Source organism: Halobacillus litoralis (genome assembly GCF_020524085.2).
GTDB lineage: Bacteria > Bacillota > Bacilli > Bacillales > Halobacillaceae > Halobacillus > Halobacillus litoralis_E.
On the sequence record NZ_CP129016.1, the window covers coordinates 1,700,546 to 1,758,216 of the forward strand.

At 44.1% G+C, this 57,671-nt stretch carries 51 protein-coding genes and 8 pseudogenes (2 of these 59 running past the window's edge); 45 read left to right on the plus strand and 14 right to left on the minus strand.

Annotation, left to right across the window (positions count from 1 at the left end; genetic code table 11):
• The 4 genes and pseudogenes from LC065_RS08525 to LC065_RS08540 all read left to right on the plus strand — a co-directional run.
• Positions 1-1,122: pseudogene (locus LC065_RS08525) on the plus strand (thiolase family protein) (it extends 64 nt beyond the left edge of the window).
• Positions 1,123-1,188: 66 nt separating this feature from the next.
• A complete protein-coding gene (locus tag LC065_RS08530; RefSeq protein WP_306163892.1) occupies positions 1,189-1,536 on the plus strand; it encodes a PaaI family thioesterase in 348 nt (115 codons plus the stop codon).
• A complete protein-coding gene (locus tag LC065_RS08535) occupies positions 1,536-2,315 on the plus strand; it encodes an enoyl-CoA hydratase/isomerase family protein (RefSeq protein ID WP_226592206.1) in 780 nt (259 codons plus the stop codon). The genes LC065_RS08530 and LC065_RS08535 overlap by 1 nt, the downstream gene beginning before the upstream one ends.
• A 13-nt stretch (positions 2,316-2,328) precedes the next feature.
• The gene (locus LC065_RS08540) at positions 2,329-2,730 is read left to right on the plus strand and encodes a PaaI family thioesterase (protein WP_226592204.1); all 402 of its coding nucleotides are present in this window, start codon (positions 2,329-2,331) and stop codon (positions 2,728-2,730) included.
• 158 nt (positions 2,731-2,888) lie between these two features.
• On the opposite strand, the pseudogene LC065_RS08545 reads toward LC065_RS08540, so the two are convergent.
• The 6 genes and pseudogenes from LC065_RS08545 to LC065_RS08565 all read right to left on the minus strand — a co-directional run bounded on the left by LC065_RS08545 (position 2,889) and on the right by LC065_RS08565 (position 9,853).
• A pseudogene (locus LC065_RS08545) lies at positions 2,889-4,088 on the minus strand (M14 family zinc carboxypeptidase).
• Between the two features lie 13 nt (positions 4,089-4,101).
• Positions 4,102-5,142: a M4 family metallopeptidase gene (locus LC065_RS20475; RefSeq protein WP_371933423.1), complete on the minus strand. Its 1,041-nt coding sequence runs from the start codon at positions 5,140-5,142 to the stop codon at positions 4,102-4,104.
• 36 nt (positions 5,143-5,178) lie between these two features.
• Complete coding sequence (locus LC065_RS20480) at positions 5,179-5,802, minus strand: hypothetical protein (protein WP_371933424.1); 624 nt, start codon at positions 5,800-5,802, stop codon at positions 5,179-5,181.
• A 385-nt stretch (positions 5,803-6,187) separates the two neighbouring features.
• On the minus strand, positions 6,188-7,306 hold the full coding sequence (alr, locus tag LC065_RS08555) for an alanine racemase (protein WP_226592198.1): 1,119 nt from the start codon (positions 7,304-7,306) through the stop codon (positions 6,188-6,190).
• A gap of 59 nt (positions 7,307-7,365) precedes the next feature.
• Positions 7,366-8,496 carry an alanine dehydrogenase gene (gene ald / locus LC065_RS08560; protein WP_226592196.1) on the minus strand — a complete coding sequence of 377 codons (1,131 nt, stop codon included), beginning with the start codon at positions 8,494-8,496 and terminating at the stop codon, positions 7,366-7,368.
• 106 nt (positions 8,497-8,602) lie between these two features.
• Entirely contained in the window at positions 8,603-9,853 is a 1,251-nt protein-coding gene (locus tag LC065_RS08565; protein WP_226592193.1) for a PucR family transcriptional regulator, read from the minus strand.
• 453 nt (positions 9,854-10,306) lie between these two features.
• On the opposite strand from LC065_RS08565, the pseudogene glaH reads away from it, so the two are divergent.
• Both glaH and lhgO read left to right on the plus strand, forming a co-directional pair.
• Positions 10,307-11,243 (plus strand): annotated as a pseudogene (glaH, locus tag LC065_RS08570) (glutarate dioxygenase GlaH).
• 14 nt (positions 11,244-11,257) lie between these two features.
• The gene (gene lhgO, locus LC065_RS08575; RefSeq protein ID WP_306163893.1) at positions 11,258-12,463 is read left to right on the plus strand and encodes an L-2-hydroxyglutarate oxidase; all 1,206 of its coding nucleotides are present in this window, start codon (positions 11,258-11,260) and stop codon (positions 12,461-12,463) included.
• A gap of 31 nt (positions 12,464-12,494) precedes the next feature.
• On the opposite strand, the gene LC065_RS08580 is transcribed toward lhgO, so the two are convergent.
• Entirely contained in the window at positions 12,495-12,800 is a 306-nt protein-coding gene (locus LC065_RS08580; protein WP_220584246.1) for a DUF3870 domain-containing protein, read from the minus strand.
• 25 nt (positions 12,801-12,825) lie between these two features.
• Positions 12,826-13,806, minus strand: a complete 981-nt coding sequence (locus LC065_RS08585; protein ID WP_226592187.1) for a DctP family TRAP transporter solute-binding subunit — start codon at positions 13,804-13,806, stop codon at positions 12,826-12,828.
• A 156-nt stretch (positions 13,807-13,962) separates the two neighbouring features.
• Here LC065_RS08585 and LC065_RS08590 point away from each other — a divergent pair, with 156 nt between their 5' ends.
• From LC065_RS08590 to LC065_RS08665, 16 genes and pseudogenes are all read left to right on the plus strand, one after another.
• Complete coding sequence (locus LC065_RS08590; protein WP_226592185.1) at positions 13,963-15,600, plus strand: ATP-binding protein; 1,638 nt, start codon at positions 13,963-13,965, stop codon at positions 15,598-15,600.
• A complete protein-coding gene (locus LC065_RS08595; RefSeq protein ID WP_226592183.1) occupies positions 15,560-16,252 on the plus strand; it encodes a response regulator in 693 nt (230 codons plus the stop codon). Before LC065_RS08590 ends, LC065_RS08595 begins: the two co-directional genes overlap by 41 nt.
• 152 nt (positions 16,253-16,404) lie before the next feature.
• Positions 16,405-17,394: a TAXI family TRAP transporter solute-binding subunit gene (locus LC065_RS08600; protein WP_226592181.1), complete on the plus strand. Its 990-nt coding sequence runs from the start codon at positions 16,405-16,407 to the stop codon at positions 17,392-17,394.
• Positions 17,395-17,432: 38 nt separating this feature from the next.
• Positions 17,433-17,927: a DUF1850 domain-containing protein gene (locus tag LC065_RS08605; protein ID WP_226592179.1), complete on the plus strand. Its 495-nt coding sequence runs from the start codon at positions 17,433-17,435 to the stop codon at positions 17,925-17,927.
• The gene (locus LC065_RS08610; RefSeq protein ID WP_226592177.1) at positions 17,924-20,080 is read left to right on the plus strand and encodes a TRAP transporter permease; all 2,157 of its coding nucleotides are present in this window, start codon (positions 17,924-17,926) and stop codon (positions 20,078-20,080) included. Before LC065_RS08605 ends, LC065_RS08610 begins: the two co-directional genes overlap by 4 nt.
• A gap of 17 nt (positions 20,081-20,097) precedes the next feature.
• Positions 20,098-20,973: a fumarylacetoacetate hydrolase family protein gene (locus tag LC065_RS08615; protein ID WP_306163894.1), complete on the plus strand. Its 876-nt coding sequence runs from the start codon at positions 20,098-20,100 to the stop codon at positions 20,971-20,973.
• Between the two features lie 6 nt (positions 20,974-20,979).
• Complete coding sequence (locus LC065_RS08620; protein ID WP_226592173.1) at positions 20,980-21,771, plus strand: SDR family oxidoreductase; 792 nt, start codon at positions 20,980-20,982, stop codon at positions 21,769-21,771.
• Between the two features lie 133 nt (positions 21,772-21,904).
• Positions 21,905-23,554, plus strand: a complete 1,650-nt coding sequence (locus tag LC065_RS08625) for a glycoside hydrolase family 13 protein (protein ID WP_226592171.1) — start codon at positions 21,905-21,907, stop codon at positions 23,552-23,554.
• A gap of 210 nt (positions 23,555-23,764) precedes the next feature.
• Positions 23,765-24,712 carry an N-acetylglucosamine kinase gene (locus tag LC065_RS08630; protein WP_306163895.1) on the plus strand — a complete coding sequence of 316 codons (948 nt, stop codon included), beginning with the start codon at positions 23,765-23,767 and terminating at the stop codon, positions 24,710-24,712.
• Between the two features lie 15 nt (positions 24,713-24,727).
• Positions 24,728-25,630 (plus strand): N-acetylmuramic acid 6-phosphate etherase, encoded by a 903-nt coding sequence (gene murQ, locus LC065_RS08635; RefSeq protein ID WP_226592167.1) that lies wholly within the window; start codon positions 24,728-24,730, stop codon positions 25,628-25,630.
• Positions 25,631-25,690: 60 nt separating this feature from the next.
• Positions 25,691-27,074: pseudogene (locus LC065_RS08640) on the plus strand (ABC transporter substrate-binding protein).
• Positions 27,075-27,219: 145 nt separating this feature from the next.
• Positions 27,220-28,113, plus strand: coding sequence for a carbohydrate ABC transporter permease (locus LC065_RS08645; RefSeq protein ID WP_226592163.1), 894 nt, complete (start codon positions 27,220-27,222; stop codon positions 28,111-28,113).
• 19 nt (positions 28,114-28,132) lie between these two features.
• On the plus strand, positions 28,133-28,969 hold the full coding sequence (locus LC065_RS08650; RefSeq protein WP_226592161.1) for a carbohydrate ABC transporter permease: 837 nt from the start codon (positions 28,133-28,135) through the stop codon (positions 28,967-28,969).
• Positions 28,970-28,983: 14 nt separating this feature from the next.
• Positions 28,984-29,864 (plus strand): annotated as a pseudogene (locus LC065_RS08655) (MurR/RpiR family transcriptional regulator).
• A gap of 14 nt (positions 29,865-29,878) precedes the next feature.
• Positions 29,879-31,282, plus strand: coding sequence for an FAD-binding oxidoreductase (locus LC065_RS08660; RefSeq protein WP_226592159.1), 1,404 nt, complete (start codon positions 29,879-29,881; stop codon positions 31,280-31,282).
• Positions 31,275-32,558, plus strand: coding sequence for a (Fe-S)-binding protein (locus tag LC065_RS08665; protein ID WP_306163896.1), 1,284 nt, complete (start codon positions 31,275-31,277; stop codon positions 32,556-32,558). Before LC065_RS08660 ends, LC065_RS08665 begins: the two co-directional genes overlap by 8 nt.
• Before the next feature lie 151 nt (positions 32,559-32,709).
• Here the strand turns inward: LC065_RS08665 and LC065_RS08670 are convergent, their stop codons facing one another.
• A complete protein-coding gene (locus tag LC065_RS08670) occupies positions 32,710-33,657 on the minus strand; it encodes a nuclease-related domain-containing protein (protein ID WP_226592155.1) in 948 nt (315 codons plus the stop codon).
• Positions 33,658-33,939: 282 nt separating this feature from the next.
• Positions 33,940-34,797 (minus strand): STAS domain-containing protein, encoded by an 858-nt coding sequence (locus tag LC065_RS08675; protein ID WP_226592153.1) that lies wholly within the window; start codon positions 34,795-34,797, stop codon positions 33,940-33,942.
• A gap of 270 nt (positions 34,798-35,067) precedes the next feature.
• On the opposite strand from LC065_RS08675, the gene LC065_RS08680 reads away from it, so the two are divergent.
• The 3 genes from LC065_RS08680 to LC065_RS08690 all read left to right on the plus strand — a co-directional run bounded on the left by LC065_RS08680 (position 35,068) and on the right by LC065_RS08690 (position 37,373).
• On the plus strand, positions 35,068-35,877 hold the full coding sequence (locus LC065_RS08680; protein ID WP_226592151.1) for a glutamine ABC transporter substrate-binding protein: 810 nt from the start codon (positions 35,068-35,070) through the stop codon (positions 35,875-35,877).
• 117 nt (positions 35,878-35,994) lie between these two features.
• A complete protein-coding gene (locus LC065_RS08685; RefSeq protein WP_115822824.1) occupies positions 35,995-36,651 on the plus strand; it encodes an amino acid ABC transporter permease in 657 nt (218 codons plus the stop codon).
• The gene (locus tag LC065_RS08690; RefSeq protein ID WP_226592149.1) at positions 36,651-37,373 is read left to right on the plus strand and encodes an amino acid ABC transporter ATP-binding protein; all 723 of its coding nucleotides are present in this window, start codon (positions 36,651-36,653) and stop codon (positions 37,371-37,373) included. Before LC065_RS08685 ends, LC065_RS08690 begins: the two co-directional genes overlap by 1 nt.
• Before the next feature lie 39 nt (positions 37,374-37,412).
• On the opposite strand, the gene LC065_RS08695 is transcribed toward LC065_RS08690, so the two are convergent.
• Both LC065_RS08695 and LC065_RS08700 read right to left on the minus strand, forming a co-directional pair.
• Positions 37,413-38,378: a sodium:calcium antiporter gene (locus tag LC065_RS08695; protein ID WP_226592146.1), complete on the minus strand. Its 966-nt coding sequence runs from the start codon at positions 38,376-38,378 to the stop codon at positions 37,413-37,415.
• Between the two features lie 817 nt (positions 38,379-39,195).
• Positions 39,196-40,389 (minus strand): S8 family peptidase, encoded by a 1,194-nt coding sequence (locus LC065_RS08700; protein WP_306163898.1) that lies wholly within the window; start codon positions 40,387-40,389, stop codon positions 39,196-39,198.
• A 450-nt stretch (positions 40,390-40,839) separates the two neighbouring features.
• On the opposite strand from LC065_RS08700, the gene gvpQ reads away from it, so the two are divergent.
• The 17 genes and pseudogenes from gvpQ to LC065_RS08785 all read left to right on the plus strand — a co-directional run bounded on the left by gvpQ (position 40,840) and on the right by LC065_RS08785 (position 51,451).
• Positions 40,840-41,373 (plus strand): gas vesicle protein GvpQ, encoded by a 534-nt coding sequence (gene gvpQ, locus LC065_RS08705; RefSeq protein WP_226592144.1) that lies wholly within the window; start codon positions 40,840-40,842, stop codon positions 41,371-41,373.
• Positions 41,374-41,393: 20 nt separating this feature from the next.
• Positions 41,394-41,687, plus strand: coding sequence for a gas vesicle structural protein GvpA (gene gvpA / locus LC065_RS08710; RefSeq protein ID WP_226592142.1), 294 nt, complete (start codon positions 41,394-41,396; stop codon positions 41,685-41,687).
• A 107-nt stretch (positions 41,688-41,794) separates the two neighbouring features.
• Positions 41,795-42,055 carry a gas vesicle protein GvpO gene (gvpO, locus tag LC065_RS08715; protein WP_226592140.1) on the plus strand — a complete coding sequence of 87 codons (261 nt, stop codon included), beginning with the start codon at positions 41,795-41,797 and terminating at the stop codon, positions 42,053-42,055.
• Between the two features lie 11 nt (positions 42,056-42,066).
• Entirely contained in the window at positions 42,067-42,972 is a 906-nt protein-coding gene (gvpN, locus tag LC065_RS08720) for a gas vesicle protein GvpN (protein ID WP_226592138.1), read from the plus strand.
• A gap of 9 nt (positions 42,973-42,981) precedes the next feature.
• Positions 42,982-43,740 carry a GvpL/GvpF family gas vesicle protein gene (locus LC065_RS08725; RefSeq protein ID WP_306163899.1) on the plus strand — a complete coding sequence of 253 codons (759 nt, stop codon included), beginning with the start codon at positions 42,982-42,984 and terminating at the stop codon, positions 43,738-43,740.
• A 54-nt stretch (positions 43,741-43,794) separates the two neighbouring features.
• Positions 43,795-43,992: a gas vesicle protein GvpG gene (locus tag LC065_RS08730; RefSeq protein WP_371933425.1), complete on the plus strand. Its 198-nt coding sequence runs from the start codon at positions 43,795-43,797 to the stop codon at positions 43,990-43,992.
• Positions 43,993-44,004: 12 nt separating this feature from the next.
• Complete coding sequence (locus tag LC065_RS08735) at positions 44,005-44,823, plus strand: GvpL/GvpF family gas vesicle protein (RefSeq protein ID WP_226592131.1); 819 nt, start codon at positions 44,005-44,007, stop codon at positions 44,821-44,823.
• Entirely contained in the window at positions 44,810-45,073 is a 264-nt protein-coding gene (locus LC065_RS08740; protein WP_306163900.1) for a gas vesicle protein, read from the plus strand. Before LC065_RS08735 ends, LC065_RS08740 begins: the two co-directional genes overlap by 14 nt.
• A pseudogene (locus LC065_RS08745) lies at positions 45,060-45,360 on the plus strand (gas vesicle protein K). Before LC065_RS08740 ends, LC065_RS08745 begins: the two are co-directional and overlap by 14 nt.
• Before the next feature lie 16 nt (positions 45,361-45,376).
• The gene (locus LC065_RS08750; RefSeq protein WP_089651269.1) at positions 45,377-45,691 is read left to right on the plus strand and encodes a gas vesicle protein; all 315 of its coding nucleotides are present in this window, start codon (positions 45,377-45,379) and stop codon (positions 45,689-45,691) included.
• A 14-nt stretch (positions 45,692-45,705) separates the two neighbouring features.
• On the plus strand, positions 45,706-46,281 hold the full coding sequence (locus LC065_RS08755) for a YtxH domain-containing protein (RefSeq protein WP_226592125.1): 576 nt from the start codon (positions 45,706-45,708) through the stop codon (positions 46,279-46,281).
• Between the two features lie 27 nt (positions 46,282-46,308).
• Entirely contained in the window at positions 46,309-46,668 is a 360-nt protein-coding gene (gene gvpU / locus LC065_RS08760) for a gas vesicle accessory protein GvpU (protein WP_226592123.1), read from the plus strand.
• Positions 46,669-46,811: 143 nt separating this feature from the next.
• The gene (locus LC065_RS08765) at positions 46,812-47,945 is read left to right on the plus strand and encodes an acyltransferase (RefSeq protein ID WP_226592122.1); all 1,134 of its coding nucleotides are present in this window, start codon (positions 46,812-46,814) and stop codon (positions 47,943-47,945) included.
• 142 nt (positions 47,946-48,087) lie between these two features.
• Positions 48,088-49,824 (plus strand): annotated as a pseudogene (locus LC065_RS08770) (carbon starvation CstA family protein).
• A 59-nt stretch (positions 49,825-49,883) separates the two neighbouring features.
• Complete coding sequence (locus LC065_RS08775) at positions 49,884-50,249, plus strand: hypothetical protein (protein WP_226592118.1); 366 nt, start codon at positions 49,884-49,886, stop codon at positions 50,247-50,249.
• On the plus strand, positions 50,228-50,491 hold the full coding sequence (locus LC065_RS08780) for a cory-CC-star protein (RefSeq protein WP_089651275.1): 264 nt from the start codon (positions 50,228-50,230) through the stop codon (positions 50,489-50,491). Before LC065_RS08775 ends, LC065_RS08780 begins: the two co-directional genes overlap by 22 nt.
• A gap of 12 nt (positions 50,492-50,503) precedes the next feature.
• Complete coding sequence (locus LC065_RS08785) at positions 50,504-51,451, plus strand: ArsA family ATPase (protein WP_226592116.1); 948 nt, start codon at positions 50,504-50,506, stop codon at positions 51,449-51,451.
• Between the two features lie 72 nt (positions 51,452-51,523).
• Here LC065_RS08785 and LC065_RS08790 read toward each other — a convergent pair.
• Both LC065_RS08790 and LC065_RS08795 read right to left on the minus strand, forming a co-directional pair.
• Positions 51,524-52,896: pseudogene (locus LC065_RS08790) on the minus strand (MATE family efflux transporter).
• Between the two features lie 17 nt (positions 52,897-52,913).
• Positions 52,914-54,650: a glycoside hydrolase family 13 protein gene (locus tag LC065_RS08795; RefSeq protein WP_226592112.1), complete on the minus strand. Its 1,737-nt coding sequence runs from the start codon at positions 54,648-54,650 to the stop codon at positions 52,914-52,916.
• Positions 54,651-54,912: 262 nt separating this feature from the next.
• Between LC065_RS08795 and LC065_RS08800 the strand changes: the two genes are divergently transcribed.
• The 3 genes from LC065_RS08800 to LC065_RS08810 all read left to right on the plus strand — a co-directional run.
• Positions 54,913-56,214, plus strand: coding sequence for an extracellular solute-binding protein (locus tag LC065_RS08800; protein WP_226592110.1), 1,302 nt, complete (start codon positions 54,913-54,915; stop codon positions 56,212-56,214).
• A gap of 176 nt (positions 56,215-56,390) precedes the next feature.
• On the plus strand, positions 56,391-57,656 hold the full coding sequence (locus LC065_RS08805; protein WP_306163946.1) for a carbohydrate ABC transporter permease: 1,266 nt from the start codon (positions 56,391-56,393) through the stop codon (positions 57,654-57,656).
• Position 57,657: 1 nt separating this feature from the next.
• Positions 57,658-57,671: the start of a sugar ABC transporter permease gene (locus LC065_RS08810; protein WP_226592108.1), read on the plus strand. It continues 826 nt past the right edge of the window; the window shows 14 of its 840 coding nt (coding positions 1-14); the start codon lies at positions 57,658-57,660; the stop codon falls past the right edge of the window.

Here is a 57,671-nt window from a genome sequence, read left to right on the forward strand (position 1 = left end):
TGAAGAATGAATCATCCGGGCACCTGGCTTCCATTGCCATTAAAGAGGCTGTGCATCGTGCTGGAATAGCTTCTGAACAAGTGGATGAAGTCATTATGGGAGAAGTCCGGCAGACCACAGAGTCCTCGAATGTAGCCAGAGTCGCTGCTCTGAGAGCAGGGATTCCTGAATCATCACCAGCCTATACGATCAATCGCCTATGTGCATCCGGGATGCAGTGCATCGCTTCCGGGGCTCAGCAAATTATTTTTGAACAAGCGGACATTGTCGTTGCTGGTGGGACGGAGAGCATGAGTCGTTCGCCGATCTATCTTAGAAACTCAAGGTTTGGCGGTGACCGAACCCAGTTGGTAGATTCCAATACAGAAGCAGGTCAGCAACCCAAAGAAATATATGGGAACAACCTTGGAATGGGCATCACAGCCGAAAATGTGGCTGTCCGTTATGAGGTGACAAGAGAAGACCAGGATGCTTTTGCTATCGAGAGTCAGAGGAGGGCTGCCCGCGCAATCGAAGAAGGCAGATTTAAAGATGAAATCGTCCCTGTTGAGGTAAAAGATAAGAAGTCTTCATGGACATTTGAGGTCGATGAGCACCCTCGTCCGAATACCACATTAGAGAAGCTCTCCCATTTACGGTCTGCTTTCAGGGATAACGGGACCGTAACGGCTGGGAATGCGTGTGGTAGAAATGACGGGGCAACGGCTCTTGTTCTCATGCGGGCATCAAGAGCAAGGGAGCTAGGACTGACTCCGCTCGCAAAAATCGTCGACTGGGCAACGGCGGGTGTATCTCCAGAATTAATGGGCATCGGCCCCGTACCAGCTGTAAAAAAAACTTTTGGAAAGAACCAATAAATCCGTAGAGGAGATTGGGTTGGTGGAGCTGAATGAAGCCTTCGCTTCTCAATCCTTAGCTGTCATCCGTGAATTAGGATTGGACGAGGATAAGGTCAATGTCAACGGTGGAGCCATTGCGCTTGGACACCCTGTCGGTGCAAGCGGGGCAAGGATCGTAACCACCCTTTTACATGAAATGAAAAAAAGAAAAGAACAGCTTGGGGTTGCAACCTTGTGCGCTGGTGGCGGCCAGGGAATGGCGATCATGGTTGAACAAATGTAGGCGGGGGAGGCTTTTTCATGAGGGATTATTCAGCTTTTTTTCGCTCACATCGGGTTCAGCAAACATTTGGATGAGGAACAACGCGTCATCCTTGAGCTGCCACTTACCGCTGAGGTCTTGAATGAGGATGGAACCGTTCCAGCGGGCTTGTTCTCAACCATGCTGGACATTGTCATTGGATCGACGATTGGAGAAGAATTACAACAACCGACGAGTACGGTCAACTTGAACATGAACTATTTTGACTTGTCGGATAGAGGCCCCTATACCTCTTACGCATGGGTTACCCATCAGAGTGGAAAAACCGTGGTCGGTGAAGGGGTTGTGGAAGATTCTGATCAGCGTGTGGTAGCAAAGGGATCGGGGACCTTTAAAGTACTGGCTGAAGAAACAAAGAAGAAAGGAAGATCATGATGGCATTAGAAAATATTGAATATGTAAGAGAAGGGCAACTCGGTTTCATTACCATCAATCGCCCGGATGTACGTAATGCGCTTAATAAGCAGACTTTGGATGAGATCGAGGAAGCGCTTGACCGCGCCTCGGCCGACAGGGAAGTAGGCGTCGTTATTTTTACGGGAAAAGGGGACAAGTCCTTCGCAGCTGGAGCAGATATCAACCAGTTGACAGAAAAGACGGCTGTGGATGCTTTGCAGGGGAATGGAATGCAGGACATCTATAATAAAATCGAAAGCTTTGAAAAGCCTACAATCGCCATGATTAATGGTTATGCCCTCGGTGGCGGCTGTGAATTAGCGATGAGTTGTGACATTCGAGTTGCTTCTACCAATGCCAAGTTAGGTCTCCCGGAACTGAACCTTTCCATTATACCGGGAGCAGGGGGGACCCAGAGGCTCGCGCGCCTAGTCGGCAAAGGAAAAGCATTGGAGATGATCTTGACCGGTAAAATCATTGATGCAGAAGAAGCGCTTCAATACGGTCTCATTACGGAGGTGGCCTCACCCGAAAATTTACTAGATAAGGTGAGAGAGGTAAGTGAAAAGATCCTTTCTAAAGGGCCATTGGCCGTGCAGCTCGCTAAGCTCTCTGTTCATATGGGTACAGAAACGGACCTGAAAACAGGTCTTATGCTGGAAAAACTTTCGCAAGCCGTCTTGTTTAATTCGAAAGATAAAAACGAAGGGACGAAAGCCTTTCTTGAAAAGAGAACGCCTGTTTTCAAAGGTGAATAAAGGAGGCGGAAGCGTGCAATCATTAGAGGAAGTTAAGAAGAGTTTTGAAGAGAGTCCATTTTTTAGTCATGTCGGGTTTGTTATTTCCCGTTTCAATGAAGGAGACGTCCTACTGACCCTCCCCATTCGTGAGCACTTGTATAATGTGAACGGTACATTGCATGGAGGAGTGCATGCCACCATGATTGATTTAGTTTTAGGAATGGCGATACGTTCTAAAACAAGGACCCGGTGTACGACCATGAATTTGAACATGAATTATCTGGCTCCTGCACAAGGGGGAGAAATTTATGCTACAGGGAAAATCATTCAGGAAGGATACAAAATTGTTACGGCTGAGGGTGAATTGCGGGATCAGAGCGGAAAGATGCTGGCCAAAGGAATCGGGACCTTCAAATTGATAAGAGATGAATAGAAGGAGGGCGGACCTGGTTAAGGCCCGCCCTCCCTTTTGGCTTTATACCGGCTGGCTCCAGCTGTGTAGAGCGAAACCGATCACTCACCCGTGAAGCTTTTTATGAAACTCGTACTTATAAAAAATGTGGGAAGCCGGTTAGGGCTTCCCACATTTTTTTACAAGCTTGGACTATAAGCGGTTTTGGGGATCTCTTCGTAATCTTCAGGGGTTACATCTTCAACTTTGTCTTCCGCTACACCTTCAATAATTCCTCTCAGACCTGTTTCCACAGCTTTCACAAGCATTCCTTTTTTCTTCTGCCCCAGGCTCTGCGTTTGACCCGTCACTTCAAAAAGGACAGTACCGCTTCCGTTAAGGGCAAAAGAACCTAATGCTGTACCAGGAAGGTCCAGCCCTTGTCTGTAAAGGGTGATGTTGTCAAATGGTGAGTTCCCCATTTCTTGCAGCGCATCGTAGGCAGCGATATTCAACTGGCGGGAATAATCGAAATCATAGTGATCTGCATACTCAGAGTACTTCGATCCTTCTTCTGAGTTTGGATCAGGTACGAATTGGCCGGATAGTGACAACGTGACGGGATCACTTGTGCCATCTACATAATAGAGGCCCTGGTGGTGGAGGTCTATGAAAACATCGACCGTTCCGAATTCATCCTGCAAGTTTTTATAGACATCACGGACGGTTTGGGCTTCAGGAGTGACGTACCAACCGGCTGTGATGAAGAACCTGGCACATCTTCCGCTTCTGGCACATAATCCAAATCAGGATTGAAGTCGCGGTTCACATCAAATCCTGGTTTGGCAGTGTAATCATCCCCCTGGATTGTGCGATCGGTATAGTAATTCCATGTCGGTCCACCGGCATCAGCCAGTTGTGGGAAGTCTTCGACGACTTCTGCCCCAGGACATGTCATTTCCACGCCTGTCCAGCTCTGAAGCATCCGGGTTCATTTTGGGAAGAGTAACAAGTGTCACTTCTTCTCTGATCTTTTGGGCGTGAGGAGAATTGCTTGAACCCAAATAGCTTAATAGATTCAGAATGGCTTCGGTTCCTGTTTTTTCATTGCCGTGGATTTCACTTTCGATAAGAATGACTTTATCGCCGTGACCTACACGAGCTTGATAGATATCCAATCCGTTATTGGATTGACCGACGACGTCGACTTTTACAGTTCCTTGACTGGATTTTTCAATCTGCTCTAATTTTTTGGTCAACTGACCATAGTCTGTCCAACCGGAGCTGTTGTAGGTTTGCTGCTCGGGTGTACCGGGGTGGTTTCCGGCTGCAAATGTTGGGATGGCCACACTGGAAGCCAATACGATAGAACTAGCAACAGCAAATACTTGTTTTTTCATAGACGATCCCTCCTTATTCTGTGATTCCTACTTGATTGAATCCATCTTCTGTAGCTTGAGCTTCTTCACTATTTTCACCATAGAGGTCAACAGCGGATTGGATAAGTGATTCTCTAGCGTGGCTGAAGTCTGATTCCGGCTGCAAGTAGACAGTCAAAGCACGGTAATAGATTTGGCCGAGTTTTTCTTTTCCAATCTGTTCACCTGTGATGTATGCTGCATGGTTGATGATGGACGAGTTGATATGGACACCACCATTATCTAAATTCAAAGGCAGGTCATAAAATTCATCCATGTGGGAAGGATACATGCCGTTGCCGTCTCCATATGGAGCGTATTTTGAGCCGACAGGATATTTGCTGGGATCACTCAAACTTCTTAAGGATGTTCGTCCGGAAGCAATCGCGTCCTCCGCCATGATGTCTTCACCAATTTCCCAATCTTCCTCATCAACAATTGCTCCAAAAATATCAGAGAAAGCTTCGTTTAAAGCTCCGGATTGGAAGCGGTATTTAAGATTTGCTGAGTTGGTCGTTACTCCGTGGGTCATTTCGTGTGCAGCAACATCAAGACCAGCGGATAGAGGAATAAAGAACTCACCATCTCCGTCACCATACGTCATTTGCTGGCCGTTCCAGAAGGCGTTGTTATAATCCTGGCCAAAGTGGACCGTCGACTTGATGGCCATTCCTTCCCCGTCGATGGAGTTGCGGTCATGTTCTTCTAAATAGTACTCGTACACTTTTTCAGAGTTGTAATGGGCATCAACGGCTGGTTTTTCATAATCATCTGTAAAGGCCGCGTCACGTGAAGAGAATAGTTTGTCTTGTAAGGCCGCGTAGTTCCAGCTGTTCTGTGCATCGTATGTGTATATACCGTCTAGATTTTCATGGGATTTATCATACAGGTAAAAGTCCGTTCCGTTCGCTTCCACACCTTCTTCGTTGCTGTGGGTTATGTGAAGGTTACGGTGGTCGCCCAGTACACCAGTTCCAGATCCTTTAGAAGATTGATATCCATCGGCGTGCATGATCGCATTATATTTGTCAATCACTTCACCAGTGTTGGCGTCAACATAAACGAACCAGTTTCATGGATTTTCTCCAAGGAAGTTTACATTTACTTTGTAAGCGAGGTGATTTTCATCTTGAAACGGATAGATGACAAGATTGGATGATGGAGATTCCACGAGTTGTTCTGGAGCTTTTACAGCGTCCTTGGCTATTTCCAACCCTTTAGCATCGCTTAATGATGCTTCAGTAGAAATATCTGTTTGTTCGATCGTTTCGTTAAATTGACCGTTTACGGTTTGGACTTGGTTTTCTTTATCGTAATGGACCGTCACTTGGTGGCCTTCTACAGGTACGCCATTCTTTTCCTGCTGAAGCTTGACGTGAGTCATTCCCAGGTCGTCTTTCGTAACTTCTGCGTTACCTAGACTATTTTCAGGATCATTCATTTTATAATTTTCCTTATTCTTGTTCAGGTGTGCTTTTGCAGAGGCCTCGTTGGCTTTTGTGTACTTTTCTCTCTGTTTTTCCTGTACAAAGAATGGACGATTGTCTATATCCTTATGTACACTGCTTTGCTGGATCTGCGCGTGGACACTAGGAGTTGCATTTTCACTAATTGCATAGGACTGCGTGGGGGCTACGGTCCCCATTAATAGTGCGGATGATAATACGGCCATTGGAATGACATGCTTTTTCTTCATAACCAACCTCCTTGTAATAATGTATCCAATTATAGGTAATATAGGATAAAGTATACAGAGTAGATTGAACTGTTTGTATATTCTGAAAATAATGTCGAATAGAAGTTCAGTATAAGACTTTAATCACGGTTCTTAGACACAATTACCGTCACACGAACTTTTCGAGTTGCGAAATAAATTCCAACTATTGAACTAATAAAGAAGAAGTAAGGAGAATTTTTGTGTGGCAGAAGAATTGGAAATGGAATTGGGATTTTCTGTATGACCTGGTACGTTAAAATATGGAAGGTAAGAGAAGCTCTTAAAATGGTGGATAAATAAAGGTCACCCTTGATGTAAATAATTGGGTGACTTGGTCTGTGAATGTGGAAATGATTAGGATTAATCAAACGTATTTTCTTGGTATGCGTTTGCCGATTTGGCAGGTGAGTTCGTAATGGATGGTGTTGAGCTGGTCAGCGATTTCTTGAAGGGGGATGTGACCTTCTGTTGATTCGCCGAAGATGGTGAATTCAGTCTTTTCGCGAACTTCACCGACAGATGTAATGTCCACCATGGTTTGATCCATACACACTTTCCCCACAATCGGCGCTCTCTTCCCGTTGACGACAATCTCTCCTTGATTTGAAAGGGAGCGGGGGAGGCCGTCTCCATAACCGATGGGAACAGTGGCTACTTTTATCGGGTTGTCAGGGTCGTAGGATCTTCCATAACTGATCGGTTCTCCGGGGTGGACGGTTTTTACCATGACGGGTTTTGTTCTTAAACTCATCACTTGATGGAGAGGAATCGATTCCTGCATGTGCTCACCAGGGTAAAGACCATACAAGCTTACACCCACTCGAACCATATCCATGTGCATATGTGGGAAGCTAATGGTGGCCGCACTGTTGCAGCAGTGCTTGGTTGGAATCGTCCCATGAGCCTTTTCCACTTCTTCTACGACAGATAAAAAGTGATCAAATTGTTGCTCTGTATAGGCAGGGTCTTCATTATCTGCATCAGAGAAATGAGTGAAAATCCCTTCCACTTGTACAAGTGGCGAGGCATGTTGTTCTAAAAGCTGGATGATATCCACAGATCTTTTGAGACCAATCCGGTGCATCCCACTATCGACTTTGATATGTATGATCATAGAACGCTGCCGCTGCTCAGTTTCATGCACAATTTCCTTTAAGACATCTTCCGTGAAAACCGTCAACGTAATGTCATGGTTCATAGCATCCTGAACGGCTGCTCTCGGCGTGTAGCCAAAAACGAGAATAGGGAGTTTGATTCCTGCTTTTCTTAACTCCATAGCTTCTTCAATAATGGCGACCCCCAAGCGGTTCGCTCCAGCCTCAATCATGACTTCTGCACACTCTAAAAGGCCGTGGCCGTAGGCATCTGCTTTGACTACTGCCATCAATTCACAGTTATTATCGATATGCTCTTTAAATGCTTTTACATTGTCCGTGAGAGCATTTAGGGAAACTTCTGCCCATGTCGGCCGATAGCTGGTCATGGTGATTCTCTCCTCTCTATGAAAAAAGCTCCCCCATTAATATGGAGGAGCCTGTTGTTTTATACGCGTGCCAAAGACTGAAGAGCTTCTTGTACAGGTTTGTAATCATAGCCAAGATCACGAGCAACCGCTTCATAAGTCAGGTGGCCATTGGCTGTGTTAACTCCTGCTTCAATCGCTTTATTATCTTCCACTGCTTTGTTAACACCTTTGGAAGCAATCTGCAAAGCATAAGGAATTGTTACGTTTGTAAGAGCGATCGTCGATGTACGTGGGACAGCTCCTGGGATGTTTGCGACCGCATAATGAAGGACGCCGTGTTTTTCATAAATTGGATCATCGTGTGTCGTGATGTGATCAACCGTTTCGAAGTTTCCACCCTGGTCGATGGCGACATCAACGATGACAGATCCGTCTTTCATTTCTTTGACCATGTCTTCCGTTACAAGTTTCGGTGCTTTTGCTCCTGGAATCAGAACAGCTCCGATTACGAGGTCAGCTTCTTTGACTGCTTCCGCAATGTTGAACGGGTTGGACATCATGGTTTGAATGTCTTTGCCAAACTGATCATCCAGCTCACGAAGGCGATTCGGGTTCAAGTCCAATACGGTTACGTGAGCACCAAGGCCGATCGCAATTTTCGCTGCGTTCGTACCCACGATGCCTCCACCGATGATAACGACTTTCCCACGGGAAACGCCAGGAACACCGCTTAACAAGATTCCTTTACCACCGAAGGATTTTTCAAGGTATTGAGCTCCGACTTGTGTCGCCATACGTCCAGCCACTTCACTCATTGGAGTAAGAAGAGGAAGTTTGTTATCAACAGCCACCGTTTCATAGGCAATGGAAGTGACTTCGTTTTCAACTAATGCTTTTGTTAGTTCAGGTTCCGCTGCAAGGTGAAGGTATGTGAAAAGAATAAGTCCTTTACGGAAGTATCCATATTCAGATGGTAGTGGTTCTTTTACTTTCATTACCATTTCTGAATTCGACCAAATATCGGAAGCGGTTTCAACAATCTCAGCACCAGCATCACGATATTCTTCGTCGGTAAAATTACTTCCTGTACCGGCTTGGGTTTCGATGCGGATCGTGTGTCCGGCTTTCATGAGATTGATGACACCTGAAGGCGTAATCGCTACGCGGTTTTCATTATTTTTAATTTCTTTTGGAATTCCGATAATCATGGGGAACGTCCACCTTTCAAATTGAATGTAAGAAAAGTATAGCTCGCCTGCGTTCTTTTTTTGTTTAGGTGAAAGTGAAAAAATAAACAGGGGGATTTGTGAAAAATCACAAATCCTCCTGTTCGTTCTCGTGGATCAGTAAATCCAGGTAGAGCATCGTCTTCTGATTCATATCTTTAAAATCGACATTGCCAATTTCTTTAATCCGTTTCAATCGATAATTCAGCGTGTTGGTATGAATGTGCATGTGCGCGGCTGCCTGGTGGACATTGCTATTTTTCTCAAGAAAAACCTTTAATGTCTCAAGCAACATGGAATTGTTCCGTTCATCGTATGCTTTGATATTGGTCAGGGCATCGTTTTTGTAGTTTTCCCGTTTTTGAAGAGCCGACAGTTCGTTAAGGAATTGATAGACACCAAGGTCCTGATAGTTGTCGACGTTCTGAAGTCCTGTGGAATACTGTTCTTTTAATTCCAATACTTTTAACGCTTGTTTATAGCTGTCGCTGATTAATGTCGGGGAGTCATAGATCAGACCGAAAGCCCCTTTTAAATCTTCAAAATGAAGACGTTCCTTCATCTTTTGGGTAAATTCACGAATGAACGCCTGATTCATTTCATTCGCATCTTCCTTATTATCTGTACGGACAAGAAGAATGAGCTGCTGATCATCAAAAATACGGTTTACGATCCGGGTTTGATGAAGGGTTTCTGTTAAGTAATAGGCGTGACGTTCCACGGCCTGACTCATTTCTTCCGTAAATTCGAACACAGCTACGCAAAGCTGACCCTGCAGATTCATATGAAACTTCTTGGCCAGTCGTTTGATCTCTGCCTGGTTTTGGAGAGAGCCTGTCAGCAGCTGCCAGAAAAACTCTTTGCGGTTTTCTTCGGTCTTTTTCTTTTTCGCCTGCTGTCTCAACAAATGATGGCTGACCCACTGGGCGGCTTCTTTCATCTCATCTAAATGTTTAGCTGTTACGGAGAGGTCGTTCGTCTGGGCCCAGATAAAACCAAGAATTTCATTGTTCTTGCGGACAGAGACAGCTAACCTGTGACCGAGTCCAATGGAGTCAATCGTTTTGACAATGAGCGGCTGATCGCTTTCGAAAAGTTTGGCCATGATGCCTTGTTTCCATAAGCCATTGATGACATGCTCGGGCACTTTCCGTCGCATAATGGTTGCCGTTCTTGCTTCATCCACGTTTTTCTCATGTTTGCTGTAAGAGACGATGCGGTGATTGGCATCTTCAATGGTCACCGGACATCCTAAGGTTTCCGCGATGCTGTCAGCAAGCCCCTCGGGGGAATCGATGTAATCTTTATATGAATAGTTCGAGTGTGATGAATGGTTCATAGCGGTACTCCTTATGGTGTGAATACCTATATATTATCATTGATTCTCTTATAGAAACATCCATTTTCCAATTGAATAGTTTGTTCAATTTAACCAATACTGGGAAGGAATTCTTTGATTTAGCCAAGAAACGAAAGCGCATTTATGTTGGGTTGATTTTACTTATTTCATAAAAAGCTTTAACTCTTTGAAGATTAACTCATGCTGTTTTTTATTGACAGAATTGTCAAATAAGTTTAAGGTGATTGGAGAAAGTAATCCCTCAAAAAGGTAACCCCTTTTGATTCAGGATTACTAGAACGCAGCTAATCATTTGAACTGTTAAGACTGTTATAACCTCTAATGCCAAAGAGGTATTCTCGCAGTAAGAAGCCAGTTCTTCCCTATTAGGGGAGGACTGGCTTTTTTTCGTAATCAGTTCATAAACAATCAAAAATTTTGGAGGGATTTTTTATGAGTATGGTTGAGACGAAAAAGCATCCGGAACAAGTATGGACAGGTCATGGGTATCGTATAGAGACTAACAAGGAACATCCTCGATTGTATAAAGTAGAATTGGAGCCATGGGTGGTACAGCAATTTTTGGTAGACGTCAAAGACATCAGTGATGAACAACTGGACTATATTCCTTATCAGCGTCTTATGGTTGCAAAAGCTCTTCAAGACTTACTGGATGAATCATTCGGTGAAACCATTCGCCATATTCTTCATGATCGTTTATCCGGCGGCTTCACGGTCGGTCTGGGAGGGGAAAATGCAGATGCCCAGGATTATGTGAAGTTTTCAACTGCTTTTTCTCACCTGGCAGGTATTCCTAACTTTGATGCCATGTCGAAAAAAGTATTACGCCCGATTCTCTGTGAAACATACGGACGACAGTGATTCCTATCTTCGTCAAGCTTACCGAAGGTTCACGTTGCATACGGATGGGACCTATGTGGACGAACCAACGGACTGGCTGCTTATGATGAAAATGGAAGAGGAGAACGCGGTTGGAGGAAGCTCGAGACTTCTTCACTTGGATGAGTGGGAGGATTTTGAATACTTCTCCAATCATTCGTTAGCTTCTTATCCTTTTACTTATAAAGCCCCTGCAAGCAAGAACGTTTCTGAAGAGGTTACCAGGAAGACATTTTATACGTGGAACAACCTCCCTTGTATTTGTTTCATCGATCAATTTGTTTATCCTCAAACGATTACACAAGCTGAATACTTACAGGAGCTTTCCCATTCAATGGAACAATCCAAAGGAGTGATCGAGTTGGAACTCCCTGTAGGGGATCTCGTTATGTTGAACAATCGTTTTTGGCTTCACGGTCGAGGGGCTTTCGAACAGAATACAGAGCTTCATAGAGAGTTGCTCCGTCAAAGAGGTCGATTTATTCAATAACGGGAGGTTTTGGAATGTATGATTATGCTGTCATCGGCGGCGGGATTGTCGGATTGTCGACTGCTCATGCCATTAAGAAAAAAGATCCAGACGCAAGAGTTGCTGTCATTGATAAAGAAAAAAGTATATCCATCCATCAAACCGGCCGAAATAGTGGAGTGATTCATTCTGGTGTCTATTATAAGCCTGGTAGTTTGAAAGCAAGGATGGCTGTTCAAGGTCGCCAATCCATGGTGGACTTTTGTGAAAAAAACGATATTCCTCATGATGTATGTGGAAAAGTGCTCGTGGCCACTGAAAAAGAAGAGCTTCCACGTATGAAGGCCTTGTATGAAAGAGTCCAGGAGAATGGGTGGAATGTTACCAGGATCGACCGGGATGAATTAAAAGAAATAGAACCCTATGTCGATGGAATCGCCGGGCTTAGAGTACCGACCACCGGAATCGTTGATTATAAACAGGTGAGCCAGAAGTTAAAAGAACTACTGGAAGCGGCAGGGGTTGATATTTTACTCGGTCAACCGGTCCGGGACCTTCATGAGAACAAGGAAGAGGTAGTCATCGATCTTCCCGGCAAGAATGTACGGGCCAGGTATGTGGTGAACTGTGCAGGTTTGTTCAGTGATCGCATTGTTAAGATGGCGGGGATTCATAGTGAATTGAGGATTATTCCATTCCGTGGAGAGTATTTCAAATTAAAAGAAGAGAAAAGTCATCTCGTAAAAGGATTGATCTATCCAATTCCTAATCCGGATTTTCCTTTCCTTGGTGTCCATTTAACGAAAACGTTGGATGGAGGAGTCCATGCAGGTCCTAATGCTGTACTCACATTCAAGCGTGAAGGGTATAGGAAAACTGATTTTGACTGGAGAGACACGCGAGATATTCTATCTTTTCATGGCTTCTGGAAAATGGCTGGTTCCAATATGAAAGAAGGGATGAAGGAAATGGTACGTTCATTTCATAGAAAAAGTTTTGTCAAGAGCCTGCAGCGTCTCGTCCCTTCCATTGAGCCGGAAGATGTCCTTCCATCAGATGCTGGAGTGAGAGCACAGGCCATGTTGAAGGACGGAAAGCTCGTGGATGACTTTTATATCATTTCAGGAAAGAGGACCGTACACATTTGCAATGCCCCTTCTCCAGCAGCAACCGCATCACTGGAGATAGGCAAAGAGATTGCTGAGCGACTTCCTGAACGGTCGTATGCTATAGCAAAATAAGCAAAAAAAGGACCAGCATGTGCTGGTCCTTTTACATATGTTGGTGGTACTGTTTGTGTGCATCCTTCAGGGCGGCTTCAAGGGCGTTCCCGGCTTTCCCAAGATACCCTTTTCTTAATGTATTCAATGGTTCTTCGATTCCATCCTTTAAGCTGAACCCTTTTAATAATGATTTAATATAGCCTCTTCCGTGATCAGTAGCAAGCGTACAGGAGGCATCTACAATGACACCATATTTTTGATCGATTTCCAATGTTAAAGTAAGAGATTCAGAGATATGGTTGGCGGCAATACCCGTCGGTAATTTAGAATGACCAGCGACAAACACGGTTCTCATTTCATCTTCCTCCTCAAGTGTGAAGTTATTCTTCTTGTATTCGTTCTAGTTCTTCCATCAATGATTGGCTAATATCAGTATTTTGATAGATACTTTTAAACTTTTCTTTCCAAAGCTCTTTTTGTTCGCTACTTAAATAGTGAATCTCCATGAAGACCATTCGTTTCATTTGGCGGAGGTGTGAGTCATTCATTTCAATGGCATGTCTCCATATCCATGCGGTGGTCTCATCCAGTGCGTTCGTAATTATCATTTGATGCTCTTTTGAAAGCCCTTCCCAAAATTCGTTATTCATTAGGACAACATAGCCTAAGTAACCGTGGTTACTTATGGTCATATAATTCTGTTCTTCATACAATTTCTTAGAAAAAATATTGGAGGCTGTATTTTCTTGTCCATCGATAAAACCGACTTCCAAATTGCTGTACGTTTTATTGAAAGGAATCTCACTGGTGCTTGCGCCCAGCGATTTGAACTGGGATTGAATCATAGGACTTGGCATAATTCTAAAATGCGTCCGTTTGAAGTCTTCCGGTAAAAGCAATGGCTTTTTGTCGTTTGTGATTTGTTTGAATCCGTTATACCAATAGGTCATTCCTCTGATGTCACTGTCCAAACGATCGAATAACTGATCACCTAACTCTCCTTCATAAGCTTTCTTTACATCATCGAAAGTAGAGAACGCATAGGGGAGATCAAGAACCTGCCATCCAGGGTCATGGGCCGTCATTTTTGACGTAGCAGGAGCGATCATTTCGATATGTCCGTCTTTTAAGGCTGCATATTCGTTTTGATCATTATATAGACTGCCATTCGCATAGATTTCGACTTTGATTTCCCCGTTTGATCGTGTTTCGACAAGAGAAGCAAATTTTCTCGCTGCTCTCGCTTTGGGAGTGTTTTCGGCTACGACGTGGCTGAATTTTATAACAACTTCATCATTAATCCCTTCTTGTTCATCGTCATATTCAAGGGTCTCTGAGGCCTCACTGAAGTCAAAGCCCAAATAGAGGGCAGTTAAAATACCCGTGCAGATGAAGAGACTGATCGCTGTGAAGGTCTTCAGAAGAATCCCTCCTGGAATCGTTTACATCAGTTTACCATAGTTCGACAATTAAGTGATACACTAGAATGAAGAGAGGATAGAGGAAGGGGATGGACCATGTCACTGAAACATATGCCGATTCGTTGGAAGATTACTATTCTATCATTTGGAATCGTTCTTTTTTCTATCGTCATCGGTGGCATCGTCATTATAGGGAACACCATTGAATCCAGAGAGAAGTCCCTTGGAGAGCATGCCCTTGTAACGGGGCGCACAGTAGCCAATTTGCCAGCGTTAAAAAATCATTTATCCGAACCGGAAGGATGGGACGAAATTAATCCTGTGGTGGATAGGATTCGAACCATTAACAACTCTGATTACATTGTGGTGCTCAATATGAATCGTGTTCGTTTTTCTCATCCTATAGAAGATAAGCTTGGAACCCTTTCCTCAGGAAAGGATGAAGGACCCGCATTCGCCGAACACAGTTATACAACAAGAGCTCAAGGCGATGCCGGGGTAGCGGTCCGAGGTTTTGTACCCGTAATGAATGAAAATCACGAACAGATAGGAGTCGTGATTGTAGGAAATCTTCTACCATCGATCACTGAGATTTTATCAGATATGAAAAGGGAGATTTTTTTCATCCTGTTTCTGACTTCCTTGTTCGGAGTTATTGGTTCATGGTTACTTGCCAGACACCTTAAAGAGCAGACGTACCGATTAGAACCCTATGAAATTGTTCAATTGTTAGTAGAGCGAACCGCTACTTTTCAAGCCATGAATGAAGGAATCATTGCTGTAGATAAAGATAGTCAGATCACCATTATGAATGAAAAGGCGAAAGAGATTCTTGATCTGAAAGGAAATTACTTGAGCAAACCCATTCAACATGTGGTCCCGGAAATGCGGCTGCATCACGTCCTTACATCAGGAGAGACAGCGTTCAATGAGGAAATAAGGTATGGCAGTGCCATCCTATTCAATACGAGAGTTCCCATACGGGTGGATAAAGAAGTGATCGGGGCGGTCATGGTGTTTCAGGATCGTACCAATGTTACCAAACTTGCAGAAGAACTGACGGGCGTAAAAGCGTTTGTCGATGCCCTGCGTGTTCAAAACCATGAGCATTTAAACAAATTACATACAATTGCAGGATTAATTCAGCTTGATCAAAAGGAACAAGCCTTAAACTTTGTATTTGAAACATCAGAAAAGCATGAGAAGCTTTCCCGTATGCTGGTTCATAAATTCAAGGATTACAGCTTGGCGGGGTTATTGATTAGTAAAGTCAGCCGGGGCAGAGAACTTGGGATTGATGTGTCCATAGATGAGAATAGTACGTTGAAAAGTTATCCTCCATTATTGGACCAACACGATTTTGTCCTCATTGTCGGGAATCTCGTCGAAAATGCTTTTGATGCTCTGCATAGCATCCATCGAGAGGAGAAGTTGGTGAATGTGTCCATCTTACAGGATGGACATCAGTGTACCGTTATGGTTGAGGACAATGGGGAAGGGATATCGGAAGCACAGAAAGAGAGAATTTTTCAAAAAGGCTATTCAACGAAAGGAGATCAAGGGTCTGGCATTGGATTATATCTCGTGAAAAATATCGTAGATAAAGGATACGGAGAATTCGAAGTTGTCTCACAAATCGGGGAAGGTACAAGTTTTGTTATTGAATTCCCTATGGAAAAAGAGGAGGGACAGGATGAGGAAACAACGATCAGATATTCGCGTGTTATTGATTGAAGATGATCCTATGGTCCAGGAAGTGAACCGGCAATTCATCGAGAGGGTGGAAGGCTATCATGTCGTTGCGATCGCTTCTAATGGAGAAAAAGGATTGAAGCTTATCCGGGAACATCAACCTGACCTGGTCATTCTGGATATCTACATGCCTGCCCTGGATGGGAGGAAGACATTGCAGGAGCTTCGTCGTCTAGCGTTCGATGTAGAGGTTATGGTGATCACGGCGGCCAATGACAAAAGCATGATTCGTTCCATGTTTCAATATGGGGTGGTGGATTATATTATCAAGCCCTTCAAATTTGAACGATTGGAACGAGCTCTTCTCGATTATAAAAATTTCCGTACCCGTATGACAGGAGAAGGTGGGGTCGCTCAGGAACAGTTGGATACTTTATTCAACCATGCTCCATCATCAAAAGGAATGAATCACCTTCCTAAGGGATTGAATCAACAAACTTTAAACCAAATCTTAGATTATTTGAAACAGGATGCCGTTGCCTTATCCGCAGAAGAGGTAGCGGATGGGTTGGGAATGGCTCGGGTGACAGCAAGGAGATATTTAGACTATCTCCAAAAAAATGGACAGCTGAATATAGATATCCAGTACGGCGGGGTTGGCCGTCCAGTCAATCGTTACCAGGTGAAGCAATGAGGTTCTCTTATCAAAAATAGAGGCCTCTTTTTTTATGAATAAAAGCAAAGACCAAAATGACCAAAATGTCCAATATGTTCGTAATGTTTTTTTTAATAATTGAAAGCGTTACCATTATTTTTAGAATATTACGAATTGGGGGAATAAACACGATGAAACGGTTATTATTTGTTTTATCTTTAGCATTTACGTTAGTTTTGGCAGCTTGTGGCAGTGATGGCGGGTCAGAAGAGGCTTCAAGTTCCGGCGGTGGGTCTGAGTCCATTGTCTTTGGTACAGGTGGAACGTCCGGGACTTATTATCCTATTGGTGGCGCACTAAAGCCGGTTTTTGAAGAGAGCGATAGTATTGACAATGTAACCGTAGAATCTACGGGGGCATCTGTAGCTAACATCCAAAACATTAAGGACAGCCTTAACCAGATGGCCATCATCATGAGTGACGTTGGTTATGATGCGATTGAAGGGCAAGGTCAATTTGATGGAAACGCCGTAGAAGTACAAGCAATGGCGGGAATGTATCAGAATGTCGTCCAGGTTGCAGCTTTGAAGGACAGCGGTATTTCATCCATTGAAGATCTCGAAGGGAAAAAAGTAGGAGTAGGTAAAGTAGGATCTGGGGTTGAACAAAGTGCGAAGAAAGTGCTTGAAGCGGTTGGAATTACTTATGATGATCTTTCTAAAGTAACACACACGGGTTATGCCGATAGTGTACAGGAAATGAAGAATGGAAATTTAGATGCTGCGTTCTTCACTTCAGGTGTACCGAACAGCAACATTACGGACTTGATGCAGCAGACGGATATCAACTTTGTTGAAATCAAAGGGGAAACTGCGAATGCACTTATGGAAAAATATCCATTCTACAAGGCAAATACGATCGAAGCTGGTGACGAAGCCCGTTACAATTTAGACGAAGCTGTTGAGACGGTGGGTATTCAAAATATGATCATCGTCAGTCCGGATTTGAGTGAAGATGTCGTCTATGACATGACTAAACGCTACTATGAATATTTGGGAACAGAAGAAGTTTCCGTCGGTGCGTTGAAGCAATTGGGGCGTGATGAAATTGCTAAAGGTTTAATTGCTCCATTGCATCCAGGTGCCAAGAAATTCTATGAAGAACAAGGCATTTTAGAGTAAAGGAAACAGGGCATCGTTCTGGTGCCCTTTTTTATTCCATGAAACAGACTTATTTAGTTGTTGGCGTTATTGTCATTTTTAGTGCAGCACTCTCCTTATTCTTTGTGAAAGTGGAAGCGCTCGGTATTTATTCTAATCAGGAATTAATCAGGCTATTTCGGGTTGAAGAAGGAGATGGCTTTACCATCAGTTGGACTCATTCTGTTGAAAAAGAGACCTGGGAAGAGATGTTTGTCATAGAGAGCGGAACGATTGAATTGACGTCCACCCGTTTCAAAACGTTTGGGGCAGGTGTGCCAAACGATACTGGGGATGAGACCTATCTGAAAGATGGCTGGGTATACATGACAGGGATCTCCCAAAGGATAGGCAAGCAGCTGGCGATTCGGACAGGTAAAAGCACCAATCATAGGTTCATATATGGAAAGGATACCACTTTATCGCTTGAAAGTCAGAAAGCCTATCAAGTAAAGGTTCAGAAAGTTCCACTAGGTCAGTATATAGCAATTTATTGGAGGGGTGAGGAAAGGTGAACAAGCAGCAGAGCGAAACAGCGGAAAAATACGATCGTGAGAGTACCACGCGTGTGAATATGGCAAAACCGATCGCCTTAACGATTTCGGTATTGGCGATTGCTTTATCCTTGTTTCATTTGTACACGTCTTATGCAGGCTCACTTGTTGATGTGAAACAGAGAAGTATCCACCTTTATACATTGATGACACTTGGATTTCTTATGTATCCGTTCCTTAGGAAAAGAGGGCAGAGAGGTCTCCCTTTTTATGATTACATAACGGCGGGGTTGTCGTTGTTTGTAGGGATTTACATGCTGGCTACCGCTGAACGGATTATCCAATCCGGCGGTCAAATCAATGACACCGATTTTTATGTTGGTGTACTTATCATTCTACTATTGTTCGATATTACTCGACGTGTAACCGGATGGGGGCTTGCTCTTTTAGGTCTTGGTTTTCTCATTTATGGATTTTATGTGAAATTGTCGGTGTATCCGGACCTGAATCCTGCCGTGATCACAAGTGTTTCAAAACAGATTATTTCTCAATTGGTCTTTATTACAGAAGGTGTTCTCGGTACCGCTATCGGGGTTTCAGCCAGTTACATCATTCTGTTCATTTTGTTCGGGGCTTTTCTCGCAAAGTCAGGAATGGGTCAGTTATTCAATGATTTAGCTCTTGCTGTTGCCGGTCATACCAAAGGTGGACCAGCGAAAGTTGCGGTTATTGCCAGTGGTTTTCTAGGTTCGATTAACGGATCTGCCATTGCGAATGTTGTAACGACCGGTACGTTCACCATCCCTCTCATGAAGAAAATTGGTTATAAGAAAGACTTTGCCGGAGCTGTAGAATCTGCGGCCAGTGTAGGAGGTCAAATCTTACCACCCATCATGGGGGCTGCTGCTTTTATTATGGCAGAAAACTTAAATGTCGCTTACACGAAGATCATTTTAGCTGGAATCATACCTGCTTTACTGTTCTATGTCGGCATATTGCTGCAGGTTCATTTCCGAGCGTCTAAACGAGGACTAAGAGGACTGCCAAAAGAAGAACTCCCATCATTAAAAGGGGTCCTTGTTGAGCGTGGTCACTTAATCATTCCAATGTTGACTTTGCTTTACCTGCTTTTCTCCGGGAAGACACCTTTTTATGCTGCTTTTTGGTCAATCATTGCAACTGTAGTGATTTCCGGAACGAAACGGATGCTTCCGATTATTGTTGCTCTTTCTTTATATTTGATTTTCCAACCCCAACTGTCGGCTTTGGTCACAGGTGGGAATATACCCAACATTCGTAGTGATTGGTGGGAACTTTTATTGATCGTTGCTCTTCCTCTTGGGATCAACCTTTGGAGAAAATGGCTTCAAATCGAAGGGGATGAAGTGGGGATTAAAGATTGTTTGAATGCCCTTGAAGAAGGGGCTAAAACGACTGTCCCTGTAGCGATTGCGTGTGGTGCAGTCGGTATTGTTGTAGGAATTGCTTCCCTTACAGGGGTTGCGCTCGAGATTGCTAATAGCATTGTGAGTATTGGTAGTGCTGTAAACAGCCCGCTGATTCAATTGATTATCACTCTGATCTTGACGATGATCACATCTATAATTTTAGGAATGGGTCTTCCAAGTATCCCAACCTACATCATTACCAGTACGATGGCTGCGCCTATTCTTCTACAGCTTCCGTTATATCGTGAGCTTGCGGGATCTACGGAAACGGCTACCTTCGTGGCGCATATGTTTGTCTTTTACTTCGGTATCTTTGCCAATATTACGCCACCAGTCGCTTTAGCAGCATTTGCGGGAGCTGGAGTAGCAGGGGGAAATCCAAACAAGACCGGATTCCAAGCTATGAAACTTGCGATCGCTGGGTTCATCGTTCCGTTTATGTTCGTCTTTTCGCATGAGATGTTGATGATTGACGCAACAGTCATGAACATTTTGGTGATCACCGTAACTTCCCTCGTTGGAGTCTTTATGTTATCGATCATGGCCGAAGGTTATCTTAAATCCACAGTACCTGTATGGATGAGGGCCTTAGCAGGAGCAGGAGCTCTGCTATTGATATATCCAGGGCTCCTCACCGACTTTATCGGTTTAGCCATCTTTGCTTTTGTACTTGTCACAAATTTGAAGAGTAACAATGATCTTCAACAACAACGAACAGCTCTTTAATAGAGGAGGAAGATGTTATGCGCTTATCTACGATACTGAAAGATGGAAAAGAGATCGCAGTGATAAGAAATGAGGGAGGGCAAGTCACTTCTTTAACCGATGTGAATGATTTCTTTGAACAATCCTGGACCACGACCATGTTCGAATTGATTCAATCCAACCAATTGAGTCATTTTGAGAAATGGTGGAACGAGTTGGCAGATGAGAATAAAGAACGGATTCCATCTATTGAAGATCCGGATTACCGTCCCCTCTATCGCCACCCCAGAAAAATATGGGGGATTGGTTTAAATTACGTCGACCATGCTTCCGATTTGGACGAAGCTGCACCTAAAGGGGAACCTGCGAGCTTTATGAAGCCTGATACGGCAATTATCGGTCATGGGGACAAAATAAAAGTCCCCCAACAGTCCGAACGTACGACAGGAGAAGCAGAGTTAGGTGTGATCATCGGCAGAGAGTGTAAAGATGTCGAAGCTGCTGACGCGGGAAATGTAGTTGCCGGTTATACAACAATCATTGATATGACAGCAGAAGATATTTTGCGCAAAAATCCTAGATACTTAACGAGAGCAAAAAGTTTTGATACCTTCTTTAGTTTCGGGCCGGAATTCATCACTCCTGATGAAATCGGTGATCTTTTAGAAGTGAACGTTACAACAAAAATCAATGGCAAAGTTCATCGGACGAACAAAGTAAGGAACATGACTTTTCAACCTTACGAATTGGTTTCCTTCCATTCTAAAGTTATGACCCTCCTTCCAGGGGATATCATCTCGACGGGAACTCCAGGAGCGGTGGTTATTAGAGATGGTGACAAGATTGAATGTGAAGTTGATCGTATGATGGTACTGGAAAATTCAGTCGTTGATTTAAAAAATAATGAGGAGTGAATGGATATGGACTTGCAGTTAGAGAATAAATCAGTCGTTGTACTAGCTTCGAGTAAAGGGCTTGGAAAAGCGGTCAGCATGGAGTTCGCCAAGGAAGGAGCTCGTGTCCTTATTTCTAGTCGGAATGAAGCAGAACTTCAATCAGCGAAAGCTGAAATTCAAGAAGTGAGCGAGAACACTCAAGTCGAGTACCAGGTTTGTGATGTCACCAAAAAGGAAGATATTCAACAACTGATCGATAAGGCCATTGACCTTTTTGGAACGGTTGATGTGCTGATTAATAATGCCGGTGGGCCGCCAGCGGGAACATTTGAAAATTTTGATGATGAAGACTGGCAGAAAGCGTTTGAACTGAATTTACTCAGCTTTACGCGCTCTATACGGGAAGTTTTGCCTGCCATGAAGAAACAACAGTCAGGAAGAATCATCAATATTGCTTCATCTTCTATCAAACAAACGCTGGACAATCTTATCTTATCCAACACGTTTCGGGCAGGAATTGTAGGTTTGTCTAAAAGTCTGTCTCAAGAGCTTGCAGGGGATCAGATCCTCATTAACACCGTAGGCCCCGGACGTATCGCTACAGATCGAGTAGCGGAGCTCGATCAAAAGAGAGCTAATAAACTGGAGGTCTCTGTAGAAGAGCTGAAAAAGAGTACGGAACAATCGATTCCAATCGGTCGTTATGGCGAACCAGAAGAATTCGCCCGAACCGTTGTATTTCTCGCCTCAGGAGCCAACACTTACCTAACAGGCCAATCCCTGGTGGTTGATGGAGGATTAGTAAAAGCGCTCTAAATAAAAAGGCAGTCAACTATAAGTTGGCTGCCTTTTTCCATTATCTGTATGACCTGGTACAACAAATAATGGAAGTGAACCGCAGTTTTGCGTTAAGGTTATATGAGAAGGTTCTCATAAGGGAGTGGTAGAGATGAATAAGCATGAGTGGTGGAAAAAGAGTGTCGTCTATCAAATTTATCCGAAGAGTTTTAATGATACGAATGGGGATGGAATTGGTGATATCCCTGGAATTATAGAGAAGCTGGATTACTTGAAAGAGTTGGGTGTGGATGTTCTTTGGCTCTCGCCGATCTATGATTCTCCGCAAGAAGATAATGGCTATGATATTCGTAACTACCGTCAAGTGGATAATCTATTTGGAAGTATGGAAGACTTGGAACGGTTGTTGGAAGAAGCTCATAAGAGAGACTTGAAGTTGGTCATGGACCTCGTTGTTAATCACACATCTGATGAACACCCATGGTTCGTGGAGTCTTCGAAAAGCAAGGGTCATCCTTATCGTGATTATTACATATGGAAAGATGGCAAAGAGAACGGAGAGCCACCAACAAATTGGAACTCTGTTTTCAGTGGGCCGGCTTGGGCTTATGATGAAACGACTGGCCAATATTACCTGCACATCTTTGCGAAGAAGCAGCCTGATTTGAACTGGGAGAATCCAAAGCTTCGCGAAGATGTGTACGATATGATGAAGTTTTGGTTGGATAAAGGAATGGACGGCTTCCGGATGGATGTCATCAACTTTATCTCTAAAGATCCCGACTATCCGGATGGACAGAATGGAGATGGCAGCCCTTATTTTATGAATGGCCCTCGTGTCCACGAATTTTTGCAGGAAATGAATCGGGAAGTTCTATCAAACTATGATGTGTTTACAGTAGGGGAAATGCCGGGGGCTTCTCCTGAAGATGCGAAGCGTTATACGGATCCTGCGAATGAAGAATTGAACATGATTTTTACATTCGAGCATATGGATTTGGATTCGGACGGGGATAAGTGGAATTGGACGGAATTAAACCTTGTCGACTTGAAGGAGAATTTTGAAAAATGGCAGACCGCGCTCCATGATGTCGGTTGGAACAGTTTGTACTGGAACAACCATGACCAGCCCCGTATCGTTTCCCGCTTCGGTGATGATGGAGAATACCGAGTGAAGTCTGCGAAAATGCTCGCGATCTGCCTGCACATGATGCAGGGAACACCTTATATTTACCAAGGCGAAGAGCTTGGCATGACGAACGTCCACTTTGACACACTCGAAGAATATAGGGATATTGAGCTTTTCAATATGTATAAAGAGAAGAAGGAACAAGGATGGTCTCATGAAGATCTCATGAAAGCCATCTATGTAAAAGGCCGTGATAATGCCCGAACTCCGATGCAGTGGAATGATTCGGAAAATGGTGGTTTTACAGACGGAACACCGTGGATCCAGGTGAATCCGAATTATAGTGAGATTAATGCGGAGCGTGCTCTGAAAGATAAGAACTCCGTGTTTTACTTCTATCAACAGTTGATTCGTTTGAGAAAAGAAATCGATATGATCACGGATGGCAGGTTTGAACTCTTGATGAGAGAAGATCCGAACGTTTTTGCTTATAAGCGTGTCAGTGGTGCAGGAAGTCTTCTTGTCGTCTGTAACTTCTCTTCAGAAGAAGTAGCATTAGATGAGGACATTGTAAAAGAGATTGAAGGAAAGCCTGTCATTATTACAAATGAAAAGGAATCATCGAATCGCGGAAGATTAGCTCCTTATGAAGGAACGGTATATCTAATTTAATGGAAATAATAACCATACCAGGTCATCCAGATATTGGATGACCTGGTATGGTATTTTTTTTACAAATGGAAGACTCAAATTCCAACATCACCGCATCTGTATTATTAACTTTGGGTCTTTTTGAAATAACATTACAGTTTTTCAAAACATATGTTGACATAAAAATTCATAAATTTTATAATTAAGCCAACAAAGATTTGGAGGAAGTCCATGAACTATGTGATTGGAATAGATGGAGGCGGGACAAAAACGACGTGCCTGTTCCTTGAAGCAAATCACTGTACATACCCGGAACAATCAAAAGTCATGCAGGGGCTAGGGACCAACCCTCATCAGATTGGTTTTGAGGAAGCGGGGCATCGTTTAACGGCTCTTATCAAAAATGGATTACAAACATTCAACGTAGATTCTGCACAGATCATAGGCATTGGCTTCGGACTTGCTGGTATTGGTAGACCTGAGGACGAAGAAAAAATGAGAACGATCGTGCAGGATATTTTTTGGAATTTATCATTTTCTGAAAATTTAAACTCATTTGTGGGATCCGATAGTTTAGCCGCGCTGAAAGGAGCGCTTTCCCTAAAAGATGAATCTGGAATTCTTGTTATCTCAGGCACAGGGTCGAATGCAATTGGCATAGATCGTGAAGGGAAAATCCATAAATGTGGAGGCTGGGGACACCTGATTGGGGATGAAGGAAGTGGATACTATCTTTCTTTGAAAGCGTTATCAGTAATGGCGAAAGCCGCAGATGGACGTGGAGAGGAAACGCTTATTACCCCTCTTATATTGAAGAAGTTAAATCTCCAAAAGCCTGAGGATCTTGTCCGTCACATTTATGGGAGGTCTCATGAAAAACACGAGATTGCCAAGCTTGCGACATGTGTAATAGAAGCGTCGGAACAAAAGGATGCAGTCGCGGTGGAAATATTGAAAGAAGCTGCCGATCAGCTCGTTTTACATGTGGAAAGTATCGCTCGCCGCGGCTTTGAAAGAGATGCAGCCATTACAGCTGCAGGGTCTATTTTCAAGCATTCTAAAATCCTGAAACAGCACTTCATCCAACAGATCGAAACGAAAGGGTTAGGCGTATATAAAGAGCCCTATGCTCCACCTGAGTTTGGAGCAGCGCTATTAGCAATCCCGGAAAATTTATAAAAGGTGGTGCCAAAGGTGACGAATTCCTTGACGTTCCTAACAACAGAGCAACGAAATGAACGAACGAAAAACATGGATGAAATGACAACCGAACAAATTCTGAAAGTCATGAATGAAGAGGACCACAAAGTCGCAGAAGCCGTCAAACAGGTTTTGCCAGCGATTACGAAAGCTGTGGATCATATATCCTCTTCTTTGAAAAAGGGAGGCCGACTCTTTTACGTAGGAGCAGGAACGAGCGGCAGGCTGGGCATTTTAGATGCATCCGAATGTCCACCCACCTTCCTCGTGGATCCGGATATGGTTCAAGCAGTCATGGCCGGGGGCGGGGGCGCCTTCACCAAGGCCAAAGAGAATTCAGAAGATGATGCGGCTCAAGGTGAAAGAGATTTGAAAGCAAGAAAAATCACCTCAGACGATGTCGTTGTTGGGATCACTGCCAGCGGTCGCACGCCTTATCCAATTGGAGCTCTCAAACACGCGCGTTCGATTGGTGCTTATACGATCTCCTTATCCTGTAACCATCATTCCGAGATCAGTCATTTTGCCGAGTGCCCGATCGAGGTTGTCGTCGGGCCGGAAGTTTTGACAGGTTCGACGCGGTTGAAAGCGGCGACGGCGCACAAAATGGTGTTGAACATGATGACTACCACGTCCATGGTGAAACTCGGGAAGGTTTACGAAAATTTGATGGTGGACGTCCACGCAAGCAATCACAAGCTGCGTGAACGCGCAAAAAGTATTTTAATGGAGTGTACTTCAGCGACCTATGAGGAAGCAGAAGAAACGTTGAAAAAAGCGAAGCTGCAAGTGAAGCCGGCGATTGTCATGCTGAAGCAGAGCGTTTCTTATGATCAAGCGAAAAAAATGCTTCAAGCGAATGAGGGCAATTTGCGAAAGGCCATGGATGAATCTTAATGATTTGAAGACCATTTAGCATGGTTTCAAATAAATTTTCCAATCAAAAAGGGGGAGCTTATGTTGAGCATGTGGCGGAAAACATCTGCTTGGTTGATGATGGCGGTTTTGTTCGCTTTCTTGTTGTTGGTCGGTTGTACACCTGGAGCAGGAACGGAAGAAACAGACAGCGAGGGTACAGAAGAGGAATCCAGTTCTGAATCTTCCTCAGAGTCTGGTGAATCCGGTGAAGTTTCAGGAGAGCTTGAGATTCAGTACTTTGTCGGTGGTTATGGAGATTCATGGTGGAAAGAAGTCATTGCAGATTTCCGGGAAGAGTATCCGGATGTTTCAATCACGGAACATGCAGGACCTAATATTAATGAAGAAATGCGTTCACGCTGGGTATCCGATGATCCACCTGATGTCGTCTATATCGATGGTGCCGGTTCCAGTGAAACACAGATGGTTGAAGATGGTCAGCTCATGAACATGACGGAATGGTTGAGCGGTGTTGAGCTTGAGGATGGCTCAGCTTTAGGCGAAAGTTTCATTGTTGATCCTGCTACGTACGATGGAGAAATCTACAGCTTACCACTTGTCTTTGATACTTGGGGCACTTGGTATGACAATGCCTGGTTTGAAGAGAACAACTGGGATGTACCGAAAGACTTCCCTAGCTTCATGGATACGATGAGTCAAATTAAGGAAGATGAAGGCATTGAACCTTTCGTTACGACAGGACAATATCCATACTACTTCCTACGCGGCGCGCTTTACCCTGCCTTTGGTGCAGCTGGTGGCGACGAGTTACTTAATGATGTCATTACAGGTGCAGAAGGCGCTTGGACGAGTGAACCTGTCCTTAATGTCATGAAAAAAAGTGGAGCAGATGCAGCAAGAAGGAATGATTGATTCTGGTTTCGGTGCGTTGAATCATACGCAATCCCAGATGAACTTCCTGCTTCATGACAATGCGTTCATTCCGGTTGGTTTCTGGTTGCCGAATGAAATGGCGAATGATACACCGGAAGATTTCGAATATGGATTCATTCCTTCTCCGATGCAGGATGAAGGCGAACCATATGCCATCGTTCCGGACCTTCGCCCATTAGCGATTGCAGAAAAAGCTGAAAACCCAGAAGCAGCGAAAGCTTTTGTGGAGTTCGTTTTCACAAAAGAATATGCGAAGAGTTTCTCTGAACATACGGGAGCAATCATGAACTTGCAAGGAGTCGACCTTGCTTCTAGTGAGGAAGTTCCTTCATTCTTGATTGATGCGAACCAGATGATCAATGATCCTGAACAGGTTCAGATCTATCAGAAGCCTCACCCGATGAGTTCTGAGCTTGAGACGCCGATCAGCAACTCACTCGTATCTTTGATGCTCGGTAACATTACAGCTGAAGAGTTCGTTGAGGAAGCTGAACAAGCGGCAGCGGAATACCGCAGCAGTTTGGAGTAAAGGACAAGTGGAATGTGGAGGCGGACGTCTTTACATTCCATTTTTCTTAAAGGCATAAGCCAATCAACCGTGGGAAAGCGATCCTGCTGTTGCTTGACTGATGCTAGTAAAAACATATTCAAACTAGAAAAAGAGGTGGTTGTAAATGGTCCAGTCCAAACGACAGCGGAACTTGTTCCTTGCCTTCTGTCTTGTTCCGACATTCATTTTGTTTGCCGTGTTCACGTTGTACCCCTTGTTCAATGGTCTTTATTATTCCTTTTTTAAATGGTCGGGGGCATCTTCACTCGCCGAGTTCGTAGGTTTTGATAATTACCGCCGGTTATTCAGCGATGATATTATCCCAAGAACGATTTGGCATGATTACTTCCTTGTCATTACAAAAGTGTTCGGCATCATGATTCTGTCGACCTTTTTTGCGGTAGCTTTAACACAAATGAAAATCAAAGAAGCTCCGTTTTACCGGATTGTCTTCTTCTTTCCGAATATCATGTCCGTCGTCGTCATCGGGATTTTGTGGATGTTCATCTATAATCCAAGTCTCGGTCTTGTAAATTCAGGCCTCGAATTGATTGGTCTTGAAAGCTGGACACGTCCATGGCTCGGGAGTGAAGACTGGGCTTTGCCAAGTCTTGTATTACCTTCTGTCTGGGCAGGAATCGGGTTGTTTATGCTCATGCTGATGGGCGGGATTTCCAACATATCGAAAAGTTATTATGAAGCAGCAGAAATCGACGGGGCGACCGAATGGCAGCAGTTTTGGAAAGTAACCTTACCGCTGATCTGGCCACAAATTAAAATCTCCATTTTGTACATCATCATTACGACCTTGAATGGATCTTTCATTATCGTCCAGGTCATGACCAAAGGTGGTCCGAACAACTCCACCCACGTGATGGGGTCCTACTTATATGAACAGGCTTTCGTTAAATACAATTTCGGATACGGGGCGACGATCGGTGTTATGATTTTGATTTTGTCTCTCTTGACCGTTTTAATTATGCAGTTCCTGATGAGAAGAGAGAAAGTGGAGTATTAACAGACAGGAGGGGAATAGAGTGCAAAAAGGGAGTATTTTTTCAAGAACGATTGTACGTATCCCATTGATCATCTGGTCTCTGGCCGTCTTATATCCGATCTTCTGGATGGTGTTAGGGGCATTCAAATCCAACGCAGAAATCTACGCCAATCCATGGGGACTGCCGGAATCGTTCAGTTTCAGTAATTTCGTCAATGCATGGAGCAATTACAATATTGATACGAGTGTGTTTAATAGTTTCATCGTCACCGGTCTTGGAGCAACCCTGACCCTTGCGATGGCCATTCCGACTTCTTATGCTTTAGAACGCATGCGCTTCCGTGGAAACCGTCTGTTGTTCACGCTATATATTTCAGCGATGATGATTCCTATGGTCCTTGGCTGGATTCCGTTGTTTTTCCTACTGATGCAGCTGAATTTACTGGATAACATTTTCGGCCTCAGTATCGTTTATGCGGTCAGCCAATTGCCGTTCAGTATTTTCGTTTTGACGAGTTTCATGGCAACGATTCCAAAATCACTGGAAGAAGCGGCAGCGATTGACGGGATGTCTCCATACGGCATCCTGTGGAAAATCATTACGCCACTTTCGACAACCGGGATTATTACCGTTACGATTATGAATATGATCCAGTTTTGGAATGAGTATTTTATGGCGCTCATCTTCCTGCAATCGGAGGAAAACTATACGCTTGCTCTTGCGATTGATTATATTAGTAATGAAACGCAATATACGAATGCCTGGGGGACGCTGTTTGCGAGTCTTGTCATTGCGATCGTTCCTGTTATCGTTTTGTATGCGATTTTCCAACGCCGAATTGTTAAAGGAATGACTGAGGGAGCCATTAAAGGATAAGTGTGGTGAAACAAATGAAAAATTCTCTAACCGGCGGGCTTGTTATCTTAAATGAAATGAAAGACAAGCTTCCACCTTCTGAAAAAAAAAGATTGCCGAATTCATTTTGGATCAGCCTCATGAAGCGATCCACTGTACGGCGACACAGCTCGGCGAACTGAGCTCCACGAGCAGCGCGGCCGTCATCAGGTTGTGCAAGTCTCTTGGACTGAAAGGTTTGCAGGAATTGAAATTGAGGATATCCGGTGATTTGCAAAAGAAACCGGAGGCCAGGTACCGGGATATTCAACCGGGAGAGCCTTCCGATTCAATTGTTGAAAAAATAACGAGCAACAGTCTGCAGGCGATCCGCGAAACGACGGAAATGGTAGACTACCGGACGTTGTCGGAAGCGGTGAAGCTGTTGAATGAAGCGGGTGCGATTCACTTTTTCGGTGTGGGAGCGTCCGGGATCATCGCTCAGGACGCCCAACAGAAATTTTTACGGATGAACAAGCCGACCTCTGCTTTTACAGATATGCATAACGCGGCGATGAACATTGCCAACGTAACGGAGAACGATGTCGTTTTCGGCATCTCTTTTTCTGGTGAAACCTATGAAACAGCGAAGATTATGGAAATCGCGAAGAAAAAGGGAGCGCGGACGATTAGTTTGACACGTTATGGACAGTCTCCTGTTACAGAACATGCCGATGTTTCGTTGTACATTTCAGCTTCAAGGGAGATCCCTGCACCATTTCGAAGTGGTGCCACATCTTCCCGTCTTGCCCAGTTACATATGATCGACATTCTTTTCGTCAATGTCGTCACAGAACAATGGGACAAGGCCTCCGAGTACTTTCATGAAATTACCGACGTCATGGATTTGTTGAAAGGGAAGAAAACGAAGGGATAAGGAGGAATCATCGTATGGAAAAGTGGTTGGAAGAGCTGCAATCTCTGCTTCCGGAAGAGCGTGTTTTAACGTCCTTGGCCGACCGTCATAGTTACAGTTTTGATGCTTCTTTTGGGGAACACCTGCCGGATGCTGTGGTGCAGGTGAAAGAAAATCGGGAAGTCGCTGATGTTCTGAAGCTTGCCAATCGTTATAAAGTACCGGTTCACCCACGCGGTTCCGGCACTTGTCTGAGCGGCGGCCCCCTTCCTGTTCACGGCGGGATTGTTTTGGATATGTCGCAGTTCCCGGCAATCATCGATCTTAGTCCGCGCGACTTGACGGTAAAAGTGACGCCGAGTGTATTAACTGGAAACATCAATAAAGCGGCAGAGAAACACGGACTGATGTATGCCCCTGACCCAAGCAGTGCCCATGTAGCAACGATTGGAGGCAATCTTGCGGAAAGCTCCGGCGGTCCCCGGGGACTGAAATATGGAGTAACGAAGGACCACGTACTTGGGTTGGAGGTCGTAACCCCTGAAGGCGAAATCATGAAGACGGGTGGTCAAACGATCAAGAATGTCACGGGCATTGATTTGACGAAGCTGATCGTCGGATCGGAAGGAACGCTTGGCGTCATCGTCGGGGCTACGTTGAAGCTGATGCCGAAGCCGCCCGCTGTGCAGACGATTATGGTTGCTTTCGATGAAGTGCGAAAAGCAGGGGAGGCCATCTCTCAGACGCTGACGTCAGGAATTCTGCCAGCCAAGATGGAATTTATGGATCAAGCGTGTATTGTCGCCGTCGAAAACTTCCAGCCGGTCGGCCTGCCTGTCGATGCAGCTGCTGTCATCATCATTGAGCTGGATGGACATCCAGAAACGCTGCGTGTCGAGCGGGGCCTGATCGAGGAGATCATGGAAGAGATGGGCGCGAAAGAAATCATCATTCCTAAAAGTGATGAGGAAGCGGCCAAACTTTGGCATGCGCGCAAGCAAGTGTCACCTGCGATTGCGAAGATTAAGCCGACGAAAGTATCCGAAGACGCGACCGTTCCGAGGAGCAAGATCCCGGACTTTATGGACCGGTTAGAGATCATCAAAGAAAAGTACGGCCTCGACGTGGTCGCTTTTGGCCATGCCGGAGACGGCAACCTGCACCCGAACATTTTATGCGACAAACGCAATGTGGAAGAGATGAAGCTTGTTGAACAAGCGGTGGAGGACATGTTTCAGGCTGCTCTCGATCTTGGCGGCACGCTTTCCGGCGAGCACGGGATCGGTACGATGAAGGCGCCGTTCATGGAGCTTGAACTTGGAGAAGTCGGACTCGACATGATGAAGCGGATTAAGGACAGCTGGGACCCGAATGGCATCTTGAACCCGGGCAAAGTTTTTCCTGAAAAGGGGCAGAAGTTGGTGCTGCACCATGAGTAGTTCGCTGAAGGAACGCCTGAATTATGACAAGACGTTCGACTGTGTCCAGTGCGGCTATTGTCTTCCGGCCTGTCCCACTTATGAAACGATGGAAAAAGAAACCCATTCACCGAGAGGGCGCATCAATCTTGTGAAGATGGTTGCCGAAGGAAAAGCGTCCGTCGAAGATTTGAAGGAACCGATTGAAAAGTGTCTTGGCTGTATGGCCTGTACGACCGTCTGTCCAACGAACGTTCAGTATGGAGAGATCTTTGTAGGAGCCAAGCGTGTGATTGATGAGGAAAGGCCGCGCCGGCGCCGGCTAGTGGAGGATTTCTTTTTCCAGTCATTCTTTCCTTCTACCAAATGGATGAATGCGTTGGGGAATGTGACTTGGCTTTATCAGAAGAGTGGGTTGCAGAAGGTTTCGCAGCGGTTTGGGCTGACGAAAAGAGCTCCGCTTCGAATTCATGAATTTGAATCGGCTTTGCCGAGTATGCCTGGACCGAGAAATCGCCGTGCCCGTGCGGATCGGTATGTACGTAAGCGGCCGGCTGCGGCAAAGGTTGGATTCTTTAAAGGATGCGTCATGGACAGCGTCTTTTTTGAAACGAATCAGAATACGGTGGAGCTTTTGCTGCGGAGTGGCGCTGAGGTTGTTTTCCCAGAAGCGCAGACGTGCTGCGGGGCTCTTCACGCTCATACAGGCAAAGTGGACCAGTCGGTAGAACTTGCCAAGCGGAATATTGAAGCTTTTGAGGAAGAAGGCTTCGATTATATCGTGAATAATGCTGGTGGCTGTGGCGCGCGTTTGGTGGAGTATGCGCATTTGTTTGATGAGGGCACAGAGTGGCATGAGCGTGCGGTAAGGTTTGTTGATCGAGTGCGGGATATTTCTGAAGTGCTTGTAGAGTTGGACGGGCTCACTTTTGAAAAAGAGCTTGCAAAGACCGTTACCTATCAACCTTCCTGTCATTTGCGCAATGTACAGAAGGTGACGAGCGAACCTCTGGATTTGATTCGCCGCATTCATGGTGTGGAATTGCGTGAGTTGGAGCGGCCGGAGTTTTGCTGCGGATCCGCTGGCGTGTACAATATCACAAACTACGAAGAAGCGATGGATATTCTGGACGTCAAAATGCAGGATGTGTGTGGCACGGGAGCTGGTGGTGTTGTGACTTCAAACCCCGGTTGTCAGCTGCAGATGAAGCTTGGAGTGGAGCGTGAAGGTTTGGGGATGGATGCTGTACATTTGGTAGATTTATTGATGGAGGCTGATCCTAGGCCGAAGTGGTGAGGCGATCTCTTGATGAGGTCGTCTTTTTTGTGTTTGGGAAGTGTGGTGGTCGGCGGATATCGGCTGAATTTTGGTTATATCAATTAAAAATGGGATATATCAATTAAAATCAAGATATATCGGCTGAAATAGAAATATATCAATTAAACTATTACAAAAAGTACACTCTTCCTTTATTCTCCCCTTCGGATCTTAAATTCATATCTTTTAGTATATTTTGCATAGCTGAGGGAGAGGTGATAAGCAAAAAACTTCTTGCTTGAAGGTTATTAATTCTAGGTCCCATAAGTAATGAGTAATCACTTAGTGCAGGGATGTGCGCTCTCCGGTCTTTATGAAGACAAATACCGCACTGCCAAGTTCCGCGTTTTCTTTTCATAGGGAGAGCGGTACAATTCGTGCAAAATACCCCTCGTTTAAAATCTATTATAGAAAGAGAGAAATATTCAATATAATCAAATTCATTATCTGTATGGTCAGATAGTAATTCGCTAGATAGTAAATGAAGAGAAGAGGTACTTAACTTCTGTAAATCGTTGTGCTGAGAGATAATCTCTTCCACTTTTTCCGGCAGAGCTTCCGTACGGATAACGATATCAAGGGAAGGATCATCGGTCTTTATCGAAGTACCAGGATGACTGTTGGCAACGAGGCAGTAAATAGGAACGTCTGGAAAACCTTTTAAATGAAGCCATTGCTGAAACTGTCTTCGGTGTCTCCTCACTTGAAGAACAGGGTCAGAAAACGTTTGCGGTCCCTCATCCCATGTTCTGGAGAGAAAGTTGAATCTTTGATTGTAAAACAACTCTCCACCAATATTCTTCGCTTCAACAATCAAGATCCATTGGTTCGTCATAACCAGGCAGTCAATTTGGAAATAGTGGGTACCGTCATAGAGACGTAGGTGATGGAAGATTCGGTAGTGTTCGGGGAGATAGGAGAGTGGAAAGTTGAGAGCGAGTTCTCCTTTGTGGCCGGAGAGACGGTTTTTGAGGTGTTCTTTAACTTTTGGCATTTGGGGGTGGCTTTCATGAAGACGTCGTTCTATTGCTTGCAGTTGTTCGATGTCTCGTGGAAATGCACGCTGCTTAATAATCATGACATTCGTCCTTTTTATTTTTATCATACGATAAAAGGTGCTAACGAGCCTAGCAAATATTTCAACTCCCCCGACCTTCGTATGCTGGAATGGATGCAACAAAACAAATGAAGGATGACTCGTGAGAACACCCACATTCTATTACTAGATTTAAAAAAGATCGCGCGCGTGTTGGAGCTGGGAAAATAACTAGTTTTAAAAAAAAAGAGCTCCACCATCCAAAGGTGGAGCTCTTCGTATGGATAAACGATATGAAACAAAACCTTGCCAACGAGACTGGTATTAATGACTCTCTACTAATTTAAACCCAATAGTTGAAAGTGCTGTCTGCAGGTTCGGAACAGTCTTAGGTTTGGTTTTAGCCAGCACATTGGTTTCGATTTCTTTCTGTGCTATTTCCGGGGTAATACCCGTCAACATTGGTTCAATCCCCATTACTTGTAGAGCGTGAATCAGCTTCGGTAACATTTCGGAGAAAAACTGGTCTCGTACAACTAATCCGGAAAGATCGAGGACGAAATAATCGATATCCTGTTCTTTTCCATATCGAAGGACATCGCCCATCAATTTGTCCGCACGTTCTTCGTCAACAATGCCCTGGATAGGGATTACGGACACGCCATCAGTAATCGGGATGATCGGTGCATTCATCAATCCCATATTATAGTGGGTCTGATCAAGGTCAATCATGTGAGAAAGGACAGACGCAATGGTTTGTAGAAATTCGATATCTTCTTCCTTAAAATCTTTTTCTTCCTTATCCATCACGCAAAGAGTCCCGAACACACTTCCTTTTAAATCTTTCAGCGTCACGCCGAGGTATCCTTTTACCTCTAAGAGAGCAGAGGCTTCCATTTCGCAAGTGAGTTTGTCTTCCATTAAGTTGTTTGTTCTAAGTATTTGGTCTTGATCATTAATGATTAACCGGCAGTGACTTTCTTCATAATCAATCGTGAACCCCTCGGGGACGATTTCTTCCTGTTTATTTAACGAACTCAGTACAGTCATGGAGTTTTTGTCTCTCATTGTGATGTAAGTGGTCTGTACATCAAGTCGCTGAGTTATGACTTCAAAGATCTTTTGAGCAGCTGATTTGAGAGAATAATATTGCTCCGATCCATAGTGATATTCTTCCGACATGTAAAACCTTCCCTTTCACAAGATTAGGAACTATCCCCTATTATACCCTATTACCCTTTCAGACTGTGATTAACCCTCTTATTTCATAATTTCTTGTCGTATTCGTTAGTTAATTGACAAAAAACAAAGAAAAAGTGAGTAATTATCCGGAAAGTTTAATAGAATCGCTATTTTCGGTCAAAAAAAGCGTTAAAAGTATTATTCAGAAAATTTGCAAGAGTAGTAAAATTTGAGATAATAGAAGTCACATAATAAAAGGGGGAAAAATGAATGAAAGCAAAATGGTACTTATTCATTATGGTTATGGCTTTAAGTATGCTTCTTGCTGCCTGTGGCAGTGACAACGAATCCGGTACATCCGGAGACTCCGAAGGGGATTCCGGTGGAGAAACATACACAGTAGCGACGGATAACAACTTTGTTCCTTTTGAGTTCATGAACGAGGAAACGGGAGAAATGGAAGGCTTTGATATTGATCTGATCAAAGCGATTGCTGACGAAGCTGGGTTCAATATTGAAATTGAATCTATGAAGTTTGATGGCGTAGTCGCTGGTATGCAATCCGGTCGTTATGACATCGGTATTGCTGGTATGACGATTACTGATGAACGTAAAGAGACCATCGATTTTTCTGATCCTTATTATGATGCTGGTCTAATGCTTGCGGTAAGCGCAGATAATGATGAAATCCAGTCCGAAGAAGACCTTGCAGGTAAAAAGGTGGGAACTCGTTCTGGTACAACGAGTGAAACGTACATCCGTGAAAACCACCCGGATGCAGAGTTGATTACATTCCCTGGAATCGTCGAAGCGTACATGGACCTTGAGTCTGGTCGTTTGGATGCGGTTATGTATGACGTCCCTAACGTCCAATACTACGTAGCGAATGACTCTGAAGGCTTAAAAACAGCTGGAGACATTTTGCAGGGTGAGCAATACGGAATCGCATTCCCTAAGGATTCCGAACTTGTGAGCGATGTGAATGAAGCATTGCAGACATTGATTGATAATGGCACATACGATGACATCTACGAAGAATGGTTCGGTGAGCGTAAATACGGCACAGAATCTTCGGAGTAATAGAGAGAAGCTGATCAGAAAAGCGTAGCAAGTGATTGGCTTGTTACGCTTTTTCCATGAATTGAATACTTGGCATGAACCATTACACCATTCAAAACACAAGGAGCGAATACATATATGGAGTTCATTACGGAATCGCACTATTTTCGTGTCATGCCGTTTTTGCTTGAAGGACTGGTATGGACACTACTCATCACTTTTGTTGGATTGATTTTCGGATTCGTTCTCGGGGCGGTCTTTGGATTTGCCCGTTTGTCGAAAAATAAAATCATATACGGACTTGCGACGGTTTACGTTGAAGCGGTTCGCGGGACCCCGATTTTAGCACAGATTCTATTCATTTATTTTGGTCTATCGGATTTAACCGGTATCAATATTGATAAAATTACGGCCTCTATCATAGCGATTGCCATTAATGCAGGTGCTTACATAGCAGAAATCGTACGAGGCGCGGTTTACTCGATCGATAAAGGGCAGGAAGAGGCTGGACGTTCCATCGGTCTTACAAGAAATCAGACGATGCGTTACATCATCTGGCCGCAAGCCTTCAGAAGAATGATTCCACCGCTTGGCAACCAGTTCGTCATCAGCTTGAAGGATACATCCCTTTTCTCCGTCATCGCTGTAGGAGAATTGCTTTACATGGGACAGCAGTATTACGGAATGACGTTCCAGGCCTTCCAGGCATTGACGATGGTTTGTGTGATGTACTTGATTATCACGGTACCGACTGCGGTGTACTTGAGAAGAGTTGAAAGGAGACTGGATGTGTAATGATTACCGTCAAAGATTTGCATAAATCATTCGGTTCCAACGAAGTGTTGAAAGGAATCAATGCAGAAATCAAAGAAAAAGAAGTGGTCTGTGTCATCGGGCCATCTGGTTCTGGAAAGAGTACGTTTTTACGGTGCTTGAACCTGCTTGAGGAAGTCACTTCTGGAGAAGTCATCATTCAAGGCGACAACCTGACTGATCCTAAAATCAATATCAATGATGTCCGCTCTCGTGTCGGAATGGTGTTTCAGCACTTTAACCTTTTCCCGCACAAGACCGTGCTTGATAACATTACGATTGGTCCAATCAAAGTGAAAAAAATGAAGAAAGCGGAAGCTGAAAAAATAGCACGCCCACTCCTTGAAAAAGTCGGTCTGAGTGATAAAGCGGACGCTTATCCTGAAAGCCTTTCCGGTGGGCAGAAACAACGTGTAGCGATCGCCCGTTCACTAGCGATGGAACCAAGCATCATGTTGTTTGACGAACCGACCTCAGCGCTTGACCCTGAACTTGTCGGGGACGTATTAGCGGTTATGAAAGAATTAGCCCAGGAAGGGATGACGATGGTGGTCGTCACCCACGAAATGGGATTTGCCCGCGAAGTTGGCGACCGGGTTCTGTTTATGGATGAAGGGATCATCATGGAAGAGGATGTACCAGCTAACTTATTTGGAAATCCACAAAATCCTAGAACGCAGGAGTTCTTAAGTAAAGTACTATAGAAAAATCCGCAGACGATGATGTCTGCGGATTTTTGACGTTTAAAAAAGGAAATAAGAAGAGACAAAATACATGACGACAATAAGGAGGGAAGGAGCTGCATAGCGAGCGAAGCTCTCGACACTTTTTCTTACCATCATGAAAATCGTCAGCACCATCATCCCAATGAATAAAAGGGCGATCGGGAGGTTGCTTCCTGATGTCGAATTCAGAATCGGACCGTTTTGATAAAAGAGGTCGGTAATAGCAAGAAGCTGCAGGTTGAACAAGTTACTCCCTAAAATGGAGCCCACTGCCATATCGTAATTCCCCATTTTAAACGCTACAAGTACGGTGACAAGTTCAGGCAGAGAGGTGGAAGCAGCAATCAAGAAACTCCCAACAAAGCTTGAACTCATCCCGGTTTGTTGAGCCAGTTGATCCCCGGATATCGACAGCGCACTACCGGCAGCGAAAACCACCACGGCGCTGATGGCAAAACCAATACTTGCCGATTTTAAGGAAACCGTTTTGCCTGTGGCTGCTGCTTCGTCCATTTCTTCTGCTTCATCATTTTCAAAGAAACGGACGGTCAGGATGTACAACCCGACAAGGAGGAACATTTCGATTCCTATATTAAAAAGCGAAAGGGTAGAGCTCATGTATAGCGAGACTACGACAACCAGCGTAAAGATGATCCCAGCGATCGCAGAAGGAAGATGCTGCTTCTGCTCAATACGGTTGAACATTTTTTGCTTGCGATAGATGAGATCAACAGCTGCGAGAATTAAGACATTAAACACATTACTTCCAAGCATATTTCCTACGGCAATGTCAGAGTTATCGATGTAGACGGCCGTTAAACTTGTGGTCAATTCCGGCAAAGATGTAGCTCCCGCTATAAGGAATGTTCCTACGACAGCTCCGCTTAAAGTAGACTTTTGACTGATGACATCCCCATAACGGTTCAGCTGAACCGCAGCTAGTACGACTACAACGGCTGAGATAGCGAATATGATAAAGTTCATCGTTTTCCTCCTCTGGATTGAGCCAATAAAAAAAGACCTTGGCCCCTAATTTCGTGCAGGCCAAGGTCTTGCGTACTATGGTCATAGTTTGGTGAACCGAGTGTTTGCACACTGAAATGACGATTCACCAACCGCATTATACGGTCGCTACTCCCCTTGTTACTATTAATATAGCTAATTCCTGTGAGAAGGTCAATAAAATAGTCATTCACCTATGACGATGATCTTCAACTATATGGCAGGATTGTGGAAGACTCAGTTTCGAGATAATGGGGGTTCGTTGCCTTGTGGAGCATCTGGGTGGCTGGGAAGCTACTCGCTTTCCTGTGGGGGAGTGGCGAGCTTCCTCGGACTTCGTCCTGCGGGATCTCGCCTATCTCCTTTCTCCCACGGTCTCGCAGCTTCCCAACCACCCCAATTTATATATGAGAAACGAACCCCTTTGCCCAGAGGGACTGCCTTCCACTATCCCACTGTTATAAGTATAAAGCGCTCTATATCAAGCTTTCAGGATCCGAATACATAGCTGGGCAGTTTAATTCTCACACTTCCATCAAGCAGGAAAGCTGCTTATTCCAGAAGTGGTTTCGAGACACTCATAAGGTAAAGGGGCGGAGGGAAACGGTGAGACTCCTATGGGACGTGTGGAACAGGTGAGACCCCGGAAGGCGTAGCCTGAGGAGGCTCACCGCCCGCCCCATGGAAAGCGAATCTTTTCCCGGATCCCCTAGAACCACATAATCGTCTCGAAACTGAGTCTTCAAGGATAGGGAGCTATTGTGAAACAAAAAAAGCGAAAAGGTGGCCGCTTTTTAGATTAATAGTTTACTGCGTCGTAAGAGTTGATCATACCGTGTTCGAAGTAGTAGCCGGTACCATAGATCGGATCAGCCGTTTGCTCGATTGCTGCACGGATATTGCTGTTGGAACGTCCTTGAGATGCAAGCAATCCAGCCAAGCCTGCTACGTGAGGGGAGGCCATGGATGTACCAGACATGTAGGCGTATCCTCTGTTGGGTACAGTGGAAGCGATGCTGACACCTGGAGCTGTAACGTCTACCCAGGTTCCGTAGTTAGAGAAGGAGGCTTTGTTGTTATTGCTATCTACAGCACCAACAGCGATGACATTGTCATAGGAAGCCGGTTCAAATGTTGTGGATACACCGTCGTTACCTGCAGCGGCAATGACGACTGATCCATTATTCCAGGCATAGTTTACTGCATCTTCAAGCGTTTGCGTGTCACAGTTACAGCCAAGAGAAAGGTTGATGACTTCAGCGCCTACGTCAGCCGAATAACGGATGGCATCGGCGATGTCATACAAAGAACCGCTGCCGTTTGCATCAAGTGCTCGGACGGCAAGGATCTTCGTGTTTGGAGCCATGCCGGCAACACCGGATCTGTTATTCGTTTCTGCCGCTGCCGTACCTGCGACATGTGTCCCGTGATTGTTCAAGTCCATTGGATCATTATCGTTGTCTACAAAGTCATAACCTTTGATAGTTTTTCCATCAAGGTCTGGGTGATTGTAGTCAACCCCTGAGTCGATGATGGCAATTTCATGGCTGCTGCTACCACGTGTAATATCCCATGCGGCTTCTGTGTCCGTGTTTTGTGGACCATACTGGTATCCACTATAGTAAGTATCGTTTGGTGTCCATGATGCTTCGAAAACGTAGTTTGGTTCTGCATATTCCACGTTCGGGTTTTTGCTTAGTGCTTTTGCGACAGCCTCTACGTTTCCGACTTTAAGTACTTTTACTTTGGAATCTACAAAAGAACGCTCTTCTGTCACTTCATCTGCTCCGAATTTTTTCAGTTGTTGGTCATTCAAAGACTTCCCATTTTTGAACTTAACTACAACTTCTCCTTTTACGAACTCTCCTTTGTCTTCCTGTACGTTGATTTTGTTCAATGACTCCGGCTCAGAATCGGCGAATGCTTGCCCTGTTGTCGGCAGGATGACCAGCGTGGCGGCCAGTGATAATGTTGCTAGTTTTTTCAACTTCAAATCTATTCCTCCTTAAAAGTTTATACTTTAGTAATTCTTTGATTTTCGCTGTTTTCCTTCAAAATACGAGTTGGGATAGTTGCGGTGATGTTAGGCTCTTAAAGGGGATTTGGCAGAACGATATTCCCAAGTTCATAAAGGCAAAAAGGGTCTTGGGGTCCACATAAGGTGAAGTAAATAGAAAAATAGTGGAATGATGTGGACGAAAAAGCTTGCCACTCATTTTTATGAAGGGCTAGGATGACTTTTAATAGAACTGTCATTTTTGTAAAGAATTTTATTTTCCTGTGTTTTCATAGTCTTATAGGTTCAGTGTTTCCGTAATATTGGATGTAATTCTTACCATTTTTCAACTTTTTTATCAAGCAAAGGGTTTTATAAGCCCCTTGGTGGGAAGTAAGGGTAGAAACCAGCCAAAAATTATACATGAATAGTAATGGGGTGGTGTTGATGTCTCATCTACGAAACGGTCAGGAGGAAGATCCATCCATCCTTGATCAAGTGGAAGGAGGTATAAAAAAGTCTGCAGCTGTGATCAAGGATAAGTTGCCGAACCCGGTTCATAAAATTATCCGGAAAGCAGATGACCCTCAAGAGGCGACTGAACATGCCAGGGATGAAATGAATGATCAAGCGGGAGATATTTTCCGGGAGCAATTCAAAAGGCAGATGCAGTCCCAAATCGAGGACATGAAGGGAGAGCTTCAGGAGAAAACTTCAGCGAATGCTGATCACGTCCATTCAAAGGCTGAGGAAGTAAAGCGGAAGGTTCAGGAGCATCTGCTTGAATTCAGAGAAAAACTCGGATCCGTCAAAGAATCCGGAGAGCAAATGCAGCGTTCGATAAATGAGAACAATTCTTCAAGTGGAACAATCAAAGGAGCGAACGATATCAAAGGCATTTCTCATATAAAGAGTTCCACTTCTATTAAAGGTTCAAAAGATATCAAAGGTTTATCAAGTATCAAAACGTATCATTCGTAAATATGGAGAGGAGATTTAACATGGCGATTCAAAAATCAACAGATAGTTCCAGTCTTGCAGAAGTGGTTGACCGTATTTTGGATAAAGGGATTGTGATCGACGCGTTTGCGCGTGTTTCAGTTGTAGGGATTGAACTAATTACGGTAGAAGCGAGAGTCGTAATTGCCAGTGTGGATACATGGCTCAGGTATGCAGAAGCTGTCGGTCTCCTGCGGGATGAAGTAGAAGAAGAAGGTCTTGGCGGCCGCCTTGGTGATGGAGAGGAAACATCACCTTCTCGTTCGTCGAATGAACGTGGAGAATTCAGTATATAAACGACTGCTGCTTTTTTTAAGGAATAGGATGGAATCTCTATTGGTTTCATCTTCTTCCTATATAAAGGAGAAAGTAGATTGCTAGGAAAAGAGAGGGATACACCGCTATGAAGGTCTTGAATGAAGTCACCGATTTTTTCAATGAAAACATTGCACCGCCACATAAAATTATATCCGCACGTAAGAAAGACCAGGAGTGGCGGGTATTGGTCGAAGTGATTGAAGAAAAGGAATACATGAAAAAGTATGCTCGAGATCAAATGGTTGGATTATATGAAGTTTTTTTGGATGAAAACATAGAAGTGACTGGCTTTTCCCGCTTAAGTCTCAGATACCGCAGCGATATTGAAGAACAGGTCGAGCAGTAGGAGGAGGGCTGATGAGTGTACTTAAACAAAACAGTGAACGTCTATCTTCCAACACAGATGTTTATGAACAGCCCTTCTTCAAAAGCTTGATCCGCCGGTCCTTGAACTATTTATCTGCCGGTTATCCTGTTCATTATACAGGGGCGTCGGGTATCGGGAAAACGACGCTTGCCATCCATGTCGCGAAGCGAAGAAATCGCCCGGTAACGCTGATTACAGGTAACAAAGATTTGACCAATGATGACTTGATCGGGGCTTTTAAAGGCTACAGCCGCAAAAAGTTGAATGATAACTTTGTAAGAACCGTGAGAAAAATCGAAGAAAATGTGACGGAAGATTGGGTGAGCGGTCATCTTTATGAAGCGGTGAAACACGGGCATACCGTGGTGTATGACGAGTTTACGAGGTCAAGCCCGGAAACGAACAACCTGTTTTTATCCGTTCTCGAAGAAAAAATTCTGCCCTTGTATGGATCGAAAAGCAAGGATTCGCACATCAGGGTTCACCCGGACTTCAGAATCGTTTTTACGAGTAATCCCGCTGAGTATATCGGAGTATATGACACGCAGGATGCATTGATGAACCGGATGATTTCCATTCCATTGAATGCTCTGAGTATGGAAGCTGAAGTGGCGATTGTAATGGAGAGGACGAAAATCAAACAGGCCAAGGCGGAAGCGATCGTATGTTTTGTAAGAGGTGTAAAAGAGTCAACGGGTGACAAGAAGGGGCTATTGAGCCTGCGCGCCTCCATTATGATTGCTGATTTAGTTAAAAAAACGAGTGTCCGTGTGGATGGAAAGGATGAAGCGTTCCAGAACCTTTGTCTGGATATGACTTATTTTTCCGTCTTATCTATGACGGAGAATGAAGAAGAAGCAAGGGAAATCATTCTCGATCATTGCAAAAAGGTATAGGAGGTACTTATGGCTGAAGATATGGGAATTTATGTGTTCTGTTGTATTCAAACAACAAAGGAGAAAAATTTTGGAACCGTCGAATTTGAGGGAGAAGAAAAAGAAGTTTTCACGGTCCAGCATAAAGATGCAGCCATGGTTGCTGTTAAAGCTCCGATAAAAATCTATCATCCGAAGAAAAAAGCGCTCATGACTCACCAGCAAGTGATTTCAAGAGTCATGGACTCGGAGAGTTCTGTCGTTCCCATCAGCTTTGGGAATGTCTTTAATACGAAAGAAGATACGCAAGTGCTCATTGAAAACCTTTACCCTCAACTTGAGAAGCTGTTTGTAGAAGTAAGGAATAAGATCGAAATCGGTTTGAAAATCGTTGGAAAAAGAGAGTGGTTAGAAGAGCAGATCATCCAGAACGACCGGGTGAAAAAGAAAAAGGAAACGGTAGCAAACAAATCAGAAGCGGCCGGCTACTTCGACCGGATTCAGCTTGGAGAGATGGCTCGCGACTTTTTCACCACGATTCAAAAGGAAATCGAAACCACCATACACGCTCCTTTGGACCGATTAGCAGAAGCCTCTCAAGTGAACGAAACGATTGGTGAAAAAATGCTCTTGAATGGGGCATATTTAATCGATCGGGAAAAAGAGGAGGCCTTCGATAAAAAAGTGAACGAGCTGCAGCGGTGGAAGGAATATGTTGATTTCAAATATACGGGACCGTGGCCTGCGTATAATTTCATCAACATCAAGTTGAAAGTAGAAGCCTCATGATTCAAAAACTATTCACTTCGCCCATCCATTTGATAAAAAAAAGTCGGAGAGCATGTGAAAGAAGAAGTGGATAAGGAAATGTACGACCTCGAACATATTCAAAAGAAATTAATTCAGCTGCAAATGATGTATGAATTGGAAGAGATTTCGGAAGAGCATTATGAGGAGCAGGAAGAAGAGCTGCTTATCCGATATGAAGTCGCCAAAAAGATGGAGATGGAGCAATGGGAGAACATGACGAAAAGGAAGTAAGGAGTTTTCAAGATGGAAAGGCTACTGTATTTGTATGGAATCTCTCTTAAAGAGGAAGCGGATGTTCAAAAAATCTCTGACTTTAAGGGGATCGACGGGAAGGCTGGTCTTGAAGTGCTGGATTATGGCTGGTGTTCAGCACTTGTGAGTAAGGTCGAGGAAGATGAGTTTGGGGAAGAGGCATTGGAAGTGAATACGAAACAAATGGCATGGGTGCAGGATAAGGCCTACCTTCATCATGAAATATTAATGAGCTTGAAGAATGCCCTCACTTTAATTCCGATGAAGTTTTGTACGCTGTTCCAGAACGAAGAAAGCCTGAAAAAGAAAATGGATGTTCATGAAAAAGAATGGATGACACAGCTAGAGAGATTAAAAGGAAAAGAAGAGTGGAACATTAAAATCTACAATCACTCTGACCGTTTAAAGGAGCAGGTGGCGGACCATCATCCTGAGATTCAAAAGAAAAAAGAGGAAATCTCACAGATGTCCAAAGGGATGCAGTACTTGCAAAGGAAAAAACTCGATCAGTCCATTGATCAGCAAGTATTACAAGAGCAGCAGAAATACGTGAGGCAGTTACATAGTGAGTGGAAGGCACTATGTGAAGACACGGCTGAGAAAAAAGTCTGGAATAAGAACGTGACCGGAAAAGAAGCGGATATGTGTTGGAATGGTGCCTACTTGATCGAGATTGAAAAAGTAGAAACTTTTTTAAGAGAAGTAACGGAAGCGAATGAACAAGGGAAAAAGGCAGGCTGGATCATAGAAGCGACAGGGCCATGGCCGCCGTATCACTTTTCGTCACTCTCTAAAAGTGAGGTGGGATGAGTGTCCTACAGGGGAAAACTTTGAAAACCAGGATATTGCCCTGATTGATATTTTAGATACCGTTCTGGATAAAGGAGTGGCTATCAAGGGAGATATCATCATTTCCATTGCTGGCATCGATCTTGTTTATGTGGACTTGAAGGTATTGATTTCTTCTGTAGAAACTCTCGTCCAATCCAGCCTGGATGACACCTTGAACTCAAAAGTGATGGACAGGGAAAAGGAGGCGTTGGAACGTGTCACAAAGTAACTTACAAGAGCAGCCATTTAAAAGTGGCCGCCTCAATTTAGACCCGGATGGAGCTGAGCAGGGGCTCGCAACAACTCGTCTTAACGGTCATTGAACTGCTGCGTCAACTCGTGGAAAAACAAGCCATCCGCCGCGTCGATGGTGGAACGTTGTCGGAAGAGCAGATTGAGCAGCTGGGCGTGGCACTCATGAACCTCGAACTGAAAATGGACGAACTGAAAGAGATTTTCGACCTGGATGATGAGGATCTCAATATCGATTTAGGACCTTTAGGTAATTTGTTATAAAAAGGAGGCATCATAGATGTCCATTGAACACCCGACTCAGTCAAACAGTATTGTGGATGTGTTAGAAACCGTCCTGGATAAAGGGGTGGTCATCGCTGGGGATATCAGAGTGGGACTTGCGGATGTGGAGCTTTTGACAATCAAAATCCGCCTCATTGTCGCCTCTGTCGATAAAGCGAAAGAAATCGGCATGGACTGGTGGGAAACCGACCCGTATTTGAATTCGAAAGCAGCTCAATCGAACACGGAAGCTTTGGAAAAAGAAAATGAAGAATTGCAAAAACGCATTGAACAATTGGAGAAAAACATGCAGAAAGTCTATCAAAAATAAAAGGAGAGAAAACCATGAGTGAATCCAAAACACAGTTGACCAATCCAACGAATGACGAGAACAAACAGCAGGAAACGGATCATAAAAGCAGTCACCGGGTGACCAGAGCCATTGTCGGTGGAGTACTTGGAGCAGCCGCAGGATTTTTATTAAACCCGAATCGTGCAGGAGAACATAAGGAAAGTATGAAAGAAAAAGCAGGAAAAGCCGGTGGACAATTGAAAGATCTGCAAAACCAAACGAAAGATAAAACAAACGAAGTGGTTGGTCGTGTGAAAGACAAAGTGAAAAATAGTTCTGATGAAGAAGAGAATAAGGAAGAAACGCCTTCTCTGAATGGAGCGGATCTATCTCAAAAACAATTGGAATCCCCTGGTGATGAAGCTGCTGCTACAGAGGAAATGGAACAGGCTGAGGATGAAGAAATCGTCAACGAAACCAATGAAGAGGAAAACCATGAGGAAACGGAAGATGAAAATGATGGGGAACAGGGAAATGAAGAACCTGTGAAGAACGAAGAAGAGGGCGGTAAAGAAGGGATGAGACCGGGTAAAACGACTTTAATTGTGAACGACGATACCATCAAGTAAGAACGATTAGAGAAGGGAAGAGGTTAAATGGATAATATTCTACGAAACTTCGTAAAAGCAGCCAACCAGGGGGATTTTTCTCTCGATATTACCTTGAATGTCAATGGCGCGTTGGTTACTGGAACAACGGTATCTGCTAAGAAATATATGCAATCGTTGAGCCGTACCTTTGAAAACGGCAATGAGATATCCCAGGAATTGAGTGAGAAGTTATCCCGTGCGAGTGAGGTCAACTATGCGCATGAGGAAATCAACTATATTCATTTGGAAGAAGCGCAAGTGTACAATGGCGATGCCAAGCCCACGCCTTCTGAAGGAAGTTTTTACTGGCGGGGGAAGCTTGACGAAGTGGATGGTTTTTTCCTTGGGAAGATTGATGCAAGTTAAGAGTTGTCACTTGTCCAATTTTTACCTGATATATTACCTAAAGTAAAAAAGAGATGATAAAACAGCAACAACCCCCAAAATGATGCTTGACCATGGTAAGATGACGTGTGTTTAAATCATGATTACAAATGAGGATGATAAAAATGGCTAGAGAAAAAATTGAGTCTATCTTTCTATTACGGCTCTTTGCCATGGTCATGGTAGTTCTGGTTCACGTCACCGGAACCTATGCTTCCATTTTACCAGCAGATGGTGATGCGTTCGGAAAGTACCATTTCCTAAATAGAATTATTAGAATAGAAGCAGGAATCTTCATTATGATCACCGCTATGGTGTTCTTCTATAAATATATTGAACAGAGAATGGATTGGAAAGAATTAAAGTCTTTTTACAAAAAGAGAGCCTTGTATATTGTTGTCCCGTATCTTTTATGGGCTTTATTCTATGAAGCTTATTCCATTTATATTGGGGCTGTTCGTTTTGATATGAGTGAGATTGGGATGCGGATTTTAAAGGGTGAATCCTTTTATCAGCTTCACTTTATTTTCTTGATTGTGCAATTTTATTTATTTTTCCCAGCTATCTTATTTGTTGTGAAAAAGGTCACCTTCATTAAAAAGTATCTATGGCTATTTGGAATGGTGGTAGCCGTTGCCTATCATTTTCTGAATCGTGAATTTCAGTTAATCCCATTCACTTTCTTTTTGAGCAGTATGGGACCGTATCTTTTAGGAGCCTGGATTGGAATTAACTTCAAAGAACAAAAACAAAGAATATACAACAAATCAACCATTGCCTGGGTTTTTGTTGCGATTGCCGCGGGCATTGCGACTGTCCAGCTTTACTACCATCTATACACGGTATCTTCTATTTATTTGCCAGGATGGACGTATTTGATCGTGAATTTGATTTATATGATGGCGGGAAGCTATGTCATGTTCCGCTTGATGGAAATTATCGCACGCAAATGGAGACCGATTCTTCCATACGTAAAAAATATAGCGGTCTATTCGTTTGGGTTTTATCTCCTTCATCCTATTGTTTTGAAAGTAGTAGCTCAGGTTGTTCCCACTCCTGGTAACTACTGGTTTCATATTGGTATTATGCTAAGGTTTGGGCTGACCTTGTTCTTCTGCTATTTCATCATTTGGCTCGCGCATCGTTATTTGCCTTTTGCCGGTTTGCTTTTCGGAAAGTTGCCAAAAGAGAAGCCTGCTTTCCTAGGGATTACACGTTCTGTTAACAAATATGAAGAAGCAAAAACATCAGCGCAGTAAGAGGGAAGCAAATGCTTCTCTCTTTTTTTGTTCATTATTTTCAGAAAAATCTGTATATCGCATTGAATTTAGAAAGGAAAGTAATATATAATACATTTAAATGTAAACGTATACATATTTTTGTAGATTGAGGAGGGTTTTTGTGAGTGGGATTTGGTTAGCTGTTGTTGGAGGTCTCATCTTTTTTCTAGGTTATCGGTATTATTCGAAATTCATTGCCGAAAAGATTTATCGTCTCGATCCGAACTATGTCACACCCGCCCATCAGTATAAGGATGGTGTCGATTTTGTTCCTACGAATAAATTCGTTTTGTGGGGGCACCATTTCACCTCCGTCGCAGGTGCGGCTCCGATTGTCGGACCGGCGATTGCCGTGTATTGGGGCTGGCTGCCTGCTGTGCTTTGGGTATTACTAGGAACTGTTTTTGCTGCCGGGGTCCATGATTTCGGTACTCTTGTATTGTCGGTCAGAAACAAAGGACAATCCATCGGTACGCTTGCCAGTAAGTTGATCGGTCAAAAAGCGAAAGTGCTGTTTTTATTTATCATTTTACTGCTTGTTCTAATGGTAAACGCTGTTTTCGCCTGGGTCATTGCGAATCTATTCATTTCATTCCCTGCGAGTGTCCTATCTGTTTTTATTCAAATACCTCTGGCCGTTTGGATCGGCTACAGTGTGTATAAAAAGCAGGGGAACATGCTGCTTCCATCGATTGTAGCGCTTGCGGTTATGTATTTAACGGCCATCGTTGCGAGTTATGTACCTGTACTTCAAATCGACCTTGTCCGCTATTTTGGTGGCGAAGGTGCTTCAACATTATTTGGACTTAATGCGACGTCCATGGCCTTTTTTGTATGGATTGTCGTGTTAATGGTGTACGTGTATATCGCTTCCACTTTGCCGGTTTGGAAGCTGTTGCAGCCGAGAGACTATATCAACTCGCATCAGCTGATTGTCGGGCTTGGTCTTCTATATTTAGGGCTTCTTTTCACTAACCCTGAAATTACAGCACCTGTGACAAACGCTTCTGCGGATACGTCCTGATTCCCATTGCTGTTCATTACGATTGCCTGTGGAGCGATTTCCGGTTTCCACGGTCTTGTATCGTCAGGTACATCTTCTAAACAATTGAATAAAGAGACAGACGCTCGTTTTGTCGGTTATTTGGGTTCAATTGGTGAAGGGGCTTTGGCTCTCGTTGCGATTATCGCAGTTGTAACTTTTTTCCCTACAGCAGGTGAATTTTCAGCGACGTACAGCGGATTTACTGCGGCGAGTGGTGCAGGACTTGGCGTCTTTATCCAAGGCGCAGGACAGCTTGCATCGGGACTTGGTATTCCGGCATCTGTTGCCGCAACGATCGTTTCCGTTATCGTCGTAAGCTTTGCCGCAACGACCTTAGACTCTTCTGTTCGTTTGATGCGTTATATCATCGCTGAACTTGGAACGGAATATAAAGTGACGCCGCTTACGAAAACGCATGTGGCGACAACTGTCGCAGTTGTTTCCAGTGCTGCATTGACTTTAATCCCACAAGGTCCTAAAGGATTTGGCTCTGGTGGATACTTGCTTTGGCCTTTATTCGGGACTTCGAACCAGCTGCTGGCAGGAATCAGTTTGCTGCTCGTTTCCATTTGGTTGAAACGTCAAGGACGTAACTATCTGCCTACGATCATTCCGATGGTTTTCCTCATGTTTATGACATTGTGGGCCATGATCGATCAGGTAGTGACTGAATGGGCACCATGGAATGAAGGAAGCGACTGGATGTTGTTCACTTTCGGCGCCATCATTCTCGTGTTTACCTTCTGGATTCTCATTACAGCGTTTTCTGCAATTGCAGGAAATCGAGACGATTCTATTGAGAAAAGCGCGTAATCATTTAAGGAAGCCGGCATTTGTCGGCTTTCTTTTTCCTTGAAAGGAGCATCAACACCATGAAAGAAATCATGATCATTCGCCCTGAAAAAGAAATTGGCATGGGATGTTGTGGAGGAATATGCAGCGATGACGATGGTTTCATTGACATGAAGGAAGAGTTTAAGCACCACGACCAGGACCGTGAAAAATTAGGAGAGTGGTATAGAGAAAACCAGACGGAAGGGGTGCATGTGGATTATGTAGATCCAAGGAATCTCCTGGCCATACTCGTATATTTTATCAAGCATGTAAAGAGAGGACATATATCCATTTGGAGTGCGTTGCGGTCGATCTTTTTTCGAATGGGTTACAATAGTTTGTTCATTAATGGCAGATGGATAGAAAATAAGGAGGGAGAGGCATGGAGAAAAAGTTTTCGTTAAAGCGGTTATTTGAGTTTTATGATGAAGTGTTAAGCCTCCCTCACAAACAGGAAATTGCCAGGGAACTGAGGGATGAGGATGATCTCTTTTTACTTCTTGTGTATTCAGACATGTTAGGAATACCGAATCCAGCTTTTTATTATACATTAGAACTGTATCCGCACATTATTGAAAAGTTTCACGACTGGCATTTGCGAATGGGGATGGAAAAGTCTCCGCTCGATGGCATTCGTTGTTGTTAGAGGAGGAGTAGAATGAAAGGTTTGCATGAGAATAAGGTTATTTTTGTGGGTGGAAAAGGAGGAGTAGGAAAGTCAACATCCTCTGCTTCCCTTGCTGTTGCGCTTGCAAAAGAAGGACATCGGATCCTTGTGGTATCTACCGACCCTGCCCATAACCTTGGAGATATATTTCATGAAAAAGTCAATCATGAGAAAACAGCATTAATGGAAAACCTCTGGGGAATTGAAATCGATCCCGTTCATGAATCTAAGCGATACATTTCCGGTGTGAAAGATAATTTAGAAGGCCTTGTGAAATCAAAAATGGTGGAAGAGGTTCACAGACAGATTGATATGGCTAGTGCTTCTCCGGGGGCGGATGAAGCGGCTCTGTTTGATCGTCTCATTTCTATCATTCTTGAAGAATCGGAGCATTTTGACAAGATCGTATTTGATACAGCGCCAACAGGGCATACGATCCGTTTATTGACGCTGCCGGAACTAATGAGTGTTTGGATCGATGGAATGCTTGAACGCAGAAAAAAGATTAACGACAACTACACACAGCTGCTGAATGATGGGGATCCAGTTGATGATCCTATTTACGATGTGCTGCAGCGTAGGAAAGAAAAATTTGCGGCCGTAAGGGAAATAATCCTTGATCCAGATCAAACTGGTTTTGTATTTGTACTGATCCCGGAACGGCTTCCCATTCTTGAAACCGAACAGGCGATTCGTAAATTGAAACAGCATGACTTGATTGTGAAGACTTTGATCATCAATAAAGTTTTGCCCGATTACGCAGACGGTGAATTTCTTGCCAAGAGACGGAAACAGGAAGAAACATATCTAGAGGAAATTAGAGAGAAATTCAAAGAACAACAGTTAATTCAAATCCCATTATTTGAAGAAGACGTTTCCGATATGAACAAACTAAAAACCTTCTCAAACAACCTGAGTGACGGCGTAAAGGCACCGTGATTATTTTGATTTCCATATTATGTATGACCTGGTACGCCAAATATATCCATTTGAACAGAAGAAAACGCACAGTCAGCTTGTATTTGCTTGACTGTGCGCTTTTTCATTTGGGGTGACAAAAGATTTCTTCAGCCATATTCTCGATTTCCATCTTCGCAGCATAAGGATACCGCGCAGCCATTCGTCGACGATGAACCCCGATCCAAATTCCAATCAACCCGTAAGCAAAGTGTAGACCGAAAATCCAGGCGATGGTCACTTGAATTCCCCACATCGATAGGATTCCCACGATGACAGGAAAGCGGACATCGCCAGCGGCTCTTAGTGAGTTGATGACGACAAGGTTGAAAGCTCGTCCCGGCTCAAGTAGAACCGTCAGCATCAACAGGATACCACCTGTTGTTAAGATAGTGGGATCGTCTGTAAAGAGACCCAGCAAGAAGTCGCTGGAAAAATAGAAGACGACCGCAACAGATAAAGAGATGACAATGGCAAACTGTAAGCTCCGGATACATTGCCGGTAAGCTTTCTCGGTCTCTTTTGCGCCGATGTAATGGCCAATCAATATTTGCGTTCCCTGCCCGATAGCAATAGAGCATAAAAAAAATGAACATCATCAGGTTTTGAGCATAGACTTTTGTCGTGATCGCTGTCGCTCCCATTTGTGCGACAAAATAGGTGATGACCATCTGACTGGCATTGTATGAGAGCTGCTCGCCGGCAGATGGTACACCGATATGAAGCAGATTTTTAATATGAGCTTTTTCATAGTGATAAAAAGATCGCCAGGGCAGGTCGCCGGCCACACGTTTGATGAGCAGTAATAGGAGAACAATAAACCCGAAAGCTCTCGAAATCGCTGTTACATACGCGACACCTTCTACGCCAAAGACGGGAAGACCGAATGGTCCGAAAATGACAAAGTAGTTACCGATGACGTTCAGGATATTCATGCCGATTGTCACATACATCGGATCTTTCGTGTGACCATAACTTCTAAGCAGCGCTCCAATGGTCATCAGCATGGCCTGAACAAAAATAAGTCCGCCGACAATGTTCATGTAGTCCTTGGCGTCTCCCATTAAAGAGGAAGGCAAATCCATCACATTCAGGATCTGTTCGCTAAATACAAAGAGGCCCAAACTGAGAAGGAGCGAGAACCATAAATTGACACTGAGTGACGTAACCGATATGCTTCCCGCCTCTTTCTTTTGTTCGGCACCAAGGTTTTGAGCGACTAAGATAGCCGCACCCGTCGCCACGAACCCGAACATCACAATTACGACGGAAAGGATTTGGTTCGAGACCCCGACGGCCGCTACGGCATCGTCGGAGTATTGACTGAGCATGAGTGTATCCGCGTTACCCATCAACATGTGGAGCAGAACTTCAATGAAGATCGGCCATGTGAGGGCGAACAGCGTCATTTTTTTAGCTTGAGTCATGGAAAGACTCCTCTACATTACTTTTTCTCCAAAATTATATATCCAGATGGGCTTAAAGATGTTCTTTCCCCTTGAAGTGTGGAGTTTTTGTCACTGTCCACGATTCTTGATGATGATGTGCCCTCTATAGAAAGGGAGTCGGAGGAAAGGTTGATTAAGAACAAAAGAGTCTGTTCATCAGACCTTTTTTCATAGGCAAGGACTTGATCCCCGTAATCAATGAATGAGAACCTGCCGTGGTTACCAAATGCTGGCTCTGATTTTCGAAGGCTGATCAACTTCTGTATAAAGGAGAACAACTCCTGATCTTGATCCTCTTCTTCCCATATCATGCATTTTCGGCAGCCAGGGTCTTGTCCGCCTGTCATGCCTATTTCATCTCCGTAATATATGCAAGGGGTCCCTTCATAAGAAAGCTGGAAAAGGTACATCAATTGAGCTGCCTTTTTATCTCCATCAGCATAGGTCAGGACTCTAGGGGTGTCATGACTGTCGAGAAGGTTAAACGCGACTTCATTCACCGATACAGGATACATATGCTGGACATGGGACAGCACATTCTTAAATTGTTCCATCCCGATTTTTTTCTTAGCAAAAAAGTCGATGACTGCGTTTGTGAACGGGTAGTTCATGACCGCATCGAACTGATCGCCTTGCAGCCAGGGCATCGAGTCATGCCAGATTTCCCCGAGAATATAAGCGTCCGCTTTTGCTTCCTTGACGGTTTGACGGAATTCTCTCCAGAAAGCATGGTCTACTTCATTCGCAACATCCAGCCGCCATCCATCAATATCAAACTCTTCAATCCAATAGCGAGCGACTTTCAGAAGGTAGTCTTTGACTTCAGGGTTTTCTGTATTGAGCTTCGGCATGCTGGATACATAAGCGAAAGCGTCGTAGTTCGGGAGAGGATCTGTGATGACTTTGTCTCCTCTTAAATGGAACCAGTCCGCATATTCGGAATCGATTCCATTTTTTAGTACGTCCTGAAACGGTTCGAAGTAGTAACCGCTATGATTGAAAACGGCGTCCAACATGACCCGGATGCCGCGTTTATGACACTCTTTCACGAGCTTGCGGAAGGTTGCTTTATCCCCGAATTGCGGGTCGATTTCCATGTAGTCGATCGTGTCATATTTATGATTGGAATGGGCCTTGAATATCGGTGTGAAATAAATGCCGTTGATGCCGAGTTTTTCAAGGTGATCGAGATGATCCATGACGCCTTGAAAATCCCCTCCAAAAAAGTTCGTTGGAGATGGAGCTTTACTTCCCCATGCCAAGGTCCCATCAGGATCCAGGGAGGCATCTCCGTGCGCGAACCGTTCAGGGAAAATTTGATACCATACCGTATCCTTAACCCACTCAGGTGCCTGAAAGACGTCGATGCTGTTCAAGAACGGGAAGCAGAAGTGATAAGCGGTATCATCTAATGGAACCTCGTCATAAAAGCCTTTTTCGGTGAAGACGGTTTTCTCTTTTCCGTCCTGCAGTAAAAAGGAGTAGCGGAGTCTGCGGAAGGGTGGTTCTAATGTTGCAAACCAATAGTCGAAAAGTTCGTCAGAGCCGGATTTCTGCATGGGCTTTTGTTCGGCCTGCCACTGTCCATCGGCCCAGTTGTAAGGATCTCCGTGGATGAGTTGGACAGCATCGATATCCTCTTTTTTTGTTCGTAAACGAATGTGGATGGTCTTCTCATTATACGCGTAAGCATAGTTATTCTTCGGTCTGTGGTAGACGGCTTCTTTGAACATGATTATTCATCCTTTCTGAACAAGCGTTTGCACATAAATATACCTTTCTATTAAATAAAACTATAGAAGAAAGAAGGCGAAGTCAATGGAAATGTGAAAGCGTTAACGTACTGTTATAGATAGTGAAATATATTTTTACTATTTTATAAGAAAACGCTTGCAAATAAATTTCTAGTTTGTATAATTAGAATCAAGATGTGTGCAATCGGTTTCACAAGATTGCGTGGCATATCCATTAGGAAACTATTAGGGGGAGTTAAGTATGAAAAAGTGGTTGAGCTTATTGTTTATCGCTTTTCTTACGGTTGCGATGCTGGCTGCTTGTGCGCCGGATCGTGAAGAGGAAGCGAGTGGAGGAGAGTCTAGTAGTGATGATACATCTTCTGAATCCTCAGAAGACGGCATGCCAGAAAAACCTGAAAAGCTGGTCGTTTGGGAAGACAAAGAAAAAGGTGTCGGCCTAGAGCCTGCGATTGCTAGTTTCGAAGAGGAACATGGCATTAAAGTAGAATTCAAAGAGTTGGATATGGCGTCGAAAATGGGAGAACAGCTTCGTCTTGATGGACCGGCTGGGACAGGCCCTGACGTATTGACATTGCCACATGATCAGATCGGTCAAATGGCTATTGAAGGCCTGCTTTCTCCGGTTGAAGTGGATAGTTCTGTGACAGATCTTTATACAGAAGCTTCCATCCAAGCACAAACATACGATGGAAACCTATACGGACTTCCAAAGTCTACTGAAACTCCGGTTTTCATTTATAACAAAGAACATATGACAGAAGTACCTGAAAACTTTGATGAACTATTCGAGTTCTCGAAAGAATTTAATAATGGCGATCAATATGGTTTCTTAGCTCTATGGGATAATTTCTACTTCGGAAACTCCATCATGGCTGGTTACGGTGGGTATGTATTCGGTGAAGATGGAGGAGCTTTGAATCCTCAAGACCTTGGGTTGAGTAACGAAGGCGCTGTCGAAGGTGCCCAGTACATCCAAAAATGGTATGAGGAAGTCTTCCCATCCGGAATCGTTGGTGAAAGCGGAGGATCTGCGAAAGACGGCCTTTTCCAAGAAGGTAACGTTGCTGCCATGATGGACGGCCCATGGGCGTACCAGGGATTGAACGAAGCGGGAATCGACTATGGTGTTGCACCACTTCCGAAGCTTCCAAATGGTGAATATCCACAAACGTTTGTGGGTGTGAAAGGCTGGCACTTGTCTGCTGCTTCTGAAAACAAAGAGTGGGCGACAGAGTTGATCAAGTGGATCACAAACGAAGAAAACGCGAAAATCCGTTATGAAGAAACGAATGAAATCCCTCCAGTGAAGTCCTTGATTGAGGATCCAATCATTGCCGATAACGAGAAAGCACGTGCGGTTGCTGTTCAATCTGAGCGTGCAGTTCCAATGCCGAACATCCCTGAAATGGGAGAAGTTTGGGAGCCGATGGCACAAGCTTTACAAGTTGTAGCGACTGGTAAAGCTCAGCCGGAAGATGCGTTGACGGAAGCACAGGAAACGATCAAGACACAAATTGAGTTGAATCACTCAGGAAACTAAGATCGGGCAGAGCCATACCCGTCTGTCGGGTATGGCTTTTCCTTATCAATGAAAAGTCTTATAAAAGTGCTGGATAGTTAGAAAGGAGATTGAACATGGGGGAACGTCAACCGAAGTCCAACTATGAGGGAAAGCATCGTCCATCGAAGAAAAATAAGAAACAAGATCCTCATGGGATGACCAATCATCGTAAGATTGCTTTAGCGCTCTCGATCATTCATGGTTTTGGACAGTTTTATAATAAACAGTGGCTGAAAGGTTCCGCTTTTTTCATTTTAATGGCCTCTTTTTTCATCGCCTTTTCCGACTTGCTGCAGTTCGGATTTTGGGGTCTATTTACGCTTGGAACCGATCCCAATTACGATCATTCCATCGTTTTGCTCGTAGAAGGAATATTGACTCTGATCGTCACCATTTTGGGATTAGGCGTCTATGCATTTAACTTAAGAGATGCTTTTAAAGTGGGAAAACAAAGAGACCTGAATGAAGCACCAAACTCTGTCAGGCAACAGTATCAAAACCTGGTAGGTGGAGGATTCCCTTACCTGATGATGACGCCTGGCTTCCTGTTGCTTGTATTCGTCGTCATTTTTCCGATCTTATTCGTTGTTTTATTATCATTTACAAACTATGACTTGTATCATTCGCCACCTGCGAATCTCGTCGATTGGGTAGGATTCCAAAACTTTATCGAGATTTTCAACATTCCAATCTGGCGTGATACGTTCTTTAGTGTATTGGCCTGGACGGTTATTTGGACGTTTGGTGCTACGACTTTGCAAATTGCGCTCGGTATTTTCCTTGCCGTACTGATGAATCAGAAGGGAATCATCCTTCAAAAGACCATCCGTACGATTTTCATTTTACCGTGGGCGGTTCCTGCGTTCGTATCTATTCTAGTTTTCGCCGGAATGTTCAACGAAACATTCGGTACCATCAACCGTGATATCCTGGCTGCCTTCGGGCTTGGGGATATTCCTTGGCTGACAAATCCGACGTATACGAAAATTGCTTTGATCATGATCCAGACGTGGCTTGGGTTCCCGTTCATTTTTGCGATGGTTACGGGTGTATTGCAGTCGATTCCTAATGAATTGTATGAGGCCGCTGATGTTGACGGCGCTTCAATTTTCCAGAAATTCAGAAGCATTACGTTGCCGCTCGTGTTGTATGCAACAGCACCGATCATGATTACTCAGTACACGTTCAACTTCAATAACTTTAATGTCATCTTCCTCTTCAATGGAGGAGGTCCGGCGGTTCCAAACCAGAATGCGGGGGGAACCGATATCTTGATTTCCTGGATCTACAACTTGACGATGACATCTGCCCAATACGGAAAAGCGGCAGCGATTACCATGATCCTGTCCTTGATCGTCATTACCGTAGCCTTGTGGCAGTTCAGAAGAACGAAATCATTCCAAGAAGAGGATATGATGTAATATGAAAAATAACAA

Bases quoted from the DNA above. Each gene is read 5' to 3' on its own strand.
- LC065_RS08620 (WP_226592173.1), top strand. From the start codon at position 20,980: ATGGACTTGCAGTTAGAGAATAAATCAGTCGTTGTACTAGCTTCGAGT.
- gvpU (WP_226592123.1), top strand. From the start codon at position 46,309: ATGGATAATATTCTACGAAACTTCGTAAAAGCAGCCAACCAGGGGGAT.
- LC065_RS08735 (WP_226592131.1), top strand. From the start codon at position 44,005: ATGGAAAGGCTACTGTATTTGTATGGAATCTCTCTTAAAGAGGAAGCG.
- LC065_RS08785 (WP_226592116.1), top strand. From the start codon at position 50,504: ATGAAAGGTTTGCATGAGAATAAGGTTATTTTTGTGGGTGGAAAAGGA.
- gvpQ (WP_226592144.1), top strand. From the start codon at position 40,840: ATGTCTCATCTACGAAACGGTCAGGAGGAAGATCCATCCATCCTTGAT.
- LC065_RS08795 (WP_226592112.1), bottom strand. From the start codon at position 54,650: ATGTTCAAAGAAGCCGTCTACCACAGACCGAAGAATAACTATGCTTAC.
- ald (WP_226592196.1), bottom strand. From the start codon at position 8,496: ATGATTATCGGAATTCCAAAAGAAATTAAAAATAATGAAAACCGCGTA.
- LC065_RS08605 (WP_226592179.1), top strand. From the start codon at position 17,433: ATGAAACAGACTTATTTAGTTGTTGGCGTTATTGTCATTTTTAGTGCA.
- LC065_RS08780 (WP_089651275.1), top strand. From the start codon at position 50,228: ATGGAGAAAAAGTTTTCGTTAAAGCGGTTATTTGAGTTTTATGATGAA.
- LC065_RS08660 (WP_226592159.1), top strand. From the start codon at position 29,879: ATGGAAAAGTGGTTGGAAGAGCTGCAATCTCTGCTTCCGGAAGAGCGT.
- lhgO (WP_306163893.1), top strand. From the start codon at position 11,258: ATGTATGATTATGCTGTCATCGGCGGCGGGATTGTCGGATTGTCGACT.
- LC065_RS08750 (WP_089651269.1), top strand. From the start codon at position 45,377: ATGTCCATTGAACACCCGACTCAGTCAAACAGTATTGTGGATGTGTTA.
- LC065_RS08665 (WP_306163896.1), top strand. From the start codon at position 31,275: ATGAGTAGTTCGCTGAAGGAACGCCTGAATTATGACAAGACGTTCGAC.
- LC065_RS08800 (WP_226592110.1), top strand. From the start codon at position 54,913: ATGAAAAAGTGGTTGAGCTTATTGTTTATCGCTTTTCTTACGGTTGCG.
- gvpN (WP_226592138.1), top strand. From the start codon at position 42,067: ATGAGTGTACTTAAACAAAACAGTGAACGTCTATCTTCCAACACAGAT.
- LC065_RS08595 (WP_226592183.1), top strand. From the start codon at position 15,560: ATGAGGAAACAACGATCAGATATTCGCGTGTTATTGATTGAAGATGAT.
- gvpA (WP_226592142.1), top strand. From the start codon at position 41,394: ATGGCGATTCAAAAATCAACAGATAGTTCCAGTCTTGCAGAAGTGGTT.
- LC065_RS08765 (WP_226592122.1), top strand. From the start codon at position 46,812: ATGGCTAGAGAAAAAATTGAGTCTATCTTTCTATTACGGCTCTTTGCC.
- LC065_RS08680 (WP_226592151.1), top strand. From the start codon at position 35,068: ATGAAAGCAAAATGGTACTTATTCATTATGGTTATGGCTTTAAGTATG.
- LC065_RS08725 (WP_306163899.1), top strand. From the start codon at position 42,982: ATGGCTGAAGATATGGGAATTTATGTGTTCTGTTGTATTCAAACAACA.
- LC065_RS08695 (WP_226592146.1), bottom strand. From the start codon at position 38,378: ATGAACTTTATCATATTCGCTATCTCAGCCGTTGTAGTCGTACTAGCT.
- LC065_RS08755 (WP_226592125.1), top strand. From the start codon at position 45,706: ATGAGTGAATCCAAAACACAGTTGACCAATCCAACGAATGACGAGAAC.
- LC065_RS08565 (WP_226592193.1), bottom strand. From the start codon at position 9,853: ATGAACCATTCATCACACTCGAACTATTCATATAAAGATTACATCGAT.
- LC065_RS08690 (WP_226592149.1), top strand. From the start codon at position 36,651: ATGATTACCGTCAAAGATTTGCATAAATCATTCGGTTCCAACGAAGTG.
- LC065_RS08600 (WP_226592181.1), top strand. From the start codon at position 16,405: ATGAAACGGTTATTATTTGTTTTATCTTTAGCATTTACGTTAGTTTTG.
- LC065_RS08590 (WP_226592185.1), top strand. From the start codon at position 13,963: ATGTCACTGAAACATATGCCGATTCGTTGGAAGATTACTATTCTATCA.
- LC065_RS08615 (WP_306163894.1), top strand. From the start codon at position 20,098: ATGCGCTTATCTACGATACTGAAAGATGGAAAAGAGATCGCAGTGATA.
- gvpO (WP_226592140.1), top strand. From the start codon at position 41,795: ATGAAGGTCTTGAATGAAGTCACCGATTTTTTCAATGAAAACATTGCA.
- LC065_RS08625 (WP_226592171.1), top strand. From the start codon at position 21,905: ATGAATAAGCATGAGTGGTGGAAAAAGAGTGTCGTCTATCAAATTTAT.
- LC065_RS08630 (WP_306163895.1), top strand. From the start codon at position 23,765: ATGAACTATGTGATTGGAATAGATGGAGGCGGGACAAAAACGACGTGC.
- LC065_RS20480 (WP_371933424.1), bottom strand. From the start codon at position 5,802: ATGAAGAAAAAGCATGTCATTCCAATGGCCGTATTATCATCCGCACTA.
- LC065_RS08685 (WP_115822824.1), top strand. From the start codon at position 35,995: ATGGAGTTCATTACGGAATCGCACTATTTTCGTGTCATGCCGTTTTTG.
- LC065_RS08775 (WP_226592118.1), top strand. From the start codon at position 49,884: ATGAAAGAAATCATGATCATTCGCCCTGAAAAAGAAATTGGCATGGGA.
- alr (WP_226592198.1), bottom strand. From the start codon at position 7,306: ATGACCAGCTATCGGCCGACATGGGCAGAAGTTTCCCTAAATGCTCTC.
- LC065_RS08805 (WP_306163946.1), top strand. From the start codon at position 56,391: ATGACCAATCATCGTAAGATTGCTTTAGCGCTCTCGATCATTCATGGT.
- LC065_RS08535 (WP_226592206.1), top strand. From the start codon at position 1,536: ATGGCATTAGAAAATATTGAATATGTAAGAGAAGGGCAACTCGGTTTC.
- LC065_RS08580 (WP_220584246.1), bottom strand. From the start codon at position 12,800: ATGAGAACCGTGTTTGTCGCTGGTCATTCTAAATTACCGACGGGTATT.
- LC065_RS08675 (WP_226592153.1), bottom strand. From the start codon at position 34,797: ATGTCGGAAGAATATCACTATGGATCGGAGCAATATTATTCTCTCAAA.
- LC065_RS08645 (WP_226592163.1), top strand. From the start codon at position 27,220: ATGGTCCAGTCCAAACGACAGCGGAACTTGTTCCTTGCCTTCTGTCTT.
- LC065_RS08670 (WP_226592155.1), bottom strand. From the start codon at position 33,657: ATGATTATTAAGCAGCGTGCATTTCCACGAGACATCGAACAACTGCAA.